The sequence below is a fragment of the Kribbella catacumbae DSM 19601 genome (genome assembly GCF_000372465.1).
GTDB lineage: Bacteria > Actinomycetota > Actinomycetes > Propionibacteriales > Kribbellaceae > Kribbella > Kribbella catacumbae.
The window spans coordinates 1-55964 of the sequence record NZ_AQUZ01000042.1 but is presented as its reverse complement, the minus strand read 5'-3'; the positions used below and the strand labels follow the sequence as shown (position 1 = coordinate 55964).

Annotated in this window: 56 protein-coding genes, 1 tRNA gene and 1 pseudogene (1 of these 58 running past the window's edge); 31 read left to right on the top strand and 27 right to left on the bottom strand. The window is 68.2% G+C overall.

The features are described 5' to 3' along the window. The 10 genes in view from A3ES_RS0132770 to A3ES_RS49235 are tightly spaced (at most 34 nt apart) and all read left to right on the top strand, a layout consistent with a single transcriptional unit that may run on beyond the window. On the top strand, window positions 1-483 hold the 3' portion of the coding sequence (locus tag A3ES_RS0132770) for a hypothetical protein (RefSeq protein WP_026163421.1). The gene continues 402 nt to the left of window position 1, outside the view; only the last 483 of its 885 coding nucleotides appear in the window; its start codon lies off the left edge, out of view; its stop codon occupies window positions 481-483. A 34-nt stretch (window positions 484-517) separates the two neighbouring features. After that, window positions 518-1705 (top strand): hypothetical protein, encoded by a 1188-nt coding sequence (locus A3ES_RS0132765; RefSeq protein WP_157630875.1) that lies wholly within the window; start codon window positions 518-520, stop codon window positions 1703-1705. Further along, window positions 1702-2313, top strand: a complete 612-nt coding sequence (locus tag A3ES_RS0132760; RefSeq protein WP_020391076.1) for an acyltransferase — start codon at window positions 1702-1704, stop codon at window positions 2311-2313. Before A3ES_RS0132765 ends, A3ES_RS0132760 begins: the two co-directional genes overlap by 4 nt. Further along, window positions 2310-3401 carry a DegT/DnrJ/EryC1/StrS family aminotransferase gene (locus A3ES_RS0132755; protein ID WP_202806648.1) on the top strand — a complete coding sequence of 364 codons (1092 nt, stop codon included), beginning with the start codon at window positions 2310-2312 and terminating at the stop codon, window positions 3399-3401. The genes A3ES_RS0132760 and A3ES_RS0132755 overlap by 4 nt, the downstream gene beginning before the upstream one ends. 1 nt (window position 3402) lies before the next feature. Continuing rightward, window positions 3403-4446 (top strand): Gfo/Idh/MocA family protein, encoded by a 1044-nt coding sequence (locus A3ES_RS0132750; protein WP_040456122.1) that lies wholly within the window; start codon window positions 3403-3405, stop codon window positions 4444-4446. Beyond that, complete coding sequence (wecB, locus tag A3ES_RS0132745) at window positions 4443-5501, top strand: non-hydrolyzing UDP-N-acetylglucosamine 2-epimerase (protein ID WP_020391073.1); 1059 nt, start codon at window positions 4443-4445, stop codon at window positions 5499-5501. The genes A3ES_RS0132750 and wecB overlap by 4 nt, the downstream gene beginning before the upstream one ends. Window positions 5502-5505: 4 nt before the next feature. Then, window positions 5506-6690 carry an acyltransferase family protein gene (locus tag A3ES_RS0132740; RefSeq protein WP_157630874.1) on the top strand — a complete coding sequence of 395 codons (1185 nt, stop codon included), beginning with the start codon at window positions 5506-5508 and terminating at the stop codon, window positions 6688-6690. A 25-nt stretch (window positions 6691-6715) separates the two neighbouring features. Then, window positions 6716-8017, top strand: a complete 1302-nt coding sequence (locus A3ES_RS0132735) for a nucleotide sugar dehydrogenase (protein WP_020391071.1) — start codon at window positions 6716-6718, stop codon at window positions 8015-8017. Continuing rightward, the gene (locus tag A3ES_RS0132730) at window positions 8014-10620 is read left to right on the top strand and encodes a glycosyltransferase family 4 protein (protein WP_026163419.1); all 2607 of its coding nucleotides are present in this window, start codon (window positions 8014-8016) and stop codon (window positions 10618-10620) included. The genes A3ES_RS0132735 and A3ES_RS0132730 overlap by 4 nt, the downstream gene beginning before the upstream one ends. Before the next feature lie 7 nt (window positions 10621-10627). Beyond that, the gene (locus tag A3ES_RS49235) at window positions 10628-11797 is read left to right on the top strand and encodes a glycosyltransferase (protein ID WP_020391069.1); all 1170 of its coding nucleotides are present in this window, start codon (window positions 10628-10630) and stop codon (window positions 11795-11797) included. Between the two features lie 33 nt (window positions 11798-11830). On the opposite strand, the gene A3ES_RS0132720 is transcribed toward A3ES_RS49235, so the two are convergent. Next, window positions 11831-13798: a CocE/NonD family hydrolase gene (locus A3ES_RS0132720; protein WP_020391068.1), complete on the bottom strand. Its 1968-nt coding sequence runs from the start codon at window positions 13796-13798 to the stop codon at window positions 11831-11833. A 424-nt stretch (window positions 13799-14222) separates the two neighbouring features. On the opposite strand from A3ES_RS0132720, the gene A3ES_RS0132715 reads away from it, so the two are divergent. Continuing rightward, the gene (locus A3ES_RS0132715; protein WP_157630873.1) at window positions 14223-14696 is read left to right on the top strand and encodes a nucleotidyltransferase domain-containing protein; all 474 of its coding nucleotides are present in this window, start codon (window positions 14223-14225) and stop codon (window positions 14694-14696) included. 201 nt (window positions 14697-14897) lie between these two features. On the opposite strand, the gene A3ES_RS0132705 is transcribed toward A3ES_RS0132715, so the two are convergent. Beyond that, window positions 14898-15437, bottom strand: a complete 540-nt coding sequence (locus tag A3ES_RS0132705; RefSeq protein ID WP_020391065.1) for a helix-turn-helix domain-containing protein — start codon at window positions 15435-15437, stop codon at window positions 14898-14900. 85 nt (window positions 15438-15522) lie between these two features. On the opposite strand from A3ES_RS0132705, the gene A3ES_RS0132700 reads away from it, so the two are divergent. Continuing rightward, the gene (locus A3ES_RS0132700) at window positions 15523-17478 is read left to right on the top strand and encodes a vWA domain-containing protein (protein ID WP_020391064.1); all 1956 of its coding nucleotides are present in this window, start codon (window positions 15523-15525) and stop codon (window positions 17476-17478) included. Here A3ES_RS0132700 and A3ES_RS51760 read toward each other — a convergent pair. Next, entirely contained in the window at window positions 17468-18880 is a 1413-nt protein-coding gene (locus A3ES_RS51760) for a serine/threonine-protein kinase (RefSeq protein ID WP_083933863.1), read from the bottom strand. The two genes, A3ES_RS0132700 and A3ES_RS51760, sit on opposite strands and share 11 nt — an antisense overlap. A 363-nt stretch (window positions 18881-19243) precedes the next feature. On the opposite strand from A3ES_RS51760, the gene A3ES_RS49225 reads away from it, so the two are divergent. Then, entirely contained in the window at window positions 19244-19612 is a 369-nt protein-coding gene (locus A3ES_RS49225; RefSeq protein ID WP_202806646.1) for a type II toxin-antitoxin system prevent-host-death family antitoxin, read from the top strand. Window positions 19613-19661: 49 nt separating this feature from the next. Here the strand turns inward: A3ES_RS49225 and A3ES_RS0132685 are convergent, their stop codons facing one another. Beyond that, window positions 19662-20537 carry an NAD(+)/NADH kinase gene (locus tag A3ES_RS0132685; protein ID WP_026163418.1) on the bottom strand — a complete coding sequence of 292 codons (876 nt, stop codon included), beginning with the start codon at window positions 20535-20537 and terminating at the stop codon, window positions 19662-19664. Further along, window positions 20534-21520 carry an SPFH domain-containing protein gene (locus A3ES_RS0132680; protein WP_020391061.1) on the bottom strand — a complete coding sequence of 329 codons (987 nt, stop codon included), beginning with the start codon at window positions 21518-21520 and terminating at the stop codon, window positions 20534-20536. The genes A3ES_RS0132685 and A3ES_RS0132680 overlap by 4 nt, the downstream gene beginning before the upstream one ends. A 106-nt stretch (window positions 21521-21626) precedes the next feature. On the opposite strand from A3ES_RS0132680, the gene A3ES_RS0132675 reads away from it, so the two are divergent. Beyond that, the gene (locus A3ES_RS0132675) at window positions 21627-22310 is read left to right on the top strand and encodes an NUDIX hydrolase (RefSeq protein WP_020391060.1); all 684 of its coding nucleotides are present in this window, start codon (window positions 21627-21629) and stop codon (window positions 22308-22310) included. 24 nt (window positions 22311-22334) lie between these two features. On the opposite strand, the gene A3ES_RS0132670 is transcribed toward A3ES_RS0132675, so the two are convergent. Then, window positions 22335-23219 carry a carbohydrate kinase family protein gene (locus A3ES_RS0132670; protein ID WP_020391059.1) on the bottom strand — a complete coding sequence of 295 codons (885 nt, stop codon included), beginning with the start codon at window positions 23217-23219 and terminating at the stop codon, window positions 22335-22337. Between the two features lie 186 nt (window positions 23220-23405). Here A3ES_RS0132670 and A3ES_RS0132665 point away from each other — a divergent pair, with 186 nt between their 5' ends. Next, window positions 23406-23831: a hypothetical protein gene (locus A3ES_RS0132665; RefSeq protein WP_026163416.1), complete on the top strand. Its 426-nt coding sequence runs from the start codon at window positions 23406-23408 to the stop codon at window positions 23829-23831. On the opposite strand, the gene A3ES_RS0132660 is transcribed toward A3ES_RS0132665, so the two are convergent. The 9 genes from A3ES_RS0132660 to A3ES_RS0132620 form a co-directional block, all read right to left on the bottom strand. After that, the gene (locus A3ES_RS0132660) at window positions 23825-24610 is read right to left on the bottom strand and encodes a maleylpyruvate isomerase family mycothiol-dependent enzyme (protein ID WP_020391057.1); all 786 of its coding nucleotides are present in this window, start codon (window positions 24608-24610) and stop codon (window positions 23825-23827) included. The two genes, A3ES_RS0132665 and A3ES_RS0132660, sit on opposite strands and share 7 nt — an antisense overlap. A gap of 91 nt (window positions 24611-24701) precedes the next feature. Continuing rightward, complete coding sequence (locus A3ES_RS0132655) at window positions 24702-25331, bottom strand: CoA transferase subunit B (protein ID WP_020391056.1); 630 nt, start codon at window positions 25329-25331, stop codon at window positions 24702-24704. Between the two features lies 1 nt (window position 25332). Further along, on the bottom strand, window positions 25333-26121 hold the full coding sequence (locus A3ES_RS0132650) for a CoA transferase subunit A (RefSeq protein WP_020391055.1): 789 nt from the start codon (window positions 26119-26121) through the stop codon (window positions 25333-25335). A 64-nt stretch (window positions 26122-26185) separates the two neighbouring features. Continuing rightward, window positions 26186-28177, bottom strand: coding sequence for an ATP-binding protein (locus tag A3ES_RS49220; RefSeq protein WP_020391054.1), 1992 nt, complete (start codon window positions 28175-28177; stop codon window positions 26186-26188). A gap of 175 nt (window positions 28178-28352) precedes the next feature. Then, window positions 28353-29057: a carbohydrate-binding family 9-like protein gene (locus tag A3ES_RS0132640; RefSeq protein WP_020391053.1), complete on the bottom strand. Its 705-nt coding sequence runs from the start codon at window positions 29055-29057 to the stop codon at window positions 28353-28355. Then, complete coding sequence (locus A3ES_RS0132635; protein ID WP_020391052.1) at window positions 29050-29517, bottom strand: hypothetical protein; 468 nt, start codon at window positions 29515-29517, stop codon at window positions 29050-29052. The genes A3ES_RS0132640 and A3ES_RS0132635 overlap by 8 nt, the downstream gene beginning before the upstream one ends. A 372-nt stretch (window positions 29518-29889) precedes the next feature. Further along, window positions 29890-30126 carry a lipoyl protein ligase domain-containing protein gene (locus tag A3ES_RS56945; RefSeq protein WP_063746023.1) on the bottom strand — a complete coding sequence of 79 codons (237 nt, stop codon included), beginning with the start codon at window positions 30124-30126 and terminating at the stop codon, window positions 29890-29892. 12 nt (window positions 30127-30138) lie between these two features. Then, window positions 30139-30212 (bottom strand) — tRNA-Pro (locus A3ES_RS0132625). Window positions 30213-30258: 46 nt separating this feature from the next. Beyond that, window positions 30259-31197 carry a metallophosphoesterase gene (locus A3ES_RS0132620; RefSeq protein ID WP_020391050.1) on the bottom strand — a complete coding sequence of 313 codons (939 nt, stop codon included), beginning with the start codon at window positions 31195-31197 and terminating at the stop codon, window positions 30259-30261. A gap of 26 nt (window positions 31198-31223) precedes the next feature. Here A3ES_RS0132620 and A3ES_RS0132615 point away from each other — a divergent pair, with 26 nt between their 5' ends. Continuing rightward, window positions 31224-31691, top strand: a complete 468-nt coding sequence (locus A3ES_RS0132615; protein ID WP_020391049.1) for a GatB/YqeY domain-containing protein — start codon at window positions 31224-31226, stop codon at window positions 31689-31691. A 64-nt stretch (window positions 31692-31755) separates the two neighbouring features. Next, the gene (locus A3ES_RS0132610) at window positions 31756-32091 is read left to right on the top strand and encodes a hypothetical protein (RefSeq protein ID WP_020391048.1); all 336 of its coding nucleotides are present in this window, start codon (window positions 31756-31758) and stop codon (window positions 32089-32091) included. Between the two features lie 38 nt (window positions 32092-32129). Here A3ES_RS0132610 and A3ES_RS0132605 read toward each other — a convergent pair whose 3' ends face one another. From A3ES_RS0132605 to bagA, 4 genes are all read right to left on the bottom strand, one after another. Next, window positions 32130-34547 (bottom strand): transglycosylase domain-containing protein, encoded by a 2418-nt coding sequence (locus tag A3ES_RS0132605; protein ID WP_026163414.1) that lies wholly within the window; start codon window positions 34545-34547, stop codon window positions 32130-32132. 153 nt (window positions 34548-34700) lie between these two features. Further along, window positions 34701-37052 (bottom strand): endopeptidase La, encoded by a 2352-nt coding sequence (gene lon, locus A3ES_RS0132600; RefSeq protein ID WP_026163413.1) that lies wholly within the window; start codon window positions 37050-37052, stop codon window positions 34701-34703. Between the two features lie 102 nt (window positions 37053-37154). Beyond that, window positions 37155-38276: an ArsA family ATPase gene (gene bagB / locus A3ES_RS0132595; RefSeq protein ID WP_020391045.1), complete on the bottom strand. Its 1122-nt coding sequence runs from the start codon at window positions 38274-38276 to the stop codon at window positions 37155-37157. Continuing rightward, a complete protein-coding gene (gene bagA, locus A3ES_RS0132590) occupies window positions 38273-39223 on the bottom strand; it encodes an ATPase BagA (RefSeq protein ID WP_020391044.1) in 951 nt (316 codons plus the stop codon). The genes bagB and bagA overlap by 4 nt, the downstream gene beginning before the upstream one ends. Before the next feature lie 62 nt (window positions 39224-39285). Between bagA and A3ES_RS55195 the strand changes: the two genes are divergently transcribed. The 5 genes from A3ES_RS55195 to A3ES_RS49215 all read left to right on the top strand — a co-directional run bounded on the left by A3ES_RS55195 (window position 39286) and on the right by A3ES_RS49215 (window position 43246). Beyond that, on the top strand, window positions 39286-39447 hold the full coding sequence (locus A3ES_RS55195; RefSeq protein ID WP_020391043.1) for a Sp36 family protein: 162 nt from the start codon (window positions 39286-39288) through the stop codon (window positions 39445-39447). After that, window positions 39444-39905: a RidA family protein gene (locus A3ES_RS0132580; RefSeq protein ID WP_020391042.1), complete on the top strand. Its 462-nt coding sequence runs from the start codon at window positions 39444-39446 to the stop codon at window positions 39903-39905. Before A3ES_RS55195 ends, A3ES_RS0132580 begins: the two co-directional genes overlap by 4 nt. 312 nt (window positions 39906-40217) lie before the next feature. Continuing rightward, window positions 40218-41048 (top strand): NUDIX hydrolase, encoded by an 831-nt coding sequence (locus A3ES_RS0132575; protein ID WP_020391041.1) that lies wholly within the window; start codon window positions 40218-40220, stop codon window positions 41046-41048. Next, window positions 41045-41827: an MBL fold metallo-hydrolase gene (locus A3ES_RS0132570; protein ID WP_020391040.1), complete on the top strand. Its 783-nt coding sequence runs from the start codon at window positions 41045-41047 to the stop codon at window positions 41825-41827. Before A3ES_RS0132575 ends, A3ES_RS0132570 begins: the two co-directional genes overlap by 4 nt. A 468-nt stretch (window positions 41828-42295) precedes the next feature. Next, window positions 42296-43246: a type IV toxin-antitoxin system AbiEi family antitoxin domain-containing protein gene (locus tag A3ES_RS49215; RefSeq protein ID WP_020391039.1), complete on the top strand. Its 951-nt coding sequence runs from the start codon at window positions 42296-42298 to the stop codon at window positions 43244-43246. Window positions 43247-43399: 153 nt separating this feature from the next. On the opposite strand, the gene A3ES_RS0132560 is transcribed toward A3ES_RS49215, so the two are convergent. Beyond that, complete coding sequence (locus tag A3ES_RS0132560; RefSeq protein ID WP_020391038.1) at window positions 43400-44077, bottom strand: Crp/Fnr family transcriptional regulator; 678 nt, start codon at window positions 44075-44077, stop codon at window positions 43400-43402. Between the two features lie 283 nt (window positions 44078-44360). On the opposite strand from A3ES_RS0132560, the gene A3ES_RS51755 reads away from it, so the two are divergent. The 8 genes from A3ES_RS51755 (at window position 44361) to A3ES_RS0132520 (ending at window position 49951) form a co-directional block, all read left to right on the top strand. Next, a complete protein-coding gene (locus A3ES_RS51755) occupies window positions 44361-44852 on the top strand; it encodes a hypothetical protein (RefSeq protein ID WP_020391037.1) in 492 nt (163 codons plus the stop codon). After that, window positions 44792-45571, top strand: a complete 780-nt coding sequence (nth, locus tag A3ES_RS0132550; protein WP_020391036.1) for an endonuclease III — start codon at window positions 44792-44794, stop codon at window positions 45569-45571. The genes A3ES_RS51755 and nth overlap by 61 nt, the downstream gene beginning before the upstream one ends. Window positions 45572-45756: 185 nt before the next feature. Next, window positions 45757-46182, top strand: a complete 426-nt coding sequence (locus tag A3ES_RS0132545) for a TlpA family protein disulfide reductase (RefSeq protein ID WP_020391035.1) — start codon at window positions 45757-45759, stop codon at window positions 46180-46182. Then, window positions 46179-46958, top strand: a complete 780-nt coding sequence (locus tag A3ES_RS0132540) for an NUDIX hydrolase (RefSeq protein WP_020391034.1) — start codon at window positions 46179-46181, stop codon at window positions 46956-46958. Before A3ES_RS0132545 ends, A3ES_RS0132540 begins: the two co-directional genes overlap by 4 nt. Beyond that, on the top strand, window positions 46955-48127 hold the full coding sequence (locus A3ES_RS0132535) for a MarP family serine protease (protein ID WP_020391033.1): 1173 nt from the start codon (window positions 46955-46957) through the stop codon (window positions 48125-48127). Before A3ES_RS0132540 ends, A3ES_RS0132535 begins: the two co-directional genes overlap by 4 nt. A 42-nt stretch (window positions 48128-48169) precedes the next feature. Then, a complete protein-coding gene (locus tag A3ES_RS0132530) occupies window positions 48170-48685 on the top strand; it encodes a SigE family RNA polymerase sigma factor (protein ID WP_020391032.1) in 516 nt (171 codons plus the stop codon). Between the two features lies 1 nt (window position 48686). Then, complete coding sequence (locus A3ES_RS0132525; protein ID WP_020391031.1) at window positions 48687-49421, top strand: hypothetical protein; 735 nt, start codon at window positions 48687-48689, stop codon at window positions 49419-49421. Then, the gene (locus A3ES_RS0132520; RefSeq protein WP_020391030.1) at window positions 49418-49951 is read left to right on the top strand and encodes a hypothetical protein; all 534 of its coding nucleotides are present in this window, start codon (window positions 49418-49420) and stop codon (window positions 49949-49951) included. Before A3ES_RS0132525 ends, A3ES_RS0132520 begins: the two co-directional genes overlap by 4 nt. Here A3ES_RS0132520 and A3ES_RS0132515 read toward each other — a convergent pair. The 3 genes from A3ES_RS0132515 to nhaA form a co-directional block, all read right to left on the bottom strand. Then, complete coding sequence (locus A3ES_RS0132515; protein WP_020391029.1) at window positions 49905-50768, bottom strand: alpha/beta fold hydrolase; 864 nt, start codon at window positions 50766-50768, stop codon at window positions 49905-49907. The two genes, A3ES_RS0132520 and A3ES_RS0132515, sit on opposite strands and share 47 nt — an antisense overlap. A 53-nt stretch (window positions 50769-50821) precedes the next feature. Next, window positions 50822-51220, bottom strand: a complete 399-nt coding sequence (locus tag A3ES_RS0132510) for a phage holin family protein (RefSeq protein WP_237745125.1) — start codon at window positions 51218-51220, stop codon at window positions 50822-50824. 225 nt (window positions 51221-51445) lie between these two features. Continuing rightward, the gene (gene nhaA / locus A3ES_RS0132505) at window positions 51446-52651 is read right to left on the bottom strand and encodes a Na+/H+ antiporter NhaA (RefSeq protein WP_020391027.1); all 1206 of its coding nucleotides are present in this window, start codon (window positions 52649-52651) and stop codon (window positions 51446-51448) included. 315 nt (window positions 52652-52966) lie between these two features. On the opposite strand from nhaA, the gene A3ES_RS0132500 reads away from it, so the two are divergent. Beyond that, window positions 52967-53725: a GntR family transcriptional regulator gene (locus A3ES_RS0132500; protein ID WP_020391026.1), complete on the top strand. Its 759-nt coding sequence runs from the start codon at window positions 52967-52969 to the stop codon at window positions 53723-53725. Between the two features lie 64 nt (window positions 53726-53789). Here the strand turns inward: A3ES_RS0132500 and A3ES_RS0132495 are convergent, their stop codons facing one another. The 4 genes and pseudogenes from A3ES_RS0132495 to A3ES_RS49205 all read right to left on the bottom strand — a co-directional run. Then, window positions 53790-54464, bottom strand: a complete 675-nt coding sequence (locus tag A3ES_RS0132495) for a sugar isomerase domain-containing protein (RefSeq protein ID WP_020391025.1) — start codon at window positions 54462-54464, stop codon at window positions 53790-53792. 54 nt (window positions 54465-54518) lie between these two features. Next, the gene (locus tag A3ES_RS0132490) at window positions 54519-54959 is read right to left on the bottom strand and encodes a hypothetical protein (RefSeq protein WP_020391024.1); all 441 of its coding nucleotides are present in this window, start codon (window positions 54957-54959) and stop codon (window positions 54519-54521) included. A gap of 115 nt (window positions 54960-55074) precedes the next feature. Then, window positions 55075-55266: a hypothetical protein gene (locus A3ES_RS0132485; protein WP_020391023.1), complete on the bottom strand. Its 192-nt coding sequence runs from the start codon at window positions 55264-55266 to the stop codon at window positions 55075-55077. A gap of 256 nt (window positions 55267-55522) precedes the next feature. Next, a pseudogene (locus tag A3ES_RS49205) lies at window positions 55523-55964 on the bottom strand (hypothetical protein); the annotation flags it as partial.

Here is a 55964-nt window from a genome sequence, read left to right as displayed (position 1 = left end):
GGCGACGAGCTTGGCAGCGCCTCTAGCGGCGAGGCCTCCGCCCTCCCCGCTTCTACTCCCGCCGAGGTCGCCGCAGGCGACGAGGCGGCCGTGAAGGTGGCGCCTGCTGCTTCGAAGCCTGCTGCCAAGCCGCGGCCTACGGGGGCCAAGCGGGTGGTCAAGGCTGCGCAGTGGCGGGCTCGGAAACTGCGGCGGGCCGGTGGGAAGATGTTGCCTGCAGCAATTAAGAAGTCTGGGCCGGTGAAGAAGCTGACGGCCAACCGCAAGGCCGACAACCTGGCAAAGACCTACTGGAACAGGGTTCTCGGTCGGGCCGACGTGATGACCAGGATCGAGCAGGCCGACGTGGTGATCGCGCTGGATGGCGGCTCGGTCTGGGCCGGCTGGCAGGTCGGTCAGCGCAAGCCGCAGACGCCGGTGGTACTCGGCGTACCGGCCGCCCGCCGCGAGCTGGACCGGCTGGTCGGAGCGGGGCAGGAGTGACGAGATGCCGGACCGAGGTGGGGTGGGAGTGCAGGTGACATCTGCGCGGACTCTTCGTGACCACCTGCCGACGCCGATCGCCAGGACCGCGGGTGCGGTCCGGCGACGGCTCAAGGGGCTGCGCTACAGCTATGCGCAGCTGCCTGCCTTCCCGCAGGTGGCGGACACCCCGGTCCGGCTGTTCGTCGGCCCCACCAACAGCGCCGGCCAGGGCTACGCCTGGGCGCGTGCTGCCGGCAGCATCAAAGGCGTCTCCGCGGTCTCCTTCTCGGTGCACCGCAAGGGCCAGTTCCAGTTCGAAGACGACTACGGCGTACCGCTGACCTGGTTCGGTCAGCCGCGCTGGCAGCGAGCCCAGGAGCAGCACGTCCTGGGCTCCTACACCCATGTCCTGATGGAGTCCCTGCGCCCGCTGTTCGGCGCCCGCGGCCTGCAGGACGGGTCATCCGAGCTCCTGCAGCTCAAGGAGGCTGGCATCAAACCGGCGCTCCTCTTCCACGGCTCCGACATCCGCCTGCCGAGCCGCCACGCCAAGCGCGAGCGCTGGTCCCCGTTCACGCCGGGCGACCCACTGACCGACCGGCTCGAGGCTCAGGCAGCGCGCTTCGCCGAGCTGGTCGAAAAGGCCGACGTCCCGGTGTTCGTCTCCACAGTCGACCTACTGGACGACGTACCGACGGCGCAGTGGCTGCCGGTCGCGATCGACCCGGCGCCGTGGCAGCAGGCAGCCCGTCCCCTCTTTTCTACCGACCGGCCGGTCGTCGTACACGTCCCGTCCAGCGCGCAGCTCAAGGGCAGCGACCGGATCGACGAGGTACTGACCGCGCTGGCCGACCGCGGCGTGGTCGAGTACAGGCGGATCAGCGGCGTCACCCACGACCGGATGCCGGCCGTGATCGGCGACGCCGACATCGTCGTCGACCAGCTCCGGATCGGCCTGTACGGCGTGGCCGCCGCCGAGGCGCTGGCCGCCGGACGTTTGGTTGTTTCTTACGTCGGTTCGGCGGTTCGCGATCGGATGCGTAGTCTGGCTGGGCGCGAGGTGCCCATCGTCGAGGCGGATCCCGATTCGCTCGGCGCTGTCATCACCGATCTGCTCTCCGACCGTACGGCGGCCGCCGAGCAGGCCGCCGCGGGCCCCGCCTTCGTGGCGGAGCTGCACGACGGGCGACGCTCCGCCCTTGCACTCACCGATTGGCTTGACCCGAAGGAGACCTTGTGACGTCCCGGATCGCAGCGTCGGCAGACGTCGACGAGACCGCGCAGATCGGCGCCGGATCGTCCGTCTGGAACCTGTCCCAGATCCGCGAGAACGCGGTCCTGGGCAAGAACTGCATCATCGGCCGCGGCGCCTACGTCGGCACCGGCGTGACGATGGGCGACAACTGCAAGATCCAGAACGACGCCCTCGTCTACGAGCCGGCCGTGCTCGAGGACGGCGTCTTCATCGGACCCGCGGTTGTCCTGACCAACGACCACTTCCCGCGCGCGATCAACCCGGACGGCACGCAGAAGAGCGCGTCGGACTGGGACGCCGTCGGTGTGACGCTGCGCACGGGCAGTGCGGTCGGCGCTCGTTCGGTCTGCGTGGCACCGGTCACCATCGGCCGCTGGGCCACCGTCGCCGCGGGTGCTGTGGTCACCAAGGACGTGCCAGACTTCGCGCTGGTCGCGGGGGTCCCGGCCCGCCGGATCAAGTGGGTCGGCAAGGCAGGCGTGCCGTTGCTGGATGTCGGCAACGGCGACTGGAAATGCCCGACGACGGGCGAGATGTACATCGAAACAGACGGACGGCTGCGGCCGGCCGACGAAAACATGGAGGAGAACTGATGGTGCAGCCGATTCCGGCCGCGAAGCCGATCATCGGGCAGGAGGAGCGGGAGGCAGTCGACCGTGTGATGCGCAGCGGAATGCTCGCCCAGGGTCCTGAGGTCGCTTCGTTCGAGCAGGAGTTCGGCGCAGCGCTGGTCTCCGGTCGAGCCTGCGTCGCGACGAACTCGGGCACCTCGGGTCTGCACCTCGGCCTACTGGCCGCGGGCGTCGGTCCGGGCGACGAGGTCATCGTCCCCTCCTTCACCTTCGCCGCGACCGCGAACAGCGTCGCGCTGACCGGCGCGACCCCGGTCTTCGTCGACATCGAGCCGACGTACTTCTGCCTGAGCCCGGCTGCCGTCGAGGCCGCGATCACGGACAAGACCAAGGCGATCATGCCGGTGCACCTGTTCGGCCACCCGGCCAACATGACCGAGCTGGGCGCGATCGCCGCCAAGCACGGCCTGCACCTGTACGAGGACGCCGCGCAGGCGCACGGCGCGACCTGGAACGGCGCACCGGTCGGCACCTTCGGCGAGTTCGCCATGTTCAGCCTGTACCCGACCAAGAACATGACGTCGGGCGAGGGCGGCATGAATTCGGTCGCGAACGCCGACCTCGAGCGCCGGATGCGGCTCTACCGCAACCAGGGCATGCTCAAGCAGTACGAGAACGAGGTCGTCGGCCTGAACAACCGGATGACCGACCTGCACGCAGCCATCGGCCGCGTCCAGCTCACCAAGGTCGGCGGCTGGACCAAGCAGCGCCAGGAGAACGCGACCTTCCTGGACGCGAACCTGCAGGGCGTGGCCGTTCCGACGGTGGCCCCCGAGGCGACGCACGTCTACCACCAGTACACGATCCGGGTGACCGAGGACCGCGACGGCTTCGCTGACGCGCTGCGCAACGAGCACGGTGTCGGCTGCGGTGTCTACTACCCGATCCCGAACCACCGTCTCCCCTCCTTCAAGCGTGAGCTGGACCTGCCGGAGACCGAGAAGGCCGCCGCCGAGGTGCTCTCGCTGCCGGTCCACCCCTCGCTGTCCGAGGAAGACCTGCACCGGATCGTGACCGCTGTCGCGACCGTCGCGAAGGCAGGTGCCTGAGATGGCGAACCTTCGTGCCGGACTGATCGGCCTGGGCATGATGGGCCGTCACCACGCCCGCGTGCTGGGCTCCCTCGAGGGCGTCGACCTGGTCGCCGTCGCCGACCCGGGTGGTGACAAGCACGGCGTGGCCAACGGCCTGCCGGTGCACGAGAACGTCGAGCAGCTGATCGCGGCCGGCATCGACTACTGCATGGTCGCGGTGCCGACGCAGTACCACACCGAGATCGCCAAGGCGCTGGCCGAGGCCGGCGTGCACGCGATGATCGAGAAGCCGCTGGCCGGCTCCTCCGCGGAGGCGGCGGAGATCGCCAAGGCCTTCGAGGCAGCCGGTGTGATCGGCGCGGTCGGCCACATCGAGCGGTACAACCCGGCGCTGCAGGCGCTGCGGGTCCGCCTCGAGGCCGGCGAGCTGGGTGACATCTACCAGATCACCACTCGCCGTCAGGGCCCGTTCCCGGCCCGCATCGCCGACGTCGGCGTGGTGCTCGACCTAGCCACCCACGACATCGACCTGACCGCCTGGGTGACCCAGTCGCCGTTCGCCTCGGTGTCCGCGCAGAGCGCGCACAAGAGCGGCCGGCAGTACGAGGACCTGATCGCCGTCACCGGCAAGCTGCAGGACGGCACCGTGACCAGCCACCTCATCAACTGGCTGTCCCCGATGAAGGAGCGGCTGACCGTCGTCACCGGTGAGCGCGGAGCGTTCATCGCCGACACCCTGACGGCCGACCTGTCCTTCCACGCCAACGGCACCGTGCAGACCGCCTGGGACGACGTCGCGCACTTCCGCGGTGTCAGCGAGGGCGACATGATCCGCTACGCGATCGCCAAGCCCGAGCCGCTGAAGGCGGAGCACGAGGCGTTCCGCGACGCGATCCTGGGCAAGGAGACCGACATCGTCACCCTGCACCAGGGGCTGGCCACCGTCGTCGTCGCCGAGGCCGTGATCGCGTCCGCCGCCGAGGACGGCAAGTCCGTCCGGCTGACCGACGCGCTGACCGGTGCGCTGGTCTCCGAGAGTGCTGGAGCCGCGCAGTCATGAAGGTCCTCAGCGTCGTCGGGGCCCGCCCGCAGTTCGTCAAGCTCGCCCCGATCGCGGAGGCGTTCGCCGCCACCGACCACGAGCACGTGATCGTGCACACGGGCCAGCACTACGACAAGAACATGTCCGACGTGTTCTTCGCCGACCTGTTGATCCCGGCCCCCGACGTCCACCTGGGCGTCGGGTCGGGCAGTCACGGTGTCCAGACCGGCGCGATGCTGGCCGCGATGGACGCCGTACTGGACGAGCACCGCCCAGACTGGGTGCTGGTCTACGGCGACACCAACTCGACCCTGGCCGGCACCTTGTCGGCGGTGAAGATGCACCTGCCGGTCGCGCACCTCGAGGCCGGCCTGCGCTCCTTCAACCGGTCGATGCCGGAGGAGCACAACCGGGTGCTCACCGACCACGCGGCGGACATCCTGCTGGCCCCGACCGAGGTGGCGATGGGCCACCTCGCCAACGAGGGTCTGAAGGATCGTGCCCGGCTGGTCGGCGACGTCATGACGGATGTCTGCTTCCGGGTCCGTGACGCGGTGAAGGACCAGCCGCTGGATCTGCCGGACGGCCTCAAGCGCGGCGAGTACCTGGTCTCCACGATCCACCGCGCCGACAACACCGACGACCCGGCGCAGCTGGCCGCGATCGTCGACGGCCTGGCTTCGCTGGACACCCCGGTGCTGCTGCTGGCACACCCGCGTCTGGTCGCGCGCTGCGCCGAGTTCGGCATCAAGCTGGAGCGTCCGGGCGGTTCGCTGCACACCGCGGAGCCGCTGGCCTACCCGCAGATGGTCGCGGCGGTGCTCGGCTCGGTCGGTGTGGTGACGGACTCGGGTGGTCTGCAGAAGGAGGCCTTCCTGCTCGGTACGCCGTGCACGACGCTGCGCACGGAGACCGAGTGGACCGAGACCCTCGAGGACGGCTGGAACGTGCTCACCATGGATCTCGGCAAGCTCCCCGAGCTTGCTGTCCGGCCGGTTCCGACCGCCGCCCAGGCCGCGCCGTATGGCGATGGTCAGGCTGCCGGTCGCGTCGTCGCTGCCCTCGCGGGATAGCGACATGACGAAGGCCGCCGAGGAAAAAAAGGGGCAGGAAGAGGTCGCACCCGCGCCGTTGGCTCACGACGAGCCACCGGCGCAGGTCCCGGCCGATCCTGCCGCCGCAGCACCCCGGATCCGGTTGCCGCGGGTCGAGTCGCTCACCGGTTTGCGCTGGTGGGCGGCGTTCTTCGTGTTCGCCCATCACATGACGAACCTCGCGCCGCTGCCGATCCACAAGTTCCTCAAGTACGGCACCTCCGGCGTCACGTTCTTCTTCGTCCTGTCGGGTTTCGTGCTGACCTGGTCGGCCCGGCCGCAAACGAAGGTCGGGACCTTCTACCGGCGCCGGTTCGCCCGGATCTGGCCGGCCCACGCGGTCGCGTTGCTGGTCGCGGTCTTCGTCTTCTACCGGTTCGACCCGGATCCGACGATGAGCTGGATCAAGCCGTTCGAGATCGGCGTCCTGCTGCTCACCCTGGTGCTGCTGCAGGGCTGGTCGAACGACCCGACCGTCCTGTACGCCGGGAACCCGGCGTCCTGGACGTTGTCGGTGGAAGCGTTCTTCTACGCGTACTTCCCGTTCGTCTGGCGGGCCACCCAGCGGCTGAAGCTGGCCGGCGGCCTGATCCTGTGCGTGGCCGTCGTCGTGATCGGCGGCGCGTACAAGCTGATCCTGTTCCACAACCCAGGCGTCGTGCCGGTTCTGCCGCAGCCGGTGCTGCACTCGGTCGCGTTCCTGTTCGGTATCGGACTGGCGATCGCGCTGCGGTCGGGCTGGCGGCCGTGGATCCCGTTCCCGGTGGCGTTCGCCATCTTCTCGGTCGGGATCTACACGCTCTACTACTCCGGCGTGCATGCCAAGACGTTCCCGCTCGCCACCACGATGGGGCTCACCCAGAAGGAGATCCTCACCGTTCTGTACGGCGTACTGATCCTGGCGGTCGCCTCCCGCGACCTGAGGGGCGGCCGGTCCTGGCTGCGCAGCAAGCCCCTGGTCGCGCTCGGCCAGTGGTCGTACTCCTTCTACCTGGTGCACGCCACCATCCTGTACGCGATCAAGGAGTTCCACGGCGTGGCCGGCCCGATCGGCTGGGCCAACCTGACCTGGTACGCCGGTGTCCTGGTGCTCTCGATCTTCGCCTCCTGGCTGCTCTACAAGTTCGTTGAGCACCCGCTCGAGCGGCGCCTGCGAGGTCCCCGATGAATGATTCATACCCAGTGGAGTTTCCGTGCGAGTAGCAGTAGTTGCCCTAGGCAAGATCGGACTGCCGTTGGCGGTCCAGTTCGCGACCAAGGGCCACCAAGTGGTCGGCGTCGACATCAACCAGGGTCTGGTCGACCAGGTCAACGCCGGGCAGGAGCCGTTCCCCGGTGAGGCGCACCTGGCCGAGCTGCTGGCCGAGACCGTCGCCGACGGCCGGCTGCGGGCGACCACCGACTACGCGGACGCCATCCCCGGCAGCGATGCCGTGGTCATCGTCGTCCCGCTGTTCGTGGACGAGAAGACCGGTGAGCCGGAGTTCGGCTGGATGGAGAACGCGACCCGTTCACTGGCCGAGCACCTGTCCCCGGGCACCCTGGTCAGCTACGAGACCACGCTGCCGGTCGGGACCACCCGGACCCGCTGGAAGCCGCTGATCGAGGAGGTCTCCGGCCTCAGCGAGGGCACCGACTTCCACCTGGTCTTCTCCCCGGAGCGGGTGCTGACCGGTCGCGTCTTCGCGGACCTGCGCAAATACCCGAAGCTGGTCGGCGGCCTGTCCGAGGAAGGCGCCAAGCGCGCCATCTCGTTCTACGAGTCCGTCCTCGACTTCGACGAGCGCGCCGACCTGCCGCGCGGCAATGGCGTCTGGGATCTCGGTTCGGCCGAGGCCTCGGAGCTGGCCAAGCTGGCGGAGACCACCTACCGCGACGTCAACATCGGCCTGGCGAACCAGTTCGCCCGGTTCGCCTCGGCGAACGGCATCGACGTGCACCAGGTGATCGAGGCCTCGAACTCGCAGCCCTACAGCCACATCCACCGGCCCGGCATCGCCGTCGGCGGCCACTGCATCCCGGTCTACCCGCGGCTGTATCTGTGGACCGACCCGGAAGCGACCGTCGTCCGCGCCGCCCGCGAGGCGAACCTCGGGATGCCCGACTACACCATCGGCCTGCTCGAGGGCGCGTACGGCGACCTGACCGGCGCGCGCGTGGTCGTGCTCGGTGCGTCGTACCGCGGTTCGGTGAAGGAGACCGCCTTCTCGGGTGTCTTCCCGGCCGTGGAGGCGCTCAAGTCCCGCGGCGCCGAGGTGTTCGTGCACGACCCGATGTACACCGATGAAGAGCTGCAGGGCCTGGGCTTCACGCCGTACCACCTGGGTGAGGCCGCCGACGCGGCCGTGCTGCAGGCCGACCACCCGGAGTACAAGCAGCTGACCCCGGCCGAGCTGCCGGGCGTGCAGGTGCTGGTCGACGGTCGCGACGCGACCGACGCGGCTCGCTGGGCGGGTGTCCGTCGGATCGTGATCGGAAGGTCGGTGCGTCAGTGACGCGTTCCCCGGAAGAACTTCGGGTGGTGATGCTCGTTGCGAACGAGGTCACCAACGACAGCCGGGTCCGCAAAGAGGCTGCAGCGTTGGCCGAGGCCGGAGTACAGGTCACTGTGCTCGGGGTCTCGGCCAACGGCCGCCAGTCCCGGGAGATGCTCGACGGCGCGATGGTCGTGCGCGTGGCAGTCCCGTTCATCCTGCGTGATGAGAGGAAGGCCAGCCGGAAGAAGCGTCGCGACTGGCGGCCGCCGCTGATCGGCTACCCGACCAAGCGCGCCTACATGGCTCGCAGCCATCGGGTGTCGGCCGGGCTCAAGGAGCTGAAGGCCGACTCAGGTCACGCCATCAAGGCCAAGAAGGGCGGTCCCGCCGGCCAGCTGGCCTTCAAGGCCGGCGTCTTCACCCGGCTCGCACGCAGGGTCGGCTGGCAGGCTGCCCGGCGGGGGATCTGGGTCCGCAAGGGTCTGGGCAACCAGCTGGACCAGCCGTTCAAGTCCGCCTGGCGGGTCTGGGACGGCGTGAACCACCGGATGACCTGGCCGGCTCGGTGGCGGCGAGTGCACCCGGAGGCGATCGACCTCGAGCTCGCGTTCGGCGACCTGATCGACCGGCTCGAGCCGGACGTGGTGCACGCGCACGACATGCACGTGATCGGTGTGGCCGCTCGCGCGGCCGGCCGGGCCAAGCTGCGTGGCAAGGACCTGAAGGTCGTGTACGACGCGCACGAGTACGTGCCCGGCATCGCCCGGTACGGCTCGCGCACGCGCAAGTACATCGCCGCCTGGGCGAACCACGAGCGTGAGTACATCGGTGCCGCCGACCGCGTCGTCACCGTCAGCTCGGCGATCGCCGACCGGCTGGAGCGTGAGCACAAGCTCGCGCACAAGCCCGAGGTCATCCTGAACACCCCGGACATTCCCGAGTCGGTCGAGATCGAGCGGGACATCCGGAGCAAGGTCCGGCTGCCCGCCGAGGTTCCGTTGCTGGTCTACAGCGGCGGGATCACCGCGGTGCGTGGGATCGAGACCGCGATCGAGGCGCTGCCGAGCATGCCCGGCGTGCACCTCGCGATCGTCGCGGTCCCCTCGCCGAAGCAGCCGGCCGTCGACGTACTGCGCAAGCTCGCGGACAAGCTCGGCGTCGAGGACCGGATGCACTACCTGCACCCGGTGGCGCCTGCGGAGGTGACGGCCTTCCTGGCGACGGCGGACGCCGGCATCATCCCGATGCTGCGCGCGCCCAACCACGAGATGGCGATGCCGAACAAGCTGTTCGAGTACAGCCTGGGTGGTCTGCCGGTGCTGGTCAGCGACATGGCCAGCATGAAGGAGTTCGTCAACCGGACTGGGATCGGGGAGGTCTTCCAGGCTGCGAACAGTGCTGACCTGGCGGAGAAGGCGAAGCTGTTGCTGAGCCGGCCCGACACCTACCGAGAGCGGATCGCCGATCCGGCGTACAAGCAGGAAGCGGCGTGGAGTGGGCAGGCCGAGAAGCTGCGCGCGCTCTACACCGAGATGCTCGGCCGGACCCAGCTGGAGCCGGTGCTGGACACCGACTCCGAGGCGCCCGGACGGCGGCTGCTGGTCGGACCGGTCAACAGCGCCGGCCAGGCCTACCTGTGGACGAGTGCGGTGGCTCGGGAAGTCCCGAGCATCGCTGCGGAGTCGCTGACCACGGGCAGCGGCAAGTACGACTTCAAGGTGCACCGCACCGGGACGTACGAGCAGTACCGCGAGGACCTGCGCTGGCAGCTGGAGCTGACCGCGTGGGCGCTGCAGAACGTCACCCACGTGCTGTTCGAGGCGGGCCGGCCGATGTTCGGTCAGCTGCCCGGGCAGATGTGGGACCAGGACGTTCCGATGCTCGACGCGGCCGGCATCAAGCACGGTCTGGTCTTCCACGGGTCCGAGGTCCGCGACCCGGCCCGGCACCGGGCGAAGTACCAGTTCTCGCCGTTCGCGGACCGGACCGACGAGCTGACCATGCGGCTGCAGGCGGCCAACGACCTGCTCCGCAAGCACCTGGTCAAGTACGAGGGCCCGCGGTTCGTCACCACGCCCGACCTGCTCGAGTACGTCGAGGAGAGCGAGTGGCTGCCGGTCGTCGTGAGCCCCGACGACCTGGCCTCCACGGTGCCGGTGATGGACCGTGAGGTGCCGGTCGTGCTGCACGCGCCGTCGGCGAGTGCGCTGAAGGGTTCGGTGTTCGTCGACCCGGTACTGACTGCGCTCGATGCTCGCGGCGTGATCAAGTACCAGCGGGTGCAGGGCGTTCCGCACCCGGAGCTGATGGCGATGGTCAAGGAGGCGGACATCGTCGTCGACCAGATGCTGCTCGGCTCGTACGGCGTCTTCGCGTGCGAGGCGATGGCGGCCGGCCGGACGACGGTCGGGCACGTGGCGGATCACGTCCGCGACCTGCTGCCGACCGAGCTTCCGATCGTGGAGGCGACGCCGGACGACCTGGCCGAGGTGATCGAGCGGCTCGTGGCCGAGCGGGAGGAAGCCCGCAAGATCGCGGACGCCGGACCGCGGTACGTCCGGGAGTTGCACGATGGCCGGAAGTCGGTCGACGTGCTGTTGTCCTTCCTGGGTGGCCGATGAAGGTGACATGCGAGTACTGATGGTTGCGCAGTCCCCGATCGCCGGGGACTCGCGCATCCTGCGCGAAGCCGCGGCGCTGACAGCGGCCGGCCACTCGGTTCACGTGGTCGGTCGCGACGTGCCGGAGGGCTTCGCCATGGAGGGCGGAGCGACCGTCGAGTCGGTCTCCCGCTCAGCCGGTCTGCGCGGTGGGAACGGCGGCCCCGCGGTGGGCCATGGGCGACAAGGCGTCAAGGTGCTCGTGCAGCGGTTCGGTCGGTGGTTGTTGCTGCCCGAGCATCGGCTGCGTACCGAGAAGCAGTGGCGTACTGCGGCCGCTGCTCGGCTGGCGGCGCTGGAGCCGTTCGAGGTGGTGCATGCGCACGACTTCAACACTCTGGAGCTGGCTGCCTCGTTTGCGTCTGAGTGGTCGGCGACGCTGGTCTACGACAGTCATGAGTTGTGGTTCGACCGTGCCCTGCCAGGGCGGCCGACGCCGCTGTGGCGGATCCGTGGGCGGCGCTTTGAGCTCGGCCTGGCCCGTCAGGCGCGCGTGGTCTTCACGGTCAGCGACGGGATCGCTGCCCGGTTGCGTGAGCGCGGCCTGCCCGATGTACGCGTCATCCGCAACACGTTCCCTCGCGCCTCAGCGGTTGCAGAACTGCCTTCATCGCCGGCCGGCCTGCTGTACGCCGGCCGCGTCGGCGCGGGCCGAGACCTGCCGGCCGTCGTCGAGGCGGCTCGCCAGCTCGCGCCGTTCCCGACGCTGCTGATGGGCTCGGTCGACCCGAACTACCGGCTCGGCCTCGGCCCGGTGCAGAAGGTCCCGGAGACGTCGATCGACGAGGTGGACCGGGTCCTGCAGGACTCGGGGATTTCCCTTGTCACGTTGACGAATACGTGCGAGAACCACCGCCTCGCCTTACCGAACAAGCTGTTCCACGCAGTACGCGCCGGAGTACCGGTGGTGGCAGCGGATCTCCCCGAGTTGCGAGCTGTCATCACGAAGTACCACCTGGGAACTTTGTACGAGCCCGGCAACGCGGCATCGCTGGCCGCAGCCGTGCGTTCCCTGATCGCGGACTACGCCGGCTACGTCGCCGGAGTACGGGCTGCGGCCGACGAACTGAACTGGGAGCACGACGCCGAGCTCCTGGTGGCGGCCTATTCGAGCCTGGCTGCGACCGCTGCTAGCTGAGAAGGCCCCGGCATCGCTGCCGGGGCCCTCCTGTTAACGCGAGGCTTCTACGAACTGTTCCATCAGTTTGACTGGGTCCTTCTCTGGCTCGGGCTGAGCCAGGTCAGTGGCCGGGACCCGCGCCTGCGGTGACTCGGGTGAGGTCAGGCTGGCGGTCGCTCCGGTGAGCGGCAGCGTCAGCGACGACTTGGCCGGGTCCAGCGTGAGTGTCGCGCCGGTGAAGGGCACCGACGGGTTGTCGGGTTCGACGGTCAGTACCAGGCCGAGCCGGTGGCCGGCCGCGAACACGACATCGTCCGCGTTCAGCTCGAAGGTCAGGTCGTACCACTTGCCGGACTGCAGCGAGACCTTCTCGTCCAGCGACTTGTAGTGGCCGACGTCAGCAAGCGTCCGGACCACGACCGCGGCGTCCGAGACGGCCGTGTTGATCTTGGTGTCGGGGTAGCAGCCGGTGTCGAGAGTATTGCCGTCACCCCAGCAGGTGCTGGTGTTCGCGACGTTGGTGATGTTCGTGTACCTGGTCGCGGTGCCGTAGTCGACCAGCCGGGCTTTGATGCCTGCGGCAACCTTGTTGGACTTGACCCGGACCGTCACCTTGCCGGTACCGGAGATCCGGACGGGTTGCGCCAGATCGTTGCTCAGGAACACCGCACGGTCCGGCCGCGGGGTGGTCGGGTTGAGGACGACAGAGTCCACCGACTCCTTGCTCGTACCGGTGAAGCTGATCGGGTCGCTGGACGCTGCGGCGATGGACAGGCCACCGGTATTGGCGCCAAGCGGCTTGCTCAGCGACAACTTGGTGCTCTTCGCCCCGGCTGCAGGCCAACGGGCCTCGGTGGTGAAGCTGCCGTCTTCACGCTGGAGCGTTGCCTGCGGGCTCTTCATCACGTTGTTCTGCAGGCCCTGCAGCCAGTAGTCGAACCACGGATGCAGCTGGTCGACGTACGCCTGACGGAAGCTGAAGCCGTCCAGGTGCACACCCTGGTGCAGGAAGATCTTCCGCGGTACGCCGTTCTTGACCAGCTCGTCCCACCACTCGCCGAAGTGCCGGGTCTTCACGTTCTCGTCGTTGAGGCCGTGGATCACGAAGACCGAAGCCTTCACCTTGCGCGCGTCGAGGTTGTAGTTGCGCGGATCCCACCAGCGGCTGTAGCTACCGGTACGGGTGTCGGAGTCCTGCTCGATCTCGTCGGTCAGCTCGACGCATCGGGGGCTGGCGTCGTTGCTGACGTAGTCGTGCAGGAAGCCCATGTACTCGTCGTAGAAGGGCACTCCGTGGCCGCGGGTGTAGTCGTACCAACTGGAGATCGCGGCGATCGGCACGATCGTCTCGAGCCCCTTCACGCCGGTACTGGCGACCGAGTTGGCGATGGTGCCGTTCCACGAAGTACCGATCATCCCGGCCTTGCCGGTCGACCAGTCGGCCTTCGTCGGTACGCCGGCCGGCGTGCGGCCGGGAACCCGGTTGTTCAGCCAGTCGATGACGGCCTTGGTCCCGCGCACCTCGAAGTCGGCGCCGACGTCGCTGCACCCGGTCGAGCGGAACGTGCCCGGCATGTCGACGAAGGCGACGGCGTACCCACGCGGTACGAAGTAGTTGTCGAGCCAGCTCGGGAAGACCTGCCGGGTCCCGTTGGCGTCGAAGTAGGTGGCCGGGTTGCTGGCGTAGTACGGCGAAGCCTGGATGATCACCGGGATGTCGATCCCGGCCTGAGCCGCCTCGCCCGGCCGGACGATGTCGACGGTGATCTGGTCGGTGATTCCGTTGGCGTCCGCGTCGACGCCCGGCACGTCGACCTGGACGCGCTCATGGATCGCGTTCTCGTAGTCGTAGGCGGCGACGGTCTGAGTCCCCTGAACGAACGGCTTGGCGATCGGCTTGGCAGCCTCCGCGGGTGTGTCGGGCCGGGCCGTCGCGGTCAGCGAAGCCATCGGCACGAGCGCGGCGGCAGCCAGCAGGCCGACCCCACTCCGGAACGCGGTTCTTCGAGCTCTGCGCATGCGTGTCTCTCCCCTATGGGCGGATGGGCAAAGGCACGACAGCCCTCCCTCGACAGGGCCGTTGTGATGGACGCACCTTAAGCAGAACCTGACACCGTTGTCTCCACAAATCCCACCCACCCGATCACAACGCGTACAGATCACGGGAAATACTTCGTCCCGCCCATGATCGACTCACGTAGTCCCGCCGTTACAGTCGGCACTTTTCTGCCGGTATCGGCACTATAATGCCGATGTCGGCAGAAAAGTGTGGGGAGGCGCAATGGACCTGTCACAACCGATCAGCACTGCTATCCCGACTCTCGACGGGCCGGTGCTCGCTGTTCTGGCTCGGACCGAGCAACCACTCACGGGAAGCCGAATTCACCAGCTGGCCGCGAGCGGGAGTGAAACCGGAACCCGCAGAGTGCTACGCCGTCTGACCATGACCGGCCTCGTATCCGCCACTCAAGTCGGCTCCAGCGTGCAGTACTCGCTGAATCGTGAGCACCTGGCCGCCGCGGCCATCATCGAACTTGCCACGCTGCGAAGGCGGCTGATCCAGGAGATCATGGACGCGATCGGGCAGTGGGCCCAGCATCCAATCCACGCAAGCCTTTTCGGGTCGGCGGCCCGAGGCGACGGTGATCTCGACAGTGATGTCGACCTGTTGATCGTCCACGGTTTCGATGACCCGCCACCGGAGTGGTCGGAGCAGATCGACCAGCTCGGCGACCGAGTGCACCGCTGGTCAGGCAACTTCATGCAGACCTACGAACTCAGCACGGCCGGACTTGCCGATCATCTCCGTGCCGGCGAACCGATCGTCGACGAATGGCTCCGCGACTGCATCACTGTCTACGGGCTCGACTTCCGCAGGCTTCGCGCCGAGATCAGCAAGGATGTGGTGACCCGTTGACGCCGCCGAAAGGCCGGACGCAGGAGTGCAACCGCGCTCAGGCGCATGGTGTTCGTCAATCCTCAGCAGGCCAAGACCGCTATCCGACATGCGACAACGCTCGTCGACGGTGCGGCCGCGCTCGTCGTCCAAGGCTGACTACCCGCCAAGGTTTCGGCCTCCACGGGTTCCGGGTACGCACGCGTGGGCGTAGTACTGGCTTCAGCGGTGGCTGGTGATTCTTGTGTAGTAGGTGCGGGCGTCCTGGGTGCGGCCGGCACCTAGTACTCGCAGGGCCTCCGCTAGGTCGGGGTAGTGGTCCTCCAGCAGTTCGGCGGCTCCTTGGAGGTCGCTTGCGGAGGCTATGTCGCGGAGTAGCGACTGGATGGCTACGACCGGGTCGGCGGAGGTCGCTGGGCCGGCTGGGGTCTCTCTGCCCTGGTCGACGGTGAGTGTCGATCGCTGGGCTCCCCGGATCTCGTCCAGTCGGCGGGTCTGCTCAGCCAGTGGCAGGTTGTCCCAGCCTGGCTCGTTGACCGTTGCTTCCAGTTGGAGCAGGCGCGACAGTACGGTCGGGTTGCTGATCTTGGCGCGCTGGCCGGACATCAGTTGCGAGAGCATGGGCGCGGACAGGCCGAGTACGCCGGCGAGTTGAGCCTGGGAGAGGTCGAGACGACCGAGTAGGCGACGAAACCGTTCTCCCAGCGGTTCGCCGTACCACTCCAGCTGGAGCTTGAGGTTCCGTGCGTACAGGTCGGTCATGGGCAGATCTGGATTGCCATTTGCAAATTGCAAATGCAAACGATAGGTTTCTGCATGTTCGCCCCTCGATGCCTCTGGAGACGCCATGATACGACGCCTCGCCGCCCTGGCTGCGGTACCCGCCCTGACCGTGACGTTCGCGTTCGGAAATGCCTCGCCGGCTGCTGCCGAGGGCGAGCTGTCGCCGGTGATGGTGGTGCTCGACTCCTCCGGCTCGATGACCGCCCGGGACGTCGGCGGCAGCGGTACCCGGATGGACGCCGCCAAACGAGCCGTCGGATCGATGGTCGACGGGCTGCCGGCGCAGGCTCCGGTCGGCCTGGCGATCTACGGCGCTGGTACCGGTTCGAGTGGCTCGGAGAAGGCCGCGGGCTGCCGCGACGTCCGGGTCGTCCAGCCGGTGAAGGCGGTCAACAAGCCCGTCCTCAAGGCAGCGGTGAACGCGACGAAGGCCAGCGGCTACACGCCGATCGGCCACTCGCTGCGAGTCGCGGCCGCTCAGCTTCCGAAGGAGGGCCAGCGCTCGATCGTGCTGGTGTCCGACGGCGAAGACACCTGTGCGCCGCCGCAGCCGTGCGAGGTGGCGAAGGAGCTCAGCAAGCAGGGTGTCGACCTCCACGTGCACGCGATCGGCTTCCGCGTCGACGCGAAGGCGCGGGCCCAGCTCGCCTGCATCGCGCAGAACACCGGCGGGACGTACCACGATGCCGCCGACGCCGACTCGTTGCTCGGCGTACTGGGCCGGGTGACCGACCGCGCGCTGCGGCACTACGAGCCAACCGGCCTGCCGGTCACCGGTACGGCGGATCCGTTCACGGCGCCGACGATGACGCCCGGCCAGTACCTGGACACCCTGAACCCGGTCGAGGAACGCTTCTACGCGGCCGAGCTGAAGGCGGGCGACACCGCGTACTTCGCGGCGACGGCGGTCTTCCCGCGGGGCAACCCTCGCGAGATCGAGGTCGTGGACATCAAGATCACCGGCCCGGGCGGGGCGGACTGCTCCAAGCGCGAGCGTGAGCTGCACACCCGGGCGAAGGACGACGGCGGCGCGCTGACGTCGGTCCTCAGCTGGGACGGGTTGGTTTCCGGTTCGTCGAGGCCCAAGGGCTGCAGCGTTCCCGGCAAGTACGTCTTCAGAGTCACCCGTGACGCGAAGGAAGGCATCGACCGCGTGCCGCTGGAGCTGCAGCTGCGGATCGAGCCGCCGGTGACCGGCAGCCTTGGTGAGCCGGCGCAGATGGGGCTGGTCAGCTTCGCGCAGCAGCCGGCCGGCGCTGTTCGTCCGGTCCGCGGCGGTGGTTCGTTCAACGAGGCAACAACCCTGGCGGGCTCCGGTCGCTACGGCGAGACGATCTACAACGGCGAAGAACTGTTCTACCGCGTGAAGCTCGACTGGGGACAGGGTCTCGCCTACCGAGTCACCTTTGGTGCGGTTCCGGACGCAAAGACGACCAACATCCGGACCGGCCTGTTCAGCCCGGTCCGCTCGGAGATGAAGTTCGACACGACGGCCTACACCGGTACGACGAACATCCTGCCGGCGAGCGGCAAGGCGATCGCGACCCCGCGGACGGCGTACCTGAACCGCAACGCCGGCGACGCGCTGATCCGCAAGGCGAGTGTCGACGGTTGGTACTACATCGTGGTCAAGCTGGGCACTCCCTTCGGCGATCACCAGCCGGGCGGCGTACCGGTGGCGATCGACGTGGCGGTCGCGGGCGACAAGGCTGCCGGGCCTGAGTACGGCGCGTCGACGGGTGAGACGCCGACGCCGACGCCGACTCCGTCAGCTGGACAGAGCGAGTCGACGCCGTCCGCGCCCGGTACTACGGCGGGCAATGGCACGGGCTCGGGCTCGGGTGACGACGCCAGGCCGGCGGCCAGCGAGACCTCCTCGTCGTCCTTGCCCTGGATCATCCTCGGCGCCGTACTCCTGCTGGTCGCGGTGGTAGCCGTGGCGCTGATCCTCCGCCGCCGCAAGCCGCCGGCGCCGCCGATGTACCCGAACGGCCCGGGGCAAGGCTGGTCTAGGCCTTGACCCAGCGGTAGGACGACCCCTGCTGACGGCACACGATCCGTGTGCCGTCAGTAGTCGTCTCAACGTTCCCGGCCTCTTGCCAACCACAGGTCCCGCCGACCTTCACCCCAGCATTCGGCGCCGGCGTGACGGGGCCCGTGCGAATGGTTGCCGGAGGCGACGATTGCTGCGACCCCGGCGACTCCTTGCCCGGCGGTTTCCCATCGAGAACCAGTACTGCGACCACCGCTGCCGCCACAAGCACCAGGCCACTGGCCGCAGCCAGTACTACGCGCCGCCGCCTCCCCGAACCCGCAGGCCGCTCGGTCGACTCGGTCAACGAACTCGACGCGACTGGCTGGGGCAGCTCGGACGCTTGGCCCGGCCGGTACGCCGCGGTCGACCGGGATGACTGGCTCGGCTCGGGCGGTTGGGTCGGCTCGGATGGTTGTTGGGGCCCGGGCGACAGGTTTGGTTGGGGCGAGCCGGATGGTGGGTGCGATTCGAGGGGTGCCGACTCGTCGGGGGTGTCGAGGGGCTCGGGTTGGGTGGCGAGGGTGTCGTACGGCTCGGGGAGTGGCGGGAGTTGGTCGAAGACCTCGATCGGTTCGCCGTCGAGTGTGAGCGCCGGAAGCTTCAACGGTTTCGCCAGTACAGGCGCCAGTGCGGCTAGCGCGTCCTTGGCCGAGCGGGTTCGATCCGCCGGCTCAGGGTGCATGAGATTCTCGACGACCCGCCAGACGATGTCGGCGTCAACGACGGCGGCCGCGGCCGGAGGGCGGCTCGGTGGTGGGCCGGTGGCGGGAGGTTCTTCTCCGGTCAGGAGTTGCCAGCCTGTGACGCCCACGGCGTACAGGTCCTGGCTGATGGACGGCGGTTCACCAGCGAGCGCCTCGGGCGCCACGTACCCCGGCGTACCGACGATCGCGCCGTGCTGGGTGAGACGCGGTTCCCCGAGCGACAACGCGATGCCGAAGTCGCTCAGGCGAAGTACGGGACTTCCGGTGCCAGTGGCTTCGAGCAGCAAGTTCGCCGGCTTGACGTCACGATGAACCAACCCGGCCGCGTGCACGTGGTCGAGCGCGCCAAGGAGCTGCGCCAACAGTTCGGCGGCGTAGCGCACCGGCAGCGCACCGAAGTCGGCAATCAGACTGCTGACCGAACCACCGCCGACCAGATCCATAGCCAGCAGAGCCTGATCATCCTCAGCCGCCCAGCTGTATGGGCTCAGCACCTGCGGATGGTCGAGCCGAAGCCCTTGCTCACGAACAAACCGAAGTAACGCCCCCGCATGCCGCTGCCGAAGCACCTTCGCCGCACAGACCCGCCCCAGCCGCCGATCCCAGGCACGCCAAACCATGCTGTTGCCCCCAGAACCAACCGGGTCGATCAGCTCATACCGCCCGGCAAACACATCAGCCACCTCGACCCTCCTCTCACCTGGTCCGAAGCACCCCGACGATAGAGCAGGTACGCCGTCCCCCACGCGCCCACCACCCACGCTCCTGCATCGCTCCGGCTCTGGGACGCTCCCGCTCACCCGGCTGATGACGTCGCGCCCGTTCCGCGGCCTACTCGCCAAGCTGGCTGCCGCCAAACCCGACCCCCTCACCCTCGCCTATGTCCCGACCGACAGGTAGTGCACCTTCGAGACGCCGTACACATCGACGGAACCCGCCTCAGGTGCACTACTTCAGGAGCACTATGTCCTGTCGGTCGGCACACCGTCAGCCGAGTGGGGAGATTCAGTCCGGGTTGCGGCCCAGGAGCCCGAGCAGGATGGCCGATGACTGCACTTCTCCAGAAATTCCGGATTTTCCGGAGAATCCAGGTATCTTGGCTTCATGGTGACCTACACGATGACCGAGGCGAACAAGCGGACGGCCGAATGGTGAACGAGGCCCGCTACACCAACCAGCCCGTGCTGATCACCGACCACGGCAAGCCGGCGGCCGCCGTAATATCTCCCGGCCTGTTGGCCCACTACCAAGCGCTCGAGGATGCCGCTGCACTCGCCCGCGACCCAGAGCCCCCAGGCAGCACCCACCTCAGCGGCAGCTCGTTCCACCGTCTCCAGATCGGCGAGTACCGCATTCTCTATGACGTCACCGACGACAGCATCCGCATCTGGTCCCTAGGCCGCGCTCCGCGGTAACACCACATCGTCGACGGAGGAGTGGAGGTGGCGGGTGCGTGGGGAGTACCTAGCGGACGAGGCGGAGGTGGATGTCGGCTACTGCTATGTCCAGGCGTTGGCCCCAGGTGATTGTCAGGGTGTCTGATTCGATTCCGTCGCCGAAGACCACTAGGTCGGCTTCGGCGGTCACTGCTAGGTGGTCGGTGGCGGTTAGTAGGCCCTCGGTGTAGCTGGTGCCGGTGGCGGGTGACGGCCAGGCTTCTCGGATGAACCAGCACAAGGATGGTTCGGTGGGTGACGGTAGGCGCAAGCCGCTGCCGCGTTCCTGCCAAGCTGAGCGGCACCACCCCGTGGAACCTGTTCCGGTGCCGACCAGCAAACCCGACGACGACTGCCTTTCCTCCAGACCTTCCGGTGAGGCCAGGCGGTAGCGCGCTGACTGGTGCGTGCGATGCCCGACGTAGATCTCGTTCAGAGCAAGCAATTTCTGGCCGTCATCGGTGCTGGCGGCAACCATCGTGCGTTCCTCGACAGCAGGTCGGACCAGCAGATCCGGTACTGCGGCCGGCTCGTGCGGCACCAGCACCCCAGGGTTCCAGCCGGGCTCCGGGTTGACGCCGATCACCGGCTGGCCGTCCAGGTACTTCGCTACGTTGGCGACCAGTCCGTCCTGGCCGACCGCGATCACCACATCCTCAGGACCGAAGACGAAACGGTCGAGATCGTTGCGCTCGGCAACGGCTCTCCGCCAGTCCAGCGGGATGGCCGCCGAGACCGTGGCAAGGGCTTCCTGCTGGGCGAGATGCCGGGCGTCAAGCGAGTCCAGAGAACGATCCCGGCTGGCCAGGAAGAACCCGGCTTGCTGCCGGGTGCCATGCCGGGCGACCAACTCTGTGAGTTCGGTCGCCCGGTGGACCACTACCGCTCTGGGAGGAAGGGTCATGCGCTCAGCTTGGTGAGCAGCGGACTGAGCAGGTCCGGCGTCAGGTTCAGCGTGCCGATCTCCGGCAGCGCGCCTTGCTTGATCGCCATCGCCAGGATCGTGCCCTGGTCGAGTTCGGCGTACGCATCCAGCAAAGCCTTCTCAGCCGCAGCTTCAGCGGAACCCAGGACCCGCTTGGCGTCCGCATCAGCCTCCGCAAGCAGCCGCCGTCGGCTAGCCGAAGCCTCGGTCTCGATCCGCCCGGCCGCTGCCGCCTCGGTCGCACGCTGGCGTTCGTTCTGGCCCTTCTGCGTAACCAGTTGCTCTTCCCGCCGAGCTAGCTCGATCTGGTTCTGCAGCTCGTTTTCCGCGATCGACCGCTCTCGCTCGACAGCCATCGCCCGCCGCTCGTACGTCGCTTTGTCGGCCGCCTGCTGCACCATCTCCCGCGTAGGAGTCTGCAATGCGCGCTCGACATCACTCTCAGCCCGTACTGCGACCACGCGCACATCCTCGACCCCGATCCCCAGTCCCGTGAGCCGCTGGTCGTCACGCAACCCGCTACTCATCGCCAGCCGCAGCGAAGCCATCCCCTCGGACAAGGCCTGCGTGAGCGAGAGCCCGGCCAGCAGATCCAGAGCCGTCTGCTGGGCAAGCTCGGTCAGCAACCCACCAAGCTGTTCCAGCGGAGTCGCCCGCCACAACCCGGTAGCGGGGTCAATCCCGAAGTCGAGCCGGGTGGACGCGAGCGCCGGGTCGGTCACCCGGTAGGTCACGGTCGCCTGGACGACGACATCCTGGAAGTCGAGCGTGCGCCCGTGGAACAGCAATGGCTGCTCGCGGTCGTCGATCGGTACCTCGCTCAGCGACGAGTTCAGGGCCCGGAACCAGAACGCCTGCCCCGCGCCGTCGTGGGCGACCTTGCCGTTGCGCAGATGCCGGACGTGGGTCGTCGGGTTCGCCCGCAGGTGGCTGATGAAACGGAACCGGGTGATGTCGGCCATCGATGTCTCCTCACAGACCCGAGTTCGCGCCCAGGTCGATTGTCGTCAGTTTGACGATAAGACCCGAGATGGCTTTTCGTCAAGATGACGATTAGAGTGATCCGCCATGGACTACGAGCCGCTGGGGGTAGCCGCCGACCTCGTCATCCTGACCGTCCGGGACGGGTCCCTGCAGGTGCTGCTGATCCGTCGCGGCATCGCGCCGTACCGGGGTCGTTGGGCGCTGCCGGGCGGTTTCGTGCGGCCCAAGGAGGATCTGGAGGAGGCGGCGCGTCGGGAGTTGGCCGAGGAGACCGGCCTGGGGTCGGAGCGGATCCACCTCGAGCAAGTCGCGACCTACGGTGAACCTGGCCGCGACCCGCGTGGCCGAGTGGTGAGTGTCGCGTACCTCGCCCTGGTCCCGGACTTGCCGACACCGGTGGCCGGAACGGATGCGGCCTCGGCTTCCTGGGTCGCGGTGGCCGAGATGCTCGAGGATCCGCGGCGGCTCGCGTTCGACCATCACCGGATCCTCACGGACGCGGTCGAGCGCGCCCGGGCGAAGCTGGAGTACTCGCCGCTGGCGGCGGCGTTCTGTCCGGACGAGTTCACTATCTCGGAGTTGCGCGGGATCTACGAGGCCGTTTGGGGTGTCCTGCTCGACCCACGCAATTTCCACCGCAAAGCCACCAAGACCGACGGCTTCGTCGTCCCCGTCGGCGCGACCACCACCCGCGACGGCGGCCGCCCCGCCCAACTCTTCCGCCGCGGCCCGGCCGTCACCCTCCACCCACCGCTCACCCGTGGTTGACGCAGCCGCTGGAGTGTTCGCTGTTCAGCGCATTAGGAGCATGAGTTGCTCCGCGGTGATCAGGTCCGTGTGGGTGCCCGGGGTGCCGCAGGCCCAGGCGCCCGCGATGGTGCCGGCTTCGGCTGCTTCGTAGTACGAGCGGCCGTCCAGCCAGGTGGTCAGGAAGGCAGCGACGTACGCGTCGCCAGCGCCGTTGGTGTCGACGACCGGGCGGTCCGGGATCTCCACGGTCGGGAGGTGAACGGGCTCCTCGTCGCGGACGTGCAGGTAGCTGCCGTCGGCGCCGGCCATCGCGACCACGACCTGCGCCCGGCCGCTGGCGAAGATCCAGTCGATGGCCTTGTCGCGCAGCGCACTGGTCGACACGAACACGACGTCGGCGCATTGAGCGAAGTCCCGGTGGTACTCGTTGTCGCCGTCCCAGTCGTGCAGGTCGGTCGACAACGTGCACTCAGCAGCCAGTACGTCGGGAAGCGCCCGTCGCGCGAAGTCCATGATCGATACGTGCACGTGCCGGGCGCGTTCGACCCGCCCGCGCCAGAGGTTGGGGTCGACCCGCATCCCCGGCGGGTGCCGCCCGTCGTACAGGGAGACGCGGCTGCCGTCGGGCGACACCAGATTGACGCTGCGCCTCGTGCCGCTCGGGTGCAGCGCGACCGCGAGGGGCAGCCCCAGTTCCTCGTACGCCGCCCGGATCCGCGCACCCTCGGCGTCGTCACCGATCACATCCGCCAGCCCGGGATAGAGGCCGAGCCGGTAGCAGCCAAGCACGACGCCGTGCCCGGTATGGCCGACGTACGACTCGACCCGCGGTACGTGGATCGTCTCCCGATCGGGTAGCGGCAGCGCGGGCACGCGCACGATGGTGTCGATCCCCACCCCGCCGATCACGAAGACATCCAGATCCATGCTCCCCATCCTTACTGACACTGACTAATAGCAGTGGTGACGGGTGGCGATCGGCGGCAGTCCGCGACGGCCCGCAGGCGGCAAGGTCGACGCATGGTCACCCGACGAACACTTTTCGGCGCCACTGCAGCCGCTGCACTCAGCCCGTTCCTACCCATGCCCACTGCCACAGCTACCCAAGCGCCGGTGTCACTGAGGTTCCCGCGACCGACCGGTCTGTACCCCGTCGGCACCACCGAGCTCCACCTGGTGGATTCCCGCCGCGACGATCCGTACGTGCCCGGCCAACCGCGTGAGCTGATGATCAGCCTCTGGTACCCATCCAGCGGCGGCCACACCGAACGAGCGCCGTACGGCTGGAAGCGCGACCTGAACGTGCCAGCCGGTCAGCACTACACGTTCATCGACCACCAGGTGCTGATCCCCTGGTTCCGGCGCTTCTTCACCGTGCCACCCGAGCTGATCGCGAACACGATCGGCACGGTCAACGCCAAGCGGATCCTGCGGTCGCTGCGCACTTACATCCCGGCCTTCTTCGACCAGCACCTGCGGGGCCGTCCGAGTGCCTGGCAGAACTCGCCGAGGCACCCGGACGTCACGTTCGTTCAGTAACCCGGGAAAACCTCGCGCAGGGTTTCCAAACTCACCGGGCCCGTCAGCTCGAGATCACTGAAGGTCGGCGCGAGGCGGCCGGCGACCAGGCGGAGCCAGGCTTCGGCGGGGAGGCTGAGGGTGCCGTCGGCGGAGGCGTCGGTGGGGTTGAAGTCGATGCTGACCGGGTCGGTCAGGTGCAGGGTGAACTCGGTCGCCGGCTCGGTCGTGGCAACCCGCAGTACGGCGTACTGGCCGTTCAAGGCGGCCGGCTTGCTGATCCAGCCGAGGTTGTCCGACCTTTGGAGCAGTTCAGGGATCGCTGCGGTGTCGAGGGTGGCTTGGGGGTCGAACGTGCTGCGGACGTCCCAGGAATGCAGGGTGAGCTCGGCGAGCCGCATTCGGGCGAAGGCCGCCACGTCCAGGGGCGCGGGGAGAAAGCCCAGATCGATGCGCAGGCTCTCGCGCTGGTCGGCATCCAGCGACTCCAGCAGGTTGAGGTACTTCTCGTTCAGGTCGAGGAAGCCCTCGGCCTGCTCACGGCGGGGCATCGCGTTCCAGCGGTCCCAGACGGACTGGTTGTAGTCCCCGTCCGCAGCCGGCTGGACCTCCAGTGCGGTCAGCACGGTGGAGCGCATGATCTCGGCGCCACTGCCCAGGTGGCTGAGGACCTGCGCGACGTCCCACTCGGTGGCGGCCGACCCTCGCGCCAAGTCCTCGTCGTCGAACTTCTTCACCAGGTCCGCGAGCCTGTCATAGCCGGTGCGGAGCGCGGCGATGACCGTTTCGGCGTTGCTCAAGTTGGTTCCTCCAGAAGATGACCCCGTACGGCGCTTCTCCTGGAGGTCCAACTACCGCCCGGTGCGATCCATTCCGCACCGGGCGTCACGGTCACTGCTTGATCGGCGCACCGGTCTTGGCCTGGAGGTCGTCGAAGGTGACGCCCTCGGCGAGCTCGACCAGTCGCAGGCCGTCGTCGGTGATGTCGAGCACGGCCAGGTCGGTGATGATCCGGTTGACCACGCCGCGGCCGGTGTAGGGCAGGTCGCACTCCTGCAGGATCTTGTGCGAACCGTCCTTGGCGACGTGCTCCATCAGTACGATCACCTTCTTGGCGCCGTGCACGAGGTCCATCGCGCCGCCCATGCCCTTGACCATCTTGCCCGGGATCATCCAGTTCGACAGGTCGCCGGTGGCCGACACCTGCATCGCGCCCAGGATGGCCGCGTCGATGGCGCCGCCGCGGATCATCCCGAAGGACAGCGACGAGTCGAAGAAGGATGCCCCCGGCAACGTCGTGACGGTCTCCTTGCCGGCGTTGATCAGGTCCGGGTCCTCGTCACCCTCGACCGGGTACGGCCCGACGCCGAGAATGCCGTTCTCGCTCTGCAGCACGACGGTGACGCCGTCCGGGATGTAGTTCGGGACCAGCGTCGGCAGGCCGATGCCCAGGTTCACGTACGAGCCGTCCTCCAGCTCGGCGGCGGCGCGGGCGGCCATCTGCTCACGGGTGAGTGGCATCTCAGGCCTCCAGCTTCTCGCGGGCGGCCTCATAGGCCTCGCGGGGTTGGACCGTACGCTTCTCGATCCGCTTCTCTATGTCCTTGCCGACGGCAACCACGCGCTGGACGTAGACGCCGGGCAGGTGGATCTGGTCCGGGTCCAGCTCACCAGGCTGGACCAGTTCCTCGACCGAGGCGATGGTGATCCGGCCGGCCATCGCGGCCAGCGGGTTGAAGTTGCGCGCCGACCGGTCGAAGACCAGGTTGCCGTGGGTGTCGCCCTTGAGCGCGTGCACCAGGCCGAAGTCCGTGGTGATCGAGTCCTCCAGCACGTACGTCGTACCGTTGATCTCCCGCGTCTCCTTCGGCTCCGACGCCTTCGCGACCGAGCCGTCCGTGTTGTACTTCTGCGGCAGCCCACCCTCGGCGACCTGGGTACCGACGCCGGCCAGCGTGAAGAATGCCGCGATCCCGCAGCCGCCGGCCCGGAGCTTCTCGGCCAGCGTGCCCTGCGGGGTCAGCTCGACCTCCAGCTCGCCGGACAGGAACTGCCGGGCGAACTCCTTGTTCTCCCCGACGTACGACGAGGTCATCTTGGCGATCCGCTTGTCGGCGAGCAGGATGCCCAGCCCCCAGTCGTCGACGCCACAGTTGTTCGAGACGACGCTGAGCCCGCTCACGCCCTTGTCGTGGATCGCGCTGATCAGCTGCATCGGATTGCCGCACAGTCCGAAGCCGCCGACCGCGAGGCTCGCGCCGTCGCCGATGTCGTCGACCGCGGCCTGCGGCGATTCGTACGTCTTGTCCATCAGGCTGCTCCATTGCAGGTTGGTGTCGCTCGACTCTAACCAGCACCCGCGGATCCGGCGAGCCTCACCGGCTGTGGCCAGAGCCACAGGGCACCGGCGGGTTGCCTGCGGCGGCTGCGATCGCGGCCAGCTCGCTGAGGATCTCTGTCGTCGCCAGGTCTGCCCCGACCCAGCCAGCGGGGCAGTCGGCCATCGCTTGCTCGGCCAGCTCCTGCGCCTTCGGGAGATTGCCGTCGTACCGCGCTGTCCTGGCCAAGCCGATCCGGGCGGCCGCGGAGGACTCGGGGAGGCCGACGCGCTCCGCTCGTACCAGGGCCTGGCCGTAGTCCTCTTCGGCGGCGCCCAGCTCGCCCAGCCGCAGGTGGAGGTCGCCGCGACGGCACAGCAGGAGCGCGGCCTCCTCGTCGGAGCCTAGCTCGTCGGCGATCGACAGCGCCTGGCCGATCAGCTTGGCGGAGAGGTCGAGCCGGTTGGACCAAGCGGCGAGCTCTGCCAGCGCGTTGAGCGCCAGCGAGATGCCCCACCGGTCACCGATCAGCTGGAACTGGGTCAGCGCCGACTGGAGGATCCCCTCCGCGTCTACAGCCGCAGTACCCGTCAGACCGGGGTAGCCGGCGCAGAGCTGGAGCGCGGCCAGCGTCCAGGGGTCGGTGCTGAGCTCGTTACGATCCAGTACTTCGGAGACGAACTCCGGCGGCGCGAACGGACCGAGGACGAGCGACCACAACAACACCGTGATCGGATGCCTGAACGGCTCGTCCAGCTCCTCGACGATGGCGCGCGCCTGCTCGACGCCGTCCACCCGACCGGAGCCGGCCGCATGCAGGGCGGCGAGCAAGTACTCCTCGGCAAGCCCATCGGGCACCACCTCACCGAGTACTGCGAGCAGCCCGTGCGCAGCTCTCGCTGCCTCACCCCGCAGGCCGTGCATCCACCAGTACGTCGAAAGCCCGGCGACCAGTTCGAGCCCGAGCCGTTGATCGTGCTCGACCGCCCACCTGATCGCCGCACGGAGGTTGTCGCTCTCCTGCTTCAGAGAACTTGCCCAGAGCAACTGATCCGGTCCGCGCAGGTGCGGGTCGGCTTGGCGCACAAGCCTCAGCAGGTACGCCGCCTGCCGGGCGCGCAGGTCGTCCGTCTCGGCCGGCGTGAGTTGCTCCCCGGCGTACGCGCGGATCGTCTCGGGCATCCGGTAGCGGCCGTTGGTCAGCGTCAGGAGAGAGCGCTCGGTCAACGCGGCGAGCAGGCGGGTGGCGACGGGCTGCGGTAGGTCGAGGACGGCTGCCACCGACTCCGCGTTCGCGCCACCGGAGAAGATCGCGAGCCGGGCAGCGATGACGCGTTCGACCGGTGGCAACAGGTCCCAGCTCCACACGATGGCCTTGCGCAGGCTGTCGGTGCGTCTCTCGTGATGGAGGAAGGCGATCGTGATGTCCTCCAGCGGAACCGAGTCCACCCGCCCGGCCGCCAACTCGATGGCCAGCGGCAAGCCGTCCAGCAGCGCGCAGATCCGCTCGACTGTCGGCAAAGTCGCCGCGTCCAGCCGGAACATCGGGTCGGCTGCCCGCGCCCGCTCGGCGAACAACCGCACCGCATCATCCTGTGCCAGCCCCGGTACTGCGAACCGCGTCTCGCCCGGCACCCTGAGCGCCTCCCGGCTGGTCGCCAGCATTCGTAGCCCTGGGCAACCATTCAGCAACTCGCCGGCCAGCCGGGCAACCGCATCGACCAGGTGTTCGCAGTTGTCCAGCACCAGCAACAGGTCACGCCCGGCCAACGCATGGACCAGCGACTCGTTCCGCAGTCCCAGCGCGTCGATCACGGCCGGCGCCAGATCGTCGGCTGGCGCCATCGACACCAGCTCGACGACGCGGACGTCGCCTGCAGTCGATGCTGCGGCGGCAGTTGCCAGTGCTGTCTTGCCGACGCCGCCGGGGCCGACAAGTGTCACCAGGCGGCTTGCAGCGAGTGCCTCCACGAGCTCTGCCAGCAGTTCCTCACGGCCGACCAGCCCATGCGCCTCAGGGCGCTGGACGGCGGTGGCTTCGGCAGTCAATCGAGGCGCCCCTCGTCGGCGAACTCCATATGACTCATTGTCGCCTCGCCCCGCTCGGCTGCCGGGGCGGGGTCGGTCTACCGGCCGGGGGTGATCAGGTGATCACCCGGAAGCCGCGCCTCTTTCCCAGCAGTTGCAGGCTCTTGATCCCCGGAATCCCGTCGAACGGCGGTCTTCATTCGAACCGGAGTACGCCCCATTGGCCGGGCTTGTGCATGTCCACCACGTACTGCGGCGACCAGACCCAGAAGTCCTGCTCCTTGCCCTTGCGATACTCGCCGGCCACCACCTCGTGGTCCCACTCGATCCGCATCAGGTTCATCCGCCACTCGTCACCGGGCGACGGCGGCGTCTGATTCCGGTTGTACTTCGCCAGGTCGGCCCACGGCAGCGCCACCTCGACGGTCCATCCGGTGTCGGTGTCCGCCGGATCGTTCAGCGTCCCCTCCACCCGTACTGCGGTCCGCAGGCCCGGCAGGTTGTCCGGATCGACCGGGACCCCGCCCTCGGAGTACGGCTTGGGCAGGGAGAGTTCCCAGATCGTGCCGAGCGGGTTGATCTCGAACTCGTAGTAGTTCTGGCCGTCGCCGTCGGGGTCGAGGAACAGTTCGAAGTTGTTCTCCTCGTACAGCCAGGTGTTCGGCTCGGTCATGCTCGACCAGACGTGTGGCTCCTCCAGTTGCCCGCCGACGTACAGGTACTCGTCGTCGTACAGGAGCTTGGCCCTGGTCCGGAATCTGGGCGTGGTGGCGTCGGCGCCGCGGATGTCGACGAAGTCGCCGGTCCACGGGGCGTTCGCCCAGGCGGGGTGGGTCAGGGTGCCGTCGATCGGGAGTGGGGTGGTCGTGCGGTGGCAGGGGTAGTGGGGGAGATCAGTCATCGGCTCGCTCCAACCGTCCGGCGATCAGGTGTGCGACTAGGAAAGTGATGGCGGTGAGCACCGGGACGATCAGCAACGTCCAGGTGGAGAACAGGTCGTCCGACAGGAACGCGAGCACGATCAGCAGCATGAACCCGACGCCGAGGAACGCGACCAGCTTCGGATGTGGCATCCCCAGCCGGCTGAGTGTCAGCGCGCCGAGCACGATGGTGATCACGACGGCGAGCACCAGCAACGGGAATCCGGCGGCGCCGCAGGTGGGTGAGTTCCGGACCCAGTCGCAGCCCTGCTCACTCAGCCAGACCAGCGCGATGATGACGAACCCGGTCAGCACACCGACCACGGCAAGGATCAGCAGTGGCGGCAACGGCGGCGCGTCGTACCGACCTTCATCGGCTTCTTCCGCCGCCTCTTCGTCGGCCAGCGTCGGGTCGTCTGGCCCGGGCTTGTCGTCGCTCATGGCCGCAGGCTATCGACAACCTGGACGCTAGTGGTGTGTCGCGTCAAAAACCCGGCACACCACTAGTGGCAATGCCGGTTGGTTGGGGAGGGCGTCGTGCTGTCAAGGACCGCGTCGGGGGGTTGTTCGGCCCGGCGGTGAGGCAGCTGGCGATGGCCGCAGGGCGGGATTCTGGGTGAGGGCGGACGGCCACCACTATCCAACCTCCCATGCAAGCGCTTTCCCTCGGCGTGTCGGAGTGCCGGTGTCGAGTTCGGTAGTGGTGGCAGTGCGCGTCCGGGTGCGCGTTGCGTGCTCGGGGAGACTTTTGCACCGCCTGGAAGAGAAAATCCGCCCCAAGCCCGGCCAAGAACCTCCCCGAACTGCTGAACTTTAGTGGGCCTCGATCAGGCCGTTCTCGACCCGGCGCACGATGTCGACCGGCCCGCGCTGCTTCAGATCGGTCACCAGGTAGCCGACCAACTGACCGGGCCCGTGGTACGTCGCGAAGCCGCCGCGGTCGACCGCCACGGTCGGGATGGCCGCGGTCTCGGCCGGGAGGTCGGCCAACGACGTACGCGGGCCGTAGGTGGTGTGAAATGACTGAAGGCGGCGGCTCCGAGGAGCCACCGCCTTCATCTGTCGGGCTGACAGGATTTGAACCTGCGACCTCGTCGTCCCGAACGACGCGCGCTACCAAGCTGCGCCACAGCCCGAAGTCGGCGTTAGCTTACATGCGCCCACCGCTGGGACGAAATCGGGTTATCCAGCACTGTCGCCGACCCGCGGTACGAGCGTGAGCAAGGTCGCTTCCGGGCGGCAGGCGAACCGCACCGGAGCGTACGGCGAGGTGCCCAGGCCGGCCGAGACGTGCAGCGCCGCCTGACGGCCCTCGTAGCCCCAGGTGGACAAGCCCTTGACCCGGGACGTGTCCAGGTCGCAGTTGGTCACCAGGGCGCCGTAGAGCGGCACAGCCAACTGACCGCCGTGCGTATGACCGGCCAGGACGAGCGGATACCCGTCGCCCACGAAGCCGTTCAGCACCCGCTGGTACGGCGCGTGCGTCACGCCGATCGACAGGTCGGCCGCCGGATCCACCTCGCCGGCCACCTCGTCGTACCGGTCGCGTTTGATGTGCGGGTCGTCGGTGCCGGCGAAGTCGAGGCGCAGGCCGTTGACCTTGAGGCTGGAGCGCGCGTTGTTCAGGTCGACCCAGCCGGCCTCGGTGAAGGAGGCCCGCATCTCCTCGTAGGGCAGGTCCGGGCCGTGCGGCTTGTGGCGCTGCTTGTTGGCCGGCAGCAGGTACTTCCCCGGGTTCTTGAAATGCGGCTTCCAGTAGTCGTTGGAGCCGAAGACGAAGACACCCGGTACGTCGAGCAGCGCGCCGTACGCGCGCAGCAGCGGCAGCACCGAGTCGGGGTGGGAGATGTTGTCGCCGGTGTTCACGATCAGGTCCGGTTCGAGCTGGGCGAGGTCATTGACCCAGCGGATCTTCTTCTCCTGAGTCGGCATCAGGTGCAGGTCGGACAGGTGCAGCACCTTCAGCGGCGCGGCACCCACCGGCAGCACCGGCACCGTCACTCTGCGCAGCGTGAACCAGCGCACCTCGATAGCCGCCGCGTACGCGACGCAGGCGGCACCCACGGCCGACACGACGGCCGTGGTCTTCAGAGCAGTTGCGGCAAGCCCCCGGGAACTCATTTCACCAGCCTGCCACAATCGTGGGCATGTCCAACTCCGAGATGAAGCAGCGCCTGCACGACGACATGACCGCCGCCCTCAAGGCGCGCGACGAGCTCCGCAAGTCGACCCTGCGGATGGCGCTGACGGCCGTGACGAAGGCCGAGGTGGCCGGCAAGGAGGCTCGCGAGCTTTCGGACGCCGAGATCATCGAGGTGCTCACCGCCGAGGCGAAGAAGCGCCGCGAGTCGGTCACGGCGTACCGGGACGCCGGCCGCGAGGAAATGGCCCTCAAGGAACAGGCCGAGGCGGACATCCTGTCCGAGTACCTCCCGGAGCAACTCACCCCCGAGGAAATCACCACCCTCGTCACCGAAGCCATCGCCACCACCGGCGCCGCCGAACTCGGCCCCCGCGGCATCGGCAAGGTCATGGGCGCCCTCCAACCCAAGGTCAAGGGCAAGGCAGACGGCGGCACAGTCTCAGCCGAAGTAAAACGCCAACTCGGCGCCTAGCTCGGAATCGGTTGCTGCCATGTCCCGGACGATCGTCGGTAGGTCTGGTGAACAAGGCTCCGCCGTGACTGGCAAATGGGTGGCCTTGTCCGGCTTGGCGGCGATGGTTGCCGTCGGCTGGCTCCTTGCCTATCCGCTCTTGGCAGGCGAGTTGCTCATTCGTCAACTAATAGGCTCCGCCACGAATGCCCCGTGGGCACCATTCGGGGCCGATCATGACGGCAAGACTCAAGTGGCTGCGATCATCCTGATCGTCATCGGCGGCCCACTGCTCACGGCAGCGGTCGCGATCGTCCGGTCCTTGCGGCGGCGGCTCGGTGTGCAGGGATGGCGGGCAATGTCCGTCTACCCCGCGTCGGTCGTTGCGTTGCTCGCGCCGTTCCTGGTGGTCAAGCGGTGAACCAGAAGAGCCCTGTCGAGGACAGGGCTCTTCTGTGCCTAGCGGCCGCCGCAGTTGGGGTACTTCGGGTGCCAGATTGGGCAGTTGGGGTTGGGGCCGCCTGGTTTGCCGGTGTTCGGGGGGACCGGCGGCTTCGGAATGCCCGGAGTGCCGGTGGTGGGTGGGGGTTGCTGGGCCTTGCTGCCGTTGGAGACGTAGATGGTCACCTTTGCGCCTTCAGGGGCGCCGTCGGCCTGCCGCGGGCTGGTGTAGGCGACGGTGCCTTGCGTCTCGGCCGAGTCGACCTGGCCGGGGGCGATCTCGGCCTGGAAGCCCATCGAGCGCAGCTTGTTCGCCGCGTCGTCGGGGTTCATACCGGTCAGGAACGGCAGGTCCTTCACGTCACCACGCCGCGTCTTGTCCGTGGGCGGGGTGAACTTGGTCGTCGGCATCCCCGCCAGGGCGCCCTGCATGGCGGTCTCCCAGAGTGGACCAGCAGTGCCGGAACCAGATGCGTCGTACATTTTCTTGCCGTTGAGCGTCTGGCCGATGAGGTTGGAGTACGTCGGAGTCGCGTCCGCCACCACCGAGGCGGCGGCGAGTTTGTTGGAGTAACCCGCATACCAGACGGCCTTGTTCTCCTGGATGGTGCCCGTCTTGCCGGCCAGGTCGCTCTTACCGAACCGCAGGGCCTGACCGGTACCTCCCGGCTGCATCACATTGCGAAGTACCTCGTTGACACCGTCAGCCACCTCCTGCGTCAGCACCTGCTTGCAGTTGGGGCCGTTGTTGACGAGGCTCTTGCCGTTGTAGCTCTTCACCGAGGTGATCAGCAGCGGCGTGCAGTAGGTGCCGCGCGCCGCGAAGGCCGCGTAGGCGTTGGACATCTGCAGCGGAGTCACATTCCCGACGCCCAGCGTCATCGACGGCACCTGCTTGAGCGGCTCGTTCGCGTTGGCGTCGTACATGCCCAGCTTGGCGGCGATGGTCGCGACCGGGCAGAGCCCGGTCTGTTGCGACAGCTGGATGAAGTAGGTGTTGGTCGAGGCCTTGGCGGCGTCGATCATCGTCAGATCGCCCGAGACCTTGGTCGAGTTCTTGGGCACCCACTTGCCATAGGCCTCTGTCGTCCCCGAGCAGGTGCTGAACTTCGCGTCGGACATGTCCATCTGGGGCGGCGAGTTGATCCGGTGGGTGAGCGGGAAGCCCTTCGAGATCGCGGCGGCGATGGTGAACGCCTTCATCGTCGAACCGTTCTGGAACCCGCCGTAACCGCCGGCGTAGGCCTTCTCGACATTGAAGTTGTACGCCGTCTGATTCTTGCCGCTGCCGTAGGGCTTGCTCTGCACCATCGCCTTCACGACCCCGGTGCCCGGCTCGACGATCGTGATCGCCGCGATCGCCTGGTCGGTCGGCTTGGAGTGCTGGTTGATCGACTTCTGCGCGGCCTTCTGGATCCTCGGGTCGAGTGAGGTGTAGACCTTGAGGCCGGCCGTCTTGATGTAGTGCTCGCGGGCCTTCTCGGTCTTGCCGAAGGCCGGGTTCTCGAGCAGCTTCGAGACGACGTACTCGCAGTAGAACGGGTACGGCGAGTTGGCGCAGCCGTTCTTGACTTTCAGCACCGGGCCGTTGAGGACGTTGGTCTTCATCGCGGCGGTGGCCTGCTTGGCGGTGATGACGTTCAGTTCGGCCATTCGCCGCAGGACGACGTCGCGGCGTTCCTTCGCGCGACCGCGGTAGTTCGTCGGGTCGTAGCCGGTGGGGTTCTTCACCAGGCCGGCGAGCATCGCTGCCTGGGGCAGTGTCAGCTTGGAGGCGGGCACTCTGAAGTAGTGCATGGCCGCGGCTTGCACGCCGTAGGTTCCGTCGCCGAAGTTGGCCAGGTTCAGGTACTTCTCCAGGATCTCGTTCTTGGAGTACTGCTTCTCGACGGCGACCGCGTAACGCAGCTCGGCGATCTTGCGCTCGTACGTGTCGGCCGTCGCCTCGGCGATCGCCTTCTCGTCACCGGCGGCGTTGGCCTTCTCGACCAGGCTCAGCTTGACGAACTGCTGGGTGATGCTCGAACCACCCTGCTGGACGCCGCCGCTGCTCTGGTTGCGGACCAGGGCGCGCAAGGTGCCCTTCGCGTCCAGGGCGCCGTGCTCGAAGAATCGGTCGTCCTCGATCGCGACGATCGCCTTCAGCATGATCGGGTTGATCTGCGCCAGCTTCACCGGTTCGCGGTTCTGCTCGTACAGTTCGGCGATCTGCTGGCCATTGGCGGCATAGATCTGAGTCCTGCGCGACAGTGGTTGGGTCACCAGTTCCTGTGGCAGGTCCTGCAGAGTTTCGGCCGTCTTCTCGGTGGTGAACCCCGCCAGCCCCGCGAACGGAATCGCCAGGCCCGCTGCGAGTGCGCCGGAAAGCACACTCACCCCCAGGAACAGAACCACTGACTGGACGACGCCTCGATCGTCCTTATCCCTTACGCGCATGGCACGAGCCTACGGGATCAGAGCGCCACGCCAATTCCTCGAATGTGTTTTATGTCACGTCAACCTGAGCGTGGTTTCAAGCGTCGTACTCCAGATGCGCGACAGCCGGCGAGACCCATCGAAGATGAGTCCCGCCGGCTTGTTCGTACGAACTCAGGCAGCGAACTGTCGCGCGTCCACCTGAGCTGGTTCCAGCGCCAGTTCCAGCACCTGCCGTACGTCGCTCACGGGGTGCACCGTCAGCTCCGACAGCACCGACTCCGGCACGTCCTCCAGATCCGGCTCGTTGCGCTTCGGGATCAGGATCGTGGTCAGCCCGGCCCGGTGGGCGGCGAGCAGCTTCTGCTTCACCCCACCGATCGGCAGCACCCGTCCAGTCAGCGACACCTCACCAGTCATCGCGACCTCCGACCGCACCGGCCGTCCCGACAGCAGCGACGCGAGCGCCGTCGTCATCGTGACACCGGCCGACGGCCCGTCCTTCGGTACTGCGCCCGCAGGCACGTGGATGTGGGTGTTCCGCTCGGCCAGATCGCCGACCGGGAGGCCCAGCTCCGCACCGTGCGACCGCAGGTAGGACAGCGCGATCTGCGCCGACTCCTTCATCACGTCGCCGAGCTGCCCCGTCAACGTGACCCCGGTCGGGCCGGTCTCCTTGTCCGCCAGCGACGCCTCGATGAAGAGCACGTCACCGCCGGCACCCGTGACCGCCAAGCCAGTCGCCACACCCGGCAGCGCCGTACGCTCCGCCGAGTCCGGCGTGAACTTGGGCGACCCCAGATAGCCCTTCAGCTCTCCGGCACCAATAGCCAGGGAACCCAGCTCCTCACCCAGAGCGAGCTTGGCCGTGACCTTCCGAAGTACGCGGGCGATCGAACGCTCGAGCTGCCGTACGCCGGCCTCTCGCGTGTACTCGCCGGCCAGCAACCGCAGTGCCGAGTCGTCGATGGCGACCTCCTCGGCCGACAGACCGGCCCGGTCCAGCTGGCGCGGGAGCAGGTGGTCGCGGGCGATGGTGACCTTCTCGTCCTCGGTGTAGCCGTCGAGTTGCACCAGTTCCATCCGGTCCAGCAGCGGTGCCGGGATCGAGTCGAGCACGTTGGCCGTGGCCAGGAACACCACGTCCGACAGGTCCAGCTCGACCTCCAGGTAGTGGTCCCGGAAGGTGTGGTTCTGCGCCGGGTCGAGGACCTCCAGCAGCGCGGCCGTCGGGTCGCCCCGGTAGTCCGCACCCACCTTGTCGATCTCGTCCAGCAACACCACCGGGTTCATCGAACCCGCCTCGGTGATCGCCCTGACGATCCGCCCGGGCAGCGCCCCGACGTACGTCCGGCGGTGACCGCGGATCTCGGCCTCGTCCCGTACTCCGCCCAGTGCGACCCGGACGAACTTACGGCCCATCGCACGCGCCACGGACTCACCCAGCGAGGTCTTGCCGACACCAGGAGGCCCGACGAGCGCCAGTACTGCGCCACTGCGGCGTCCACCGACTACTCCCAACCCACGGTCCGCCCTGCGGCGGCGTACGGCCAGGTACTCGGTGATGCGCTCCTTGACGTCGTCCAGGCCCGCGTGGTCCGCGTCCAGGATCGCCCTGGCCTCACGGAGGTCGTAGCCGTCCTCGGTCCGCTCGTTCCACGGCAGCTCGAGAACGGTGTCCAGCCAGGTCCGGATCCAGCCGACGTCGGGGGACTGCTCCGCAGTACGTTCCAGCTTGTCGACCTCGGCGAGCGCGGCCTTGCGGACGTGCTCGGGCAGGTCGGCGGCCTCGACGCGGGCGCGGTAGTCCTCCTCTTCGGACTCGGCCTTCCCATCCAGCTCCGCCAGTTCCTTGCGTACTGCGGCCAGCTGCTGGCGCAGCAGGAACTCCCGTTGCTGCTTCTCCATGCCCTCCTGGACATCCTTCTGGATCGTCTCGGAGACCTCGAGCTCGGCGAGGTGGTCCCGCACCCAGCCGATCAGCTTGGTCAGCCGCTCGGAGACGTCAGGAGTCTCCAGCAGCCAGCTCTTCTGCTCGTTGCTCAGGTACGACGCGTAACCGGCCAGGTCGGCCAGCTCCGCGGGGTTGTTCACCTGCTTCACCGAGTCGATGACCTGCCAGGCTTCGCGGCGCTCCAGCACCGTGGTCACCAGGGCCTTGTAGTCACGAGCGAGCTCGGCGGACTTGTTGTCGGTGGATTCGTCCAGCACGGTCGCGCCGACCCACAGGGCCGCGCCGGGACCAGTGGTCCCCGCGCCGATCAGGACCCGGGCGGAACCCCGGATCACGGCTGCCTGGGCTCCGCCAGGCAACCTGCCGATCTGCTCGATCTCGCCGAGCGTCCCGGCCTTGGCATATTTCCCGTCCAGGCGCGGCACCAGCAGGACCTGGTCCTGCCCGGAGGCCTGTGCGGCGTCGATGGCGGCGCGTGCCTCGGTATCGGCCAGCCGGACCGGCACGACCATTCCAGGCAGGACCACGACGTCGTCGAGCGGAAGAACAGGAAGATTCAACGTCTCAGTCACGCTGTCACACCCTCTGTTGAAGATTGAGTCTGACAGGCTCAACCGTGACCTTGACCAGGTCATTCCCGGGCACCGCGAGCGTTCGCTGAGGGTGAAAAGCGGTCAGGCGGTCAGGAGTTCGCCGATGGCGCGGAGGCCGGTGAGGTCGTGGACGTCGTCGGGGAGGGCGGGGACGTCGACGGTCGGGATCGAGCGGTGGCCTCGGTGGAAGCGGTCGGCGCGTTTGCGGTCGCTGACGACCTGCTGCATGCGGTCGGCGTGCAAGCGCAGTACGGCGGCAGTCAGTGCTGACTTCTTGCTGGACTCCAGCCGCTCGGCGGCGGCCAGTGACTGCTCGGCGGACAGCTCCGGTACGTGCGTGGTCGTCACCCGGTTGAGGACGACGCCGGCGAGCGGCATCTTCTCCTCGCGGAGGCGCTCAGTGAAGTACGACGCTTCGCGCAGCGCGTCGTTCTGCGGCGCGGCCACCACCAGGAACGCCGTATGCGGCTCCCGCAGCAGCGCGACCGTCTTGTCGGCCCGCTCCCGGAATCCGCCGAAGAGCGTGTCGAAGGCAGCAGCAAAGGTCTGTACGTCGGTCAGCACCTGCGCGCCGAGCACCTTGTTCATCACCGACATCGCCAGGTTCACCCCGGCCGACATCAACCGCAGCGGACCTCGTGCGGGTGCCAGCAGCAACCGCAGAAACCGCCCTTCCAGCAATGACGCCAACCGCTCCGGCGCATCCAGGAAGTCCAGCGCCGACCTCGAGGGCGGTGTGTCCACGACGATCAGATCCCAGTCGCCGGTCCGCTTGGCCTGCTTGTGCAGCTGCCCGAGCTTCTCCATCGCCATGTACTCCTGCGTCCCCGCGAACGACGACGAAAGCGCCACGTAGAAGGGATTCGCGAGGATCTGCTCGGCCTTCTCCGGCGTGGCGTGCGCGAGCACCACCTCGTCGAAAGTGCGCTTCATGTCCAGCATCATCGCGTCCAGCCGGCCGCCGTTCGCCGGGTCGACGTCGGCGACCGCGCGAGGCGTGTTGTCCAGCTCGGTCAGGCCGAGCGACTGCGCCAGCCTGCGGGCCGGATCGATCGTCAGGACGACGACCTTCCGCCCACGCTCGGCGGCGCGCAGCCCGAGAGCGGCGGCAGTCGTCGTCTTGCCGACGCCACCGGCTCCGCAGGTCACGATGATCCGCGTGCCCGGATCGTCGATCAGGGCATCGAGGTCGAGGGCTGTCATCCGCGCAGCTCCTCGGCCAGGTCGAACAGTGCGCCGTGGTCGATCCCGTCCGGCAGCAACGCCAGCTCGGTCACTTTCTTGCCCAAGGCATCAATCCGGTCCCGGTTCTCGCGTTCCAGCCCCACCCGTACTGCGTGGTCGTGCGCCTCCTGCGCCAGCGCGCTGGTCAGCTCTTTGGTGGCAGGGATCCCGGCCGCCTTGAGTCCGCGGGTGAGCTCGGTCGCGGGGAGTTTCTCCTTCACCGCAAGGGCTAACGCGTCATCGTCGAGCGGGCTGTGCCTGACCATGTTCACCACGATCGAACCGACCTTGAGGTCCAGGGACTCCAGTTGCTCCACGGCATCCAGCGTCTCCTGGACGGGCATCTCCTCGAGCAGCGTGACCAGGTGGATCCGGGTGACGTCCGAACGCAGCATGCCCATGATCGCGTCCGCCTGGTTGCGGATCGGCCCGACCTTGGCGAGCCCGGCGACCTCGTGGTTCACGTTGAGGAACCGCCCGATCCGTCCGGTCGGTGGTGCATCCAGGACGACGGCGTCGTACGCGAGGCGGCCGTGTGCCTTGCGGCGGGTCGCCTCGTAGACCTTGCCGGTCAGGAGTACGTCCCGCAGCCCCGGCGCGATGGTGGTGACGAAGTCGACGGCGCCCACCTTGTCCAGCGCCTTCCCTGCGCGACCGAGGTGGTAGTACATGTCGAGGTACTCAAGCAAGGCCGCTTCGGCGTCCACCGCGAGTGCGTAGACCTCGCCCCCGGCGGGTCCGACGGCGATACGGCGTTCGACGTACGGGAGCGGGGGTACGTCGAAGAGCTGTGCGAGCCCCTGCCGGCCCTCGACTTCGACGAGCAGGATCCGCTTGCCCTGGTCGGCCAGCGCGAGCGCCATGGCAGCAGCCACCGTCGTCTTGCCGGTCCCGCCTTTGCCGGTGACCACATGCAGCCTTGCCATGCTGCCCAGCGTAGGCGGTGGGCCACAGCAGTCCGGGACAGGAGCCCGTTAGAGTCCACCTTATGAAGAAGTTCGAGTACTCCACCGTGCCGCTCCTGGTCCACGCGACCAAGGAGATCCTCGACAACTGGGGTCAGGATGGCTGGGAGCTGGTCCAGGTCGTCCCGGGCCTGAACCCGGAGAACCTGGTCGCCTACCTGAAGCGGGAGATCACCGAATCATGAGCCACCCCGAGGAGAAGCTGGCCGAGCTCGGCCTGAAGCTGCCCGAGGTCGCCAAGCCTGTCGCCGCCTACGTACCCGCGGTGCGGACCGGCAACCTCGTCTACACGTCCGGTCAGCTGCCGCTGCGGGACGGCGCCCTGATCGCCACCGGCAAGGTCGGCGACGCCGTCACCGCCGAGGTCGCCAGCGAATGCGCCCAGCAGTGTGCGCTGAACGCCCTCGCCGCGGTCAAGGCGGAGATCGGCGACCTGGCGAACGTCAAACGGATCGTCAAGGCGGTCGCCTTCATCGCCTCCACGCCCGACTTCACCGGCCAGCCCCAGGTCGCCAACGGAGCCTCCGAGCTCTTCGGCCAGGTCTTCGCCGAAGCCGGCCAACACGCCCGCTCCGCCGTCGGCGTCCCCGTCCTCCCCCTGGACGCCCCCGTCGAGGTAGAACTCATCGTCGAGGTTGTCTAACCCTGCGGGTGGCGGCGCCGCCCAACAGACAGCAGCGCCGCCACCCGCAGCATCAGCACCCCGCGGGCGAGCAGCACTAAGCGGCACCGTCCGCTCGCAGTACAGGCGGAGCCGCCCACAGACAGCAGCGCCGCCACCCGGCGGGCGAGCAGCACTAAGCCGCGCCGTCCGCTCGCAGTACAGGCGGAGCCGCCCAATAGATTGCAGCGCCGCCACCCCCGGCGGCCGGGGCCACTGCCACCACGCGGCTCGTGGTGCTGGCGGACCGGCCGCCTGCTGTGCAGGGTGGGTGGTCAACGATCTGGAGGTGCAGTGGTTCGGGATCTGAAGTCGCAGCTGCTTTCCGGTCGGATGGCTGCTGAGGCGCTCTCCTTTGTCCACGAGGGCCGCACAGCGGCCGAGCCGCGGCCGGCCTCGACGGTGATCCTGTTGCGCGACAGCGCGGCGGGACCAGAGGTCTACCTGCTGCGGCGCCAGCAGAGCATGGCGTTCGCCGCGGGGATGACCGTGTTCCCCGGCGGACGCGTGGACCCCACCGACTCCTCGATCGCCGACTCCTGGTCAGGACCCCCGCCCGAGTGGTTCGGCGAACGCCTGGGCTGCGCCGCCGACACAGCCGCGGCGTACGTGGCGGCCGCAGTACGGGAGACCTTCGAGGAATCAGGTGTCCTGCTGGCCGGTCCCTCCAACGAGTCCATCGTCGGTGACACCACCGGCGACGACTGGGAGGCCGACCGGGTTGCGCTGGAGTCACGCGAACTCGGGTTCGCCGACTTCCTGCACGGCCGGGGCCTGGTACTGCGTGCCGACCTGCTCGGCGCGTGGGCGCACTGGATCACCCCCGAGTTCGAGCCCCGTCGCTACGACACCCGCTTCTTCGTCGCGGCCCTCCCCGCCGGACAGGTCACCCGCGACGTGACCAGCGAGTCCGACCAGGTCGCGTGGATGCTCCCGGCGGAGGCGGTCCGCGCGGTCGAGGCGGGCGAGATGCTGATGCTCCCGCCGACCTACCTGTGCTGCCTGGACCTCACGCCGTACGGCACCGTCGCCGACGCGCTGGCAGCCTCCGCCGACCGCGAGATCCGGCCGATCATGCCGACCATGCGGGTGGAGAACGGCCAGGCCTTCCTGGAGACCACATGACCGTCGAGCCAGTCACCGACTACGCGTCCCGCCTCCTCGCGCCCAACCCAGGCCCGATGACGCTGGACGGCACCAACACCTGGATCCTCCGGGCTCCCGGCGCAGGCTCCGCCGTCGTGGTCGACCCAGGACCGATGCTCGAGGAACACCTGCGCGCCGTGCTCGACGCAGTCGCGCAGTACTCGGTGACGTCGGTGCTGCTCACCCACGGCCACTTCGACCACTCCGAAGGCGCGGCGTGGTTCGCATCGCAGGCGAACTGCCCGGTGCGCTCAGTCGACCCCGCCTTCCGCATCCCCACGGACCACGCCCGCGGCCTTGCTGAGGGCGACGTGATCACCTCAGGCGACCTGCGCATCGAAGTGCTGCCGACTCCCGGCCACACGATGGACTCGGTCTGCTTCTGGCTCCCACAGGACGGCTCACTCCTCACCGGCGACACCGTCCTCGGCCGCGGTACGTCAGTCGTCGCCCACCCCGACGGAGCCCTAGGCCCCTACCTGGACTCCCTCGAAAGCCTCCGAGCCTTCGCCAACTCCCCAGCCGGCGTACAACGCCTCCTACCCGGCCACGGCCCGGTCATCAACGACCCAAACGCCGTCCTCACCTACTACCTCAACCACCGCCACGAACGCCTAAACCAGGTCCGCACCGCCCTAGCCGCCGGCCACACCACCGCCGAAGCAATCGTCCACCACGTCTACGCCGACGTGGACCCAATCCTGTGGCCCGCAGCCGAGCGCTCAGTCCAAGCCCAACTCGCCTACCTAAACCCCTAACCCCGCGCCCGGCCCCACCCGCGCCCGGCCCCACCCGCGCCCAGCTCCGGCTGCGCCCGGCTCCGGCTGCGCGGCTCCGGCCTCCTTCGGTGTGCTTCACCCCTCCTCCGGGGGTTCGCCCCCTGTTCTGCCAGGGGGCGAACCACGCCACGAGGAGCGAACCCCTCCGGCACTGGCGAACCCCTTCGCTGCTGGCGAACCCCTCGGGCAGGGCGCGAACCCCTCGGCCGGAGCGCGAACCCCTCGGGCAGGGCGCGAACCCNTCGGCCGGAGCGCGAACCCCTCGGGCAGGGCGCGAACCCGTCGGCCAGGGCGCGAACCCCGCAACCAGGGGGCGAACCCCGCAACCAGGGCGCGAACCCCGCAACCAGGGGCTGACCGCTCAGGGGTGGGCTGTTTGGGGGTAGTTGTCCACAGGTTTGGAGGATTGGGGTGGGGGGTGGTGGGGATCGCGGCAGGTTGTTGAGTATGAATCCCAAACTTCGGCGTCGTGCCTCGGAGTACGGCGACACTTTCAATCGGCAGGATGCGGTGGAGTGCGGTTACACGGTGAGTCAGATCCGTGAGCGGCTCCGCGATGGGCGATGGATCTCGGTCAGACGAGGCTTCTACGCCGAGTTGGTGGACCGGGCCGGCAGTCCGCCCTGGGAGCGCCAAGCGGCCGAGCATCGGCTTGCGGTCCACGCCGCCGCGCGGGCGCTCGCCGGGAGCCCTGTGGTGATCAGCCATCAGTCGGCTGCGGTTCTGCATGGCCTGCCGACGTGGGGGCTCGATCTCGACCGCGTTCATGTGACCCGCACGGACCGCGGCCACGGACGCATTCTCGCGAGAACGAGCCACCACGTGGGCGAGTTGCCGGCCCGCGCTGTGACCACGACCGAAGGTCTGCCGACCACCACGATCGCGAGGTCGGTCGTCGACGCATCGTGCTCAGCGGGATACGAAGTGGCTGTCGCGCTGTGCGACGGCGCCCTGCAAAGCGGTCGGGTGACGAAAGCCCAGCTCTCGGAAGAGCTGGGCCAGATGGTCGGCTGGCCGGGAACCTGTACTGCGCAGGCGGCGGTGGCCTTCGCCGACGGGCGTTCGGAGTCTGTCGGCGAGTCCCGGCTCCGGGTGCTGATGGACACCCACGGCCTGCCCGAACCCGAGCTGCAGGTTCAGTTCAGCGCCCGCGATTTCGTGGCCCGGGTGGATTTCTACTTCCGGCAGTTCGAGGTGATTGTCGAGTTCGACGGATTGATCAAGTACCGCGATGACGCCGTCGACGCCGTCGTACGGGAGAAACACCGTGAGGACCGGCTGCGCTCAGCCGGCGTACTGGTCGTCCGGGTCACCTGGGACGACCTCAACCACCCCGACCGCCTCATCCACCGAATCCGCCAGGCCTTCGCCCTCTCCGAAAGGCGGCTCAGCTCCTGATGGAGGGGTTAGCCCCTTGCTCTGACAGGGCGCTAACCCCTCCGGCGAGGGCTAACCCCGCCGATGGGGTTCAGCGCACCGTTGCGGAGCCCCGCGCCGGTGGGTTCAGCGCCGATTCGGGTCAGCGAGCTCGGCGGTTGACCGCTCAAATGGTCAGCGGGCGCGGCGTTGTAGGCGGTCTACGTCTAGGAGTACTACCGAGCGGGGTTCTAGGCGGACCCAGCCTCGGGAGGCGAAGTCGGCTAGGGCCTTGTTGACTGTTTCGCGGGAGGCGCCGACGAGCTGGGCGAGCTCCTCCTGGGTCAGGTCGTGGTGGACGTGGACGCCGTCGTCGGCGGTGCGGCCGAAGCGGCTGGCCAGGTCGAGGAGGGCCTTGGCTACGCGGCCCGGTACGTCGGAGAAGACCAGGTCGGCCACGACGTCGGAGACCTTGCGGAGCCGGGACGCGAGCTGCAGCAGCAGGCCGCGGGCCACCTCGGGGCGGCCGGCCAGCCAGCGGAGCAGCTCGTCGTGGGTCAGCGACATCAACGAGGCGTCGGTGACGGCCGTGACGGTCGCGGAGCGCGGGCCCGGGTCGAACAGCGACAGCTCGCCGAACATCTGGCCGGGGCCGAGGACGGCGATCAGGTTCTCCCGGCCGTCGGCGGAGGTGCGGCCGAGCTTGACCTTGCCCTCGACAACGACGAACAGCCGGTCACCGGAGTCGCCCTCGTGGAACAGCACCTGGCCGCGGCGCAGCCTGCTCTCGGTCATCGATGCGGCCAGCGCATCGGCTGCTTCGTCGTCGAGCTGGCTGAACAGCGGTGCTTGTCGGAGCACTGCGGCGTCCACGAATGGGCCTCCTTGGACCTGAACTGCGACCTTCGAGGGTGCTGCGAGCGCCCTCGGCGCCAGGCGGATCACACCCGGTCGCCCCAAAACCGTAGCCCCTCGGGTGTGCGCACCGCCACGTAGGCCTGCCGAGACTCGCCGGAGCGCCACCCACAGCTGCCCTTCAGCACGCCGTGGCCAAGCCGCTGTGACCCACCGACAGCCACACCGGCGTGTCGCCGGATGGTGGAGGATTGGCCGCGGGATCGAACGAGGGTACGCCGGTCCGCAGGGCACCGCCCGCGTGATCGGCCTCCTGGCCGAGATGCGCCGCCTCAACACCGCCATCGCGTTCTCCCAGGCCCGAGTGGACGCCGGCGACGAGTGGGCCCTCGAGTGGGTGCCGAAACGCCAGACTGGCGACTTCAACCAGGTCTCGGAGGCCCAGTTCCTCCTGACCCGCAACGCAGACTCGGCACTCCGTGACCTACTGGGCAACGGCAAGGAGCGCAGTACGACGCGCCGGATCTCCGACGCCGAGTACGCCGCGTACGGCGACTTGCGGGTCAGCCTGCCCGAGCCCGGCCGCGCCGAGATCTCACTCGCCTGCTGGACCGTCTACACGGACACCGCCCGCTACTTCGGGGACAACCCGCCGAACGAAGCGGAGACCGAACACCATCCCCTCAGGCGCCTGAACGGAGACTGTCGGAGCCCGGACGTAGGCTGGCCTCCATGCCGACCCAGCGTGTCGAGGCCCCCGCCTCTGTCGAATCCGCCGTCCTGGTGCCGTTGAAGCTGCCCCGGAAGGCGCCTGTCTTCACCGACGAGACCTCCACCCAGCTGGTCCGGCGGGCCCGCAAGATGCACAAGGTGCTGACCGACACCTACCCCGACGCGCACTGCGAGCTGGACTTCACCACCCCGCTGGAGCTGCTCGTCGCCACCATCCTGTCGGCCCAGACGACCGATGTGATGGTCAACAAGGTGACCCCGACGCTGTTCGCGAAGTACCCCGACGCCACGGCGTACGCGGAGGCCGATCGGGAGGAGATGGAGACGATCCTCAAGCCGACCGGCTTCTTCCGGGCCAAGACGAACAGCCTGATGAAACTCGGCCAGGCCCTGGTCGACGAGTACGACGGCGTCGTGCCGAACAAGCTGGCCGAGCTGGTCAAGCTCCCCGGCACCGGCCGCAAGACGGCGAACGTCGTGCTTGGCAATGCCTTCGGGGTCCCCGGCATCACCGTCGACACGCACTTCGGGCGGCTGGTCCGCCGGTTCGGCTGGACCGAGGAGGAGGACCCGGTCAAGGTCGAGCACCTGATCGGCGACCTGTTCCCGAAGAAGGACTGGACGATGCTGTCGCACCGGCTGATCTTCCACGGCCGCCGCCGCTGCCACGCCAAGAAGCCGGCCTGTGGCGCCTGCCCGATCGCGCAGTGGTGCCCTTCCTACGGCCTCGGCCCGACCGACCCCGAGCTGGCCGCGAAACTGGTGAAGACTCCAGCGTGAACCGACCACCCAGCATCCGTACTACGTGCCGCGGCCGCGCTCTCGTGGTCGTCGCGCTTGCTGTGCTGGGTTTACTGGCTGCCTGCGGCGATCAACAGCCGGGGAGTGTCGCGAAGGAGCCAGATGGGACTGTCGCCGGGGCTGATCAGTTGAAGCCGTGCCCGAGCGTTCAGTCGCGTCCGCCGGTGGCCAATGCCCTGCCGGACGTCAGCCTGCCGTGTCTGGGCAAAGGCCCCGACACCCGCCTGGCCGACCTGCGTGGGCCGCTGGTGATCAACGTCTGGGCCCAGTGGTGCGCCCCTTGCCGAGAGGAAGCGCCGTACCTGGCCGAGTTGCACCGCAAGGCCGGCAGCAAACTCGAGATGCTCGGGATCGACTACATCGACACCCGCCCGGATCTCGCCGTGAAGTTCGCGGTCGAGCAGCACTGGGACTATCCCCATCTGGTCGACCGGGAGAAGCAGACGCAGCAAGCGCTGAGGATCGGCGGCCCGCCTCTGACCGCCTTCGTCGACAAGAGCGGCGCGGTCGTCTACGTGCACCGCAAGCCGATCACGTCGCAGCAGGAGCTGGATCAGCTGGTGCAGGACAAACTGGGAGTGACCTGGTGAGGACCAGTACGACGTACGACGTGGAGCTGCCCGAGTTCCTGCAGGGGTTGAGGACCGCCTCCCAGGAGGTCGACCCCAAGGAGCTGTCCCGCTTCCTGCCACCCGAGGACGACCCAGGCGTACGCGGCTCCGCAGTACTAATCCTGCTTGCCGACGGCAACGATGCCCACAGCAACGGTCCGGACGTCTTGCTGACCGAGCGAGCCTGGACCCTGCGCAGCCACGCCGGCCAGATGTCCTTTCCCGGCGGCCGCGTCGACCCGGAGGACGGCACCGGCGTCGAAGGCCTCATCCGTACTGCGTTACGCGAAGCCGAGGAGGAGACGGGCGTCGACCCGAAGGGCGTCGAGGTGTTCGCCGTCTGGCCCTCACTCTGGGTGCCGGTCAGCAATTTCGCCGTCTCACCCGTGCTCGGCTGGTGGCGGGAGCCGTCGCCGGTCGCGGTGGTCGACCCCGCCGAGGTCGCCTCGGTGCATCGCGTCGCGCTCGCGGCGCTGGCCGACCCGGCCAACCGGATCAGCTGCCTGCACCCGTCGGGTTTCACCGGCCCGGCGTTCACCGTGGGTGACCTCTATATCTGGGGTTTCACCGCCGGTCTGCTCGACAAGTTACTGAAGCTTGGCGGCTGGGCGCGCGACTGGGACCCCGGCAACGTCGTACCGTTGCCCGACCGACTGGTCGAGGCGGCCTGGCGGAGTGAGGGGCGGCGGCCGGAGGACGTTCGGCGGCTGACGGCCATCGAGCACGACCTGGGGCGTCCGGAGGGTGTGGAGTGAGCGGTCTCGATATCGCGCTGCTGGTGGTGACCGCGCTGGTGGCGCTCTCGGGGTACATCGAGGGATTCGTGCTCGGTGCGTGCGCGACGCTCGGTCTGCTGGCGGGCGCCGCGGTCGGGGTGTACGGCGTACCGCGGGTGCTGGACAACTTCTCGCCCAGCGTCGAGGTGTCCTTCGCGGCCCTGGTCCTGGTCGTGCTGCTGGCCTCGATCGGCCGGACCATAGGAGCCCTGCTCGGCTCCAAGTTGCGAAACAAGATCTCCTGGAAACCGGTCAAAGCCGTCGATGCGCTCGGCGGCGCGGCGCTGGCGGCCGCCTCCGTGCTGGTCGTCTCGTGGGTGCTCGGCGTCGCCGTCAGCGGGGCCCGGATTCCCAGCGTGACGTCTGCCGTCCGCGGCTCGCAGGTGCTCGCCAAGGTCGACGAGGCGCTGCCGGGCGGTGCCGATCGCGCGTTGCAGGCGTTCAACGATGTAGTGAACACCGATCTGTTCCCGCGCTTCCTCGACCCGTTCGTGCCGGAGCGGATCCGCGAGACGCAGCCGCCGGACGGCGCGATCGCGCGCAACCCGACCGTGCGCGCGGCGTACACCCGGATCGCCAAGGTGACCGGCGTCGCGAACTGCTCGCGTGGCTTGGAGGGCAGCGGTTTCGTCTACGCCCCGCAGCGGGTGATGACCAACGCGCACGTGGTGGCCGGCGTCAGTTCGCCGAAGGTGGAGGTCAACGGGCACGCGTACGACGCCAAGGTGGTGCTGTTCGACCCCAGCGTGGACATCGCCGTCCTGCATGTCCCTGAGCTCAAAGAGAAGCCGCTGGTCTTCGACCCCGACGGCAAGGCCGACGCGGCCGCGGTCGTACTCGGCTACCCGGAGAACGGCCCGTTCGACTCCGAGCCGGCCCGGATCCGGTCCGAGGAACGCCTGCGCGGCCCGGACATCTACGGCGACAAAACCGTGACGCGCCGAGCCTTCTCCATCTGGGCCCAGGTCCGCCCCGGCAACTCCGGCGGCCCGCTGCTGTCCTCGAAGGGCACCGTGTACGGCGTCGTCTTCGCCGCCTCGGTCGAGGACAACCGCACCGGCTACGTCCTGACGGCCGATCAGGTCGCCGAAGACGCGGCGACCGGCGCCAAAGCGACCCAAGAGGTCTCCACCCGCAGTTGCACCTGATTCCTCTTCAACAGATCGGTACTCCCGCGGCGTTGGAAGGGTGTGACGATTACGAGCGGGGACACCGAGCGAGCCGCGTTCGACGAGGTGGTGGCGTCGAGCGAGCGACGGCTGCTGCGGCTGGCGCTCATGCTGTCCGGCGGGGTGCACAGTGCGGAGGATCTCGTCCAGACCGTGCTGGCCCGGGCGCATCGCCGCTGGGACCGGATCAGCGCGCTCGACAATCCGGACGCGTACCTGAGCAAGATGGTCGTCAATGAGTTCTTGAGCTGGCGCCGCCGACTCAAGAACCAAGAGCTGCCGCTGGCCGAGCTGCCCGACACCCCGGCCGATGACGACGTCAGCACCCGCCTCGCCCAACGCGACGCCGCGTGGCGCCTCCTCGCGGGCCTGCCGCGCCAGCAACGCGCAGTACTGGTGCTGCGGTTCTACGAGGATCTTCCGGACGACGAGATTGCCACCATCCTCGGCTGCTCGACCGGCACCGTGCGCTCCCACGCGTCCCGCGGCCTGGCGACCCTGCGAGCAAACCTCCCGACCTTCGACAAGGAGCACTGAGATGCCCAAGCTCACGGACGACGAGGTCGGCCAACTACTCCGCGAAACCTTTGCAGACAAGGAGAACCTGGTCGACCAATTGCCAGAAGCAACTACCTCGCCGGTACGCCGAAAGCTGCCGGTGCTGATCGCCGCCGCCTCGGTGCTCGCCGTCCTCGGTGGCGCGGTCTCGATCGTGGGGACCGACCACAAGCAGGAGGCCCGGCCGACCCAGACCCCGACCGTGCCGCTCGGTGATAGCTACGCCCCCGCCGCCAGCAAGCCGACGGCAGCTGTTACCACCACTCTCGAGCTGAACCTGACGGTGACCGGCTGGGGCCTGGTGCTCAAAGAGGCGCTGAAACTGGAGCGTCCCGCCGGCGGCTGGCCGGCCGTCAAGATCCTCGACAGGCCGTACCGGGGGGCCGGGGATCCGAGCGGTCCAGGGGTGGCGGGCATACCTTTCGATGCCAAGACCCGAACAAAGCTCGCCGGGTACGCGGATGCACAGGTCGAGTGGGTGAAGAGTCGGCCCACCGGCGCAAACATCTGTGATCAGCCCGCCGCTACGCCGTACATCACGCTCGGCCCGGTCGTCTTCGATAAGAAGGCCGAGAGTGCGACGGTCGGAGTGAGCGTATGGAGATCCTGCCAGGACGGGATGTGGGCGACCTACCGCCTCGCGGACGTCCCCAACCCGAAGGGCGGAGCCGACTGGAAGATCACCGGAACAGTCGGCCCCGTGGCCAGGTCATGAAGTCCAAGCTCGCGATGGCCTCCGTCCTGATCTTGCTCACTGGCACCCTCTTCGCCGCCGCGGTCTACGAACGGACCACCCGAGTGCCGTCCGACGAGGCACTCAGGGCGGCCGTGATCTCCGAGATCCTGAAGAAGACTCCGGAGCAGAAGCTAGGGCCGGACCTGCTCGTCCTGATGGCTCCGAAGGACTACCCCGCGCCGCCAGACATGGGGCAGTCGCCCCGCGGGCCGGACTTCTCCGCGCAGACCAAGGCCGAGATCGAGCGACTGGTGATCACCGACCAACCGATCCGCTGGGTCGGCGAGGATCACGCCTGCAAGAACCCTCGGCCCACCAACCGGTTCGTCGCCGTCGGCCAGATCGTGGACCGAGGCGATCACCGGGAGGTCATGACCTTCGACGCCCGGGGATGCCTCTATGCGAGCTGGGCGACCTACCGAGTCGTCCAGGGTGGCGGATCGTGGAAGGTGGATGGGCTGGTCAAGCCGATGTCCGGGATGGCGCCTGCGATTCGGCCAGCCACTTAAGCAATAGAGCGTTGAATAGGTCCGGTGTTTCCTCGTGGGGGAAGTGGCCGGAGGTGGTCAGTACTTCGCTTCGCAGCGGCCCGGTGAGCAGACCCCCTGGTGTTGTCGCGCTGACAGCTCCGTCCTGAGCGCCATGCACCTGCAGGACCGGTACTGCGACCGGCGTGTGCATGCGGGCGGAGTACCGGCGGCCGTCGGCGCGTAGGCGCGAGCGGACGAACCAGCGGTGGTACTCCAGAGCGCAGTGCGGTGCCGGCCAGACCTGAAGGGCTGCCCGGTAGCGGCGCGAGGCTTCGGCGTCCGGGAAGGTGCCGCCGGGTGCCGACCAGGCTCGGAGGAGTTGCTCGATGTGGATGCCGTCATGGGCGAGCAGGCGCCGCTCCGGCAGTACCGGTAGCTGGAACCAGCCCACCTGGGCCATAGACCGCAACTGCCCCGACCGCATCAGCTGCAGCGGGTGGGGAGCCGACACAGCCGCTAGAGCACGCACTTGCTTAGGCGCCAGTACTGCGGCCGACCAGGCAACGAACCCACCCCAGCCGTGCCCGACCAAAACCGCATCGGTCGCACCCAGCGACCTGATGACGCCCGAGACGTCCGCGGAGACCGTGAAGGGGTCGTAGCCACGCGGGGTCTTGTCGCTGGCTCCGTAGCCGCGCAGATCCATCGCGACAGCCCTGTACCCCGCTGCGGCGACTACCGGCAGCTGATGCCGCCAAGCCCACCAGAACTCAGGGAAACCGTGCAGGAACAGCACCAAGGGATCGTCCGCCGCGCCACACTCGGCCACGTGGAACCTCGCCCCGTTGGCCGCCACCAGCGAATGCGACCACGGCCCGTCGACGAGCAGATCCGAAACTCCGGCGGGACTCAGTCGCCCTTGCCGATCGCTTTGAGGGCCTCGACGGACTCCTTCGAGGTCTCGATCGCGCGCTGCGGGCCCTTCGCCTTGCCGATCATCTTCTTGCCGACCAGTACCAGCACGAGCGCGATCAGCAGGTAGAGCACTGCGACGATCAGGAACGCCAGCGCCGGATGCAGGCCGATCGCGTGCACGCCGTACGCCGCGGCGATGGACAGCAGGATGACCGCGAGCAGCGCCAGGAAGCCGGCGGCACCGAACATCCCCGCGCCGGTGCCGGCTGCGACCGCCGTCGACTTCAGCTCAGTCTTCGCCAGTTCGAGCTCACTGCGTACCAGGTTGGACAGATCCTTGCTGGCATTGGCGACGAGCTGCCCGACTGTGGGCTCATCCTCGGTCTGCCCCATCGACATGGCGCTCCTTCCAAGCGGGTGTCCGGAGTGTCCCGTGAGCGACGTAGCTTGACGCTATCGGCGCCCAGGCACGCACCTCGCGGCACTTGCCCAGCGCCCACGATGCTCCGCATCGAGGCCACTGCTCAAGCACCGCGATGCACGCACCTGGACACCGCTATCGTTCAAGCTACGTCGCCCACGGGACACTACCCAAAGACCCTAGCCTGTACCCCCGCCTCAATCCTCGGCGTACGCGCGGTTGCGGCGGAACAGCAGGACGGCGGCAATCAGCGCGGAGAGCAACGAGGCGACCAGGACCGCCGCCTTGGCCCGTTCGATCTGGGCGAGGTCGTCGGCGAAGGCGAGCTGGGCGATCAGCAGGGCGACGGTGAAGCCGATTCCGGACAGCACCGAGACCGCGCCGACGTCGCGCCAGGCGAGGTCGGAGTTCAGCTCGGCCCGGGTGAAGCGCGCGGTCAGCCAGGACCCGCCCAGGATGCCGATGATCTTGCCGCCCATCAGCCCGGCGACCACGCCGATCGCGACCGGATCGGTCAGCATCTCGCGCAGCGCGTCGCCGCCGAGCGTGACGCCCGCCGCGAACATCGCGAACAGCGGTACGGCGACACCCGCCGACCATGGGCGCAGGCGATGCTCCAGCCGCTCGGCCGGGGATCGCTTCTCGTCGGCGTCCGGCCGCACTCGCGTGACTAGGCCGAGCGCGACGCCGGCGATCGTGGCATGGATGCCCGACTCGTGCATGAACCACCAGGCCGCCAAGACGATCGGCACGTACAGCAGCGCAGTACGGACTCGGCGGCGTTGCAGGAAGTAGAAGGCGGTGATCAGGGCGAGGGAAGCCACCAGCGCCAGCAGGTTGATCCCGTGCGAGAAGAAGGCGGCGATCACCAGGATCGCGCCGAAGTCGTCGATCACCGCCAAGGTGAGCAGGAAGGCTCTGAGGGCGCTGGGCAACGACCGGCCGACGATCGCCAGTACCGCCAGGGCGAACGCGATATCCGTTGCCGTCGGCACCGCCCAGCCGTGAGGCTTGCCATCGGCAACGGTCAGGTTGATCGCGGCATAGATCAGCGCCGGCACCGCCATCCCGCAGAACGCCGCGACCACCGGTACGACGGCCTCGCTGATCCGCGACAACGTGCCGACCACCAGTTCACGCTTCAGCTCGACGCCGGCCAGGTAGAAGAACAACGTCAGCGCACCGTCGCTGGTCCACTGCTCGACGGTCAACGGACCGAGCTGGGCGTCACGCAGGTGGTGATAGCCGTCCTGCCAGGGCGAGTTCGCCCAGACCAGCGCGATCACCGCGACCCCGACGAGGATCAGGCCACCGGTCGTCTCGGCGCGCAGGGTGTCGGCCAGGAAGGCGCGCTCGGATCCCAGAATCCGTGGAAAGGCTCGTCGTTTCTGCAGCAGCCGCACCGGCGGCTCCCTTCGCTCGGGCGTGGTCGGACCAATCGCCGACCAGACTTCCCGGCACACCAAGCGCGGGGGTTGCCCGGCTTTTCCACCCGATCCTACCGGGTCCAGGCGCCCGCGTCCGGTCCTTCGGTGACGAACGGTGCGGAACTCATACCGGCAAAGTTACCGGCCTCCGACGGAGATGATTGCTAGCCGTCAGAGGTGCCAAACAGTACTGTCGGCAGTAGTGGTCTAGTTCGAACATTCAGGAGCACAACGCGGCTCGCGACCCCCGGCAACCGGTTTGCCGGGCACATTTCCAGGGATACTGACGTCATGGCCCGCCCAAGGAACAACCCCGGTGACCTCGCGGAACTCCCCACGGAGCTGCGCACCGATCGGCCGAAGGGTGACCAGATCCGCGAGATTCTGGAGACCCTCACCCGCAGCCTCACGGCAGGCACCGTGCTGCCGTCCGAGCGCGTCCTGGCCGAGCGCTTCGGCGTGGCCCGGATGACCGTCCGGCAGGAGGTGGACCGGGTCGTCGCCGAAGGCCTCGCGGCCCGCCGGCCAGGCGGCGGCACGTTCGTCGCCGAGCCACGCCCGGCCCGGATGCTCACGTCGTCCTTCAGCCAGGACATGCGCGCCCGCGGCATCACGCCCGGCGCCAAGGTGCTGGAGCATTGCGTCGGCACCGCGGACGAGGCACTGGCCGCCGAGCTGGAAGAGCCGGTCGGTACGCCGGTGCTGCACCTGGTCCGGCTCCGAACCGCCGACGGCGAGCCGATGGCGATCGAGCGGACCGCTTTGTCGCTGCGGCGCTACCCGGGCCTGGAGGAGCTGGACCTCGAAGAAGTCTCGCTCTACGACTCACTCTCGACGCGGTGGGGCGTGACGCTGGGCATGGTGTCCGCCTCGATCGTGGCGGCACCGCCGGACGCGGCCGACTGCGAACTGCTCGGCATCGAATCCAGCGTGCCCTGCCTGATCATCACCTCGGCGCCGCGGACGGCGTCCGGCGAGGTGATCGAGTTCGGCCGCTCGATCTACCGCTCCGACCGCTACGACATCACCGTCGCCTACCGCGCAACCTGACCACCTCAAGCGCCGTACGACGGCGCCCGCGCTCAGGCTCTGCAGTACGGCGGTGTGCCCGGCCTCAGGCGTTCAGGCTGCGGAGTACGTCGGGCGTGTGACCGCGCTCGGCGAGCAAGGTGACGACCTCGACGACCAGCGCCTGTGCGAGCAGCGCGCCGACGACGGTAGAGGTCGAGCCGGTCCGCTCCGGACTGCCGTCGACCTCGATCAACGCGTCGCCGGGAACGCCGCAGTTGTCGATCACCACGTCCGCGACCTCGAACAGCCGCTGCCCACCGGGCGCCCGCGACTCGACCGCCTCACTGTGCGCCAGCGAAGTCAACGCAATCACCGTCGCCCCCGCAGCCTTCGCCCCCACCGCGAACTCCACCGGTACTGCGTTGCGCCCCGAGTTCGACACGACCAGGACGACATCCCCCGCCGCGACCTCGTTGACCTGCAGCAGCACGTCGGCCAACCCGCCGAGCCGCTCTAGCAATGAGCTCTTCAGCAACCCCTCGTGCAACATCAACCCGGGCTCCAGCACCGCCCGCACACTCGCCAGCCCACCGGCCCGCCCGTACAACTCCTCAGCAATCACATGACTGTGCCCGGTCCCGAACACCCAGAACGTCTTCCCGCCGCCCAAGGTATCGGCCACTACTCCGGCGGCCTCCCGAACAGCCGGCAACTGTGTCTCCACAGCCCGCGCGGTCAGTTCCATCGCCTTGCCCAGAAACTCCTCAGCTCCACCCATACTCAGAACCTATCGGTGCCTCCAGGCCTCGGGAGAAACCCAAGTAGACCAATCTCAGAGCTGAGCGGCCAGAACCCCGAGGGCGAAGGCGGCGCCGGCCAGCCCGAGCATGATGGTCGCGAGAGTTATGAGCTGGCGCTGGAGAGCCGGGCGTTCGGCGGCGGTGGCGAAGATCCGGCGCGGCCAGTGGCGCCAGGAGACGTACCAGAAGATGGCGGTGGCGGCGAGCAGGAGAGCGGCCTTGAGGGCGTGCAGCCACCAGTGCTGGTGGTCCAGGAGGATGAGGATGATGCCGCTGACAGCGATCACCGCGATCAGCGCCAGCACCTTGTAACGGTTGCCTGAGGCAATGATTGCGGTGAGCGTCTCGCGGTCGTCCTCGCGCGGCCCGAAGTACTTCTTGAGCTTCGGCTGCACGACGAAGAGCGAATAGGCCATCCCGCCCACCCACGCGGCAGCCAGGCCGGCATGGACGATGGCGATCAGAGCGGTCACCGGCCGATCATGCCACGCGATGCGCGCCTGTCGGCGGTCTTGGAGTTGGCCAGGGGTTCAGCGGCGGTTGCGGGGTGGCCGGGGGTTAAGCGGCGGTTGCGGGGTGGCCGGGGGTTCAGCGGCGGTTGCGGGGGTGGTTCTTGCCCATCCGTTCGTTGCCGCGCTTGTAGTTGCCGGTCCAGCGGGCCATCACTTCCTGCGGGTCGTCGTCGACCTCAGCGAGGAACTCCGCGGCCCGGGCGCCGCGCAAGACGGTGGCCGGCTTGCCATGGTGAGTGATGCGAACCGTCCCGTCGGGACTGCTCACATAATCGAATCCATTGGCTGCCGGCACCGGGCCATTCCAGCAGGAGCGGGTCGACGCGGCAACTGAGTACAGGCGAATGCCAGAGCTAGGGCTGTGCGGTATCGAGGCCGGCGCTGCCGATCGGTCATTCCTGGGCCTTCGACTGGCGACCACTCTCGCGGTTTGTCGGATGGTGCTTTGTCGGAAGGCGGTTTGTCGGGTGCCAGAGCGACAGAACGGATCATCCGCAGGGCTGGACCCGCCCTTGCCGCCGGGCTCAGAAGGGTGGTGGTTCGTCGGGCTCAGGGGGTGGTGTCGGCTTGTGGATGAGCCCGGGGGCGGCGGGTGGTGTGGTGTAGCGGTGGCCGGTTGGTGTGGTGACTGTGGTGGAGCCGTCTGGGTTGTTGGTGGCGGCCCAGCCCCAGGCGGGGGTGTCCTTGATGACGTGGTGCAGTTCGCAGTAGTTGCGGAGGTCTGCCAGTCTCGTGACTCCGGTCTGGGCGAAGGGGACGCCGTGGTCGCGGTCGCATTCACGCGCAGCCCGGTTGCAGTTCACCCAATCGCAGACGGGGTGGGCTGCGAGCAAGGTCTCCGATACGAGCATCCCGGGGTCATGCCGCGTGGTCGAGGCCTCGAGCACGGTCCCGTTGACCGGGTCGGTCAGGATGCGCCGCCAGGTGCCGTCGGCGGCGATGCGTCGAGCCATCTCGGCAGGAATC

What these genes read in the sequence shown, in the direction of transcription:
- A3ES_RS0132500 (WP_020391026.1), top strand. Translation starts at nt 52,967, where the DNA reads ATGGCCCGCCCAAGGAACAACCCCGGTGACCTCGCGGAACTCCCCACG.
- A3ES_RS0132720 (WP_020391068.1), bottom strand. Translation starts at nt 13,798, where the DNA reads ATGCGCAGAGCTCGAAGAACCGCGTTCCGGAGTGGGGTCGGCCTGCTG.
- wecB (WP_020391073.1), top strand. Translation starts at nt 4,443, where the DNA reads ATGAAGGTCCTCAGCGTCGTCGGGGCCCGCCCGCAGTTCGTCAAGCTC.
- A3ES_RS0132580 (WP_020391042.1), top strand. Translation starts at nt 39,444, where the DNA reads ATGAGCCACCCCGAGGAGAAGCTGGCCGAGCTCGGCCTGAAGCTGCCC.
- A3ES_RS0132510 (WP_237745125.1), bottom strand. Translation starts at nt 51,220, where the DNA reads ATGGGGCAGACCGAGGATGAGCCCACAGTCGGGCAGCTCGTCGCCAAT.
- A3ES_RS0132655 (WP_020391056.1), bottom strand. Translation starts at nt 25,331, where the DNA reads ATGCCACTCACCCGTGAGCAGATGGCCGCCCGCGCCGCCGCCGAGCTG.
- A3ES_RS0132525 (WP_020391031.1), top strand. Translation starts at nt 48,687, where the DNA reads ATGCCCAAGCTCACGGACGACGAGGTCGGCCAACTACTCCGCGAAACC.
- A3ES_RS0132635 (WP_020391052.1), bottom strand. Translation starts at nt 29,517, where the DNA reads ATGAGCGACGACAAGCCCGGGCCAGACGACCCGACGCTGGCCGACGAA.
- bagB (WP_020391045.1), bottom strand. Translation starts at nt 38,276, where the DNA reads ATGACAGCCCTCGACCTCGATGCCCTGATCGACGATCCGGGCACGCGG.
- bagA (WP_020391044.1), bottom strand. Translation starts at nt 39,223, where the DNA reads ATGGCAAGGCTGCATGTGGTCACCGGCAAAGGCGGGACCGGCAAGACG.
- A3ES_RS0132675 (WP_020391060.1), top strand. Translation starts at nt 21,627, where the DNA reads ATGGACTACGAGCCGCTGGGGGTAGCCGCCGACCTCGTCATCCTGACC.
- A3ES_RS0132685 (WP_026163418.1), bottom strand. Translation starts at nt 20,537, where the DNA reads ATGACCCTTCCTCCCAGAGCGGTAGTGGTCCACCGGGCGACCGAACTC.
- A3ES_RS0132740 (WP_157630874.1), top strand. Translation starts at nt 5,506, where the DNA reads ATGACGAAGGCCGCCGAGGAAAAAAAGGGGCAGGAAGAGGTCGCACCC.
- nth (WP_020391036.1), top strand. Translation starts at nt 44,792, where the DNA reads ATGCCGACCCAGCGTGTCGAGGCCCCCGCCTCTGTCGAATCCGCCGTC.
- A3ES_RS0132650 (WP_020391055.1), bottom strand. Translation starts at nt 26,121, where the DNA reads ATGGACAAGACGTACGAATCGCCGCAGGCCGCGGTCGACGACATCGGC.
- A3ES_RS49215 (WP_020391039.1), top strand. Translation starts at nt 42,296, where the DNA reads ATGAATCCCAAACTTCGGCGTCGTGCCTCGGAGTACGGCGACACTTTC.
- A3ES_RS0132715 (WP_157630873.1), top strand. Translation starts at nt 14,223, where the DNA reads ATGACCGGCCTCGTATCCGCCACTCAAGTCGGCTCCAGCGTGCAGTAC.
- A3ES_RS0132680 (WP_020391061.1), bottom strand. Translation starts at nt 21,520, where the DNA reads ATGGCCGACATCACCCGGTTCCGTTTCATCAGCCACCTGCGGGCGAAC.
- A3ES_RS0132620 (WP_020391050.1), bottom strand. Translation starts at nt 31,197, where the DNA reads ATGAGTTCCCGGGGGCTTGCCGCAACTGCTCTGAAGACCACGGCCGTC.
- A3ES_RS0132705 (WP_020391065.1), bottom strand. Translation starts at nt 15,437, where the DNA reads ATGACCGACCTGTACGCACGGAACCTCAAGCTCCAGCTGGAGTGGTAC.
- A3ES_RS55195 (WP_020391043.1), top strand. Translation starts at nt 39,286, where the DNA reads ATGAAGAAGTTCGAGTACTCCACCGTGCCGCTCCTGGTCCACGCGACC.
- A3ES_RS0132605 (WP_026163414.1), bottom strand. Translation starts at nt 34,547, where the DNA reads ATGCGCGTAAGGGATAAGGACGATCGAGGCGTCGTCCAGTCAGTGGTT.
- A3ES_RS0132615 (WP_020391049.1), top strand. Translation starts at nt 31,224, where the DNA reads ATGTCCAACTCCGAGATGAAGCAGCGCCTGCACGACGACATGACCGCC.
- A3ES_RS0132750 (WP_040456122.1), top strand. Translation starts at nt 3,403, where the DNA reads ATGGCGAACCTTCGTGCCGGACTGATCGGCCTGGGCATGATGGGCCGT.
- A3ES_RS0132670 (WP_020391059.1), bottom strand. Translation starts at nt 23,219, where the DNA reads ATGGATCTGGATGTCTTCGTGATCGGCGGGGTGGGGATCGACACCATC.
- A3ES_RS0132640 (WP_020391053.1), bottom strand. Translation starts at nt 29,057, where the DNA reads ATGACTGATCTCCCCCACTACCCCTGCCACCGCACGACCACCCCACTC.
- A3ES_RS0132700 (WP_020391064.1), top strand. Translation starts at nt 15,523, where the DNA reads ATGATACGACGCCTCGCCGCCCTGGCTGCGGTACCCGCCCTGACCGTG.
- A3ES_RS0132495 (WP_020391025.1), bottom strand. Translation starts at nt 54,464, where the DNA reads ATGGGTGGAGCTGAGGAGTTTCTGGGCAAGGCGATGGAACTGACCGCG.
- A3ES_RS49225 (WP_202806646.1), top strand. Translation starts at nt 19,244, where the DNA reads ATGACTGCACTTCTCCAGAAATTCCGGATTTTCCGGAGAATCCAGGTA.
- A3ES_RS0132520 (WP_020391030.1), top strand. Translation starts at nt 49,418, where the DNA reads ATGAAGTCCAAGCTCGCGATGGCCTCCGTCCTGATCTTGCTCACTGGC.
- A3ES_RS0132570 (WP_020391040.1), top strand. Translation starts at nt 41,045, where the DNA reads ATGACCGTCGAGCCAGTCACCGACTACGCGTCCCGCCTCCTCGCGCCC.
- A3ES_RS49235 (WP_020391069.1), top strand. Translation starts at nt 10,628, where the DNA reads ATGCGAGTACTGATGGTTGCGCAGTCCCCGATCGCCGGGGACTCGCGC.